50 protein-coding genes (2 of these 50 cut by a window edge) are annotated in these 57,671 nt (G+C 65.8%); 34 read left to right on the top strand and 16 right to left on the bottom strand.

Annotated elements, in window-relative coordinates; genetic code table 11:
- Positions 1–254, top strand: the end of a protein-coding gene (locus FG91_RS05745) for a TonB-dependent receptor (protein ID WP_037513120.1). The gene continues 2,047 nt to the left of window position 1, outside the view; the window shows 254 of its 2,301 coding nt (coding positions 2,048–2,301); its start codon lies beyond the left edge, outside the window; it ends in the stop codon at positions 252–254.
- Between the two features lie 105 nt (positions 255–359).
- Positions 360–1,313 (top strand): winged helix-turn-helix transcriptional regulator, encoded by a 954-nt coding sequence (locus tag FG91_RS05740; RefSeq protein WP_037513119.1) that lies wholly within the window; start codon positions 360–362, stop codon positions 1,311–1,313.
- 16 nt (positions 1,314–1,329) lie between these two features.
- Here the strand turns inward: FG91_RS05740 and FG91_RS22335 are convergent, their stop codons facing one another.
- The 3 genes from FG91_RS22335 to FG91_RS05730 form a co-directional block, all read right to left on the bottom strand.
- Positions 1,330–1,746, bottom strand: a complete 417-nt coding sequence (locus tag FG91_RS22335; RefSeq protein WP_037513116.1) for a carboxylesterase family protein — start codon at positions 1,744–1,746, stop codon at positions 1,330–1,332.
- Positions 1,713–1,928 carry a carboxylesterase family protein gene (locus FG91_RS22330; protein WP_235211955.1) on the bottom strand — a complete coding sequence of 72 codons (216 nt, stop codon included), beginning with the start codon at positions 1,926–1,928 and terminating at the stop codon, positions 1,713–1,715. The genes FG91_RS22335 and FG91_RS22330 overlap by 34 nt, the downstream gene beginning before the upstream one ends.
- Positions 1,929–2,031: 103 nt before the next feature.
- A complete protein-coding gene (locus FG91_RS05730; protein ID WP_037513115.1) occupies positions 2,032–3,039 on the bottom strand; it encodes a LacI family DNA-binding transcriptional regulator in 1,008 nt (335 codons plus the stop codon).
- Positions 3,040–3,186: 147 nt separating this feature from the next.
- On the opposite strand from FG91_RS05730, the gene FG91_RS05725 reads away from it, so the two are divergent.
- From FG91_RS05725 to FG91_RS05705, 5 genes are read left to right on the top strand one after another with little or no spacing between them, the layout of a single operon-like run.
- A complete protein-coding gene (locus FG91_RS05725; protein ID WP_052187340.1) occupies positions 3,187–5,397 on the top strand; it encodes a beta-glucosidase family protein in 2,211 nt (736 codons plus the stop codon).
- Between the two features lie 24 nt (positions 5,398–5,421).
- Positions 5,422–7,686: a TonB-dependent receptor gene (locus tag FG91_RS05720; protein ID WP_081940428.1), complete on the top strand. Its 2,265-nt coding sequence runs from the start codon at positions 5,422–5,424 to the stop codon at positions 7,684–7,686.
- Between the two features lie 58 nt (positions 7,687–7,744).
- The gene (locus FG91_RS05715; protein ID WP_037513111.1) at positions 7,745–9,454 is read left to right on the top strand and encodes an alkaline phosphatase family protein; all 1,710 of its coding nucleotides are present in this window, start codon (positions 7,745–7,747) and stop codon (positions 9,452–9,454) included.
- 16 nt (positions 9,455–9,470) lie between these two features.
- A complete protein-coding gene (locus FG91_RS05710; RefSeq protein ID WP_037513107.1) occupies positions 9,471–11,024 on the top strand; it encodes a carboxylesterase/lipase family protein in 1,554 nt (517 codons plus the stop codon).
- A gap of 18 nt (positions 11,025–11,042) precedes the next feature.
- A complete protein-coding gene (locus FG91_RS05705; protein WP_081940427.1) occupies positions 11,043–12,653 on the top strand; it encodes a carboxylesterase/lipase family protein in 1,611 nt (536 codons plus the stop codon).
- A 201-nt stretch (positions 12,654–12,854) separates the two neighbouring features.
- Here the strand turns inward: FG91_RS05705 and FG91_RS05700 are convergent, their stop codons facing one another.
- The gene (locus FG91_RS05700; protein ID WP_037513287.1) at positions 12,855–13,334 is read right to left on the bottom strand and encodes an Lrp/AsnC family transcriptional regulator; all 480 of its coding nucleotides are present in this window, start codon (positions 13,332–13,334) and stop codon (positions 12,855–12,857) included.
- Between the two features lie 94 nt (positions 13,335–13,428).
- Here FG91_RS05700 and FG91_RS05695 point away from each other — a divergent pair, with 94 nt between their 5' ends.
- Entirely contained in the window at positions 13,429–14,658 is a 1,230-nt protein-coding gene (locus tag FG91_RS05695; RefSeq protein ID WP_037513105.1) for an amino acid aminotransferase, read from the top strand.
- Positions 14,655–15,956, top strand: coding sequence for a fumarylacetoacetase (fahA, locus tag FG91_RS05690; protein ID WP_037513103.1), 1,302 nt, complete (start codon positions 14,655–14,657; stop codon positions 15,954–15,956). The genes FG91_RS05695 and fahA overlap by 4 nt, the downstream gene beginning before the upstream one ends.
- Before the next feature lie 14 nt (positions 15,957–15,970).
- Here the strand turns inward: fahA and FG91_RS05685 are convergent, their stop codons facing one another.
- Genes FG91_RS05685 through leuC form a run of 3 tightly spaced genes read right to left on the bottom strand, consistent with a single transcriptional unit; the run spans position 15,971 to position 18,914 of the window.
- Positions 15,971–16,867: an alpha/beta fold hydrolase gene (locus FG91_RS05685; protein WP_037513101.1), complete on the bottom strand. Its 897-nt coding sequence runs from the start codon at positions 16,865–16,867 to the stop codon at positions 15,971–15,973.
- A complete protein-coding gene (gene leuD / locus FG91_RS05680; protein ID WP_037513098.1) occupies positions 16,864–17,478 on the bottom strand; it encodes a 3-isopropylmalate dehydratase small subunit in 615 nt (204 codons plus the stop codon). Before leuD ends, FG91_RS05685 begins: the two co-directional genes overlap by 4 nt.
- Positions 17,478–18,914 carry a 3-isopropylmalate dehydratase large subunit gene (leuC, locus tag FG91_RS05675; protein ID WP_037513095.1) on the bottom strand — a complete coding sequence of 479 codons (1,437 nt, stop codon included), beginning with the start codon at positions 18,912–18,914 and terminating at the stop codon, positions 17,478–17,480. Before leuC ends, leuD begins: the two co-directional genes overlap by 1 nt.
- A gap of 101 nt (positions 18,915–19,015) precedes the next feature.
- Here leuC and FG91_RS05670 point away from each other — a divergent pair, with 101 nt between their 5' ends.
- From FG91_RS05670 to FG91_RS21315, 5 genes are all read left to right on the top strand, one after another.
- The gene (locus FG91_RS05670; protein WP_037513093.1) at positions 19,016–19,933 is read left to right on the top strand and encodes a LysR family transcriptional regulator; all 918 of its coding nucleotides are present in this window, start codon (positions 19,016–19,018) and stop codon (positions 19,931–19,933) included.
- 165 nt (positions 19,934–20,098) lie between these two features.
- Complete coding sequence (locus FG91_RS05665) at positions 20,099–23,113, top strand: TonB-dependent receptor domain-containing protein (protein ID WP_037513090.1); 3,015 nt, start codon at positions 20,099–20,101, stop codon at positions 23,111–23,113.
- Between the two features lie 94 nt (positions 23,114–23,207).
- The gene (locus FG91_RS05660) at positions 23,208–24,815 is read left to right on the top strand and encodes an AbgT family transporter (protein ID WP_037513088.1); all 1,608 of its coding nucleotides are present in this window, start codon (positions 23,208–23,210) and stop codon (positions 24,813–24,815) included.
- 114 nt (positions 24,816–24,929) lie between these two features.
- Entirely contained in the window at positions 24,930–26,126 is a 1,197-nt protein-coding gene (locus tag FG91_RS05655; protein WP_037513084.1) for a M20 aminoacylase family protein, read from the top strand.
- A 22-nt stretch (positions 26,127–26,148) separates the two neighbouring features.
- Complete coding sequence (locus tag FG91_RS21315) at positions 26,149–29,985, top strand: FAD-dependent oxidoreductase (protein WP_161785626.1); 3,837 nt, start codon at positions 26,149–26,151, stop codon at positions 29,983–29,985.
- Here FG91_RS21315 and FG91_RS05645 read toward each other — a convergent pair.
- Complete coding sequence (locus tag FG91_RS05645; RefSeq protein WP_052187338.1) at positions 29,982–32,051, bottom strand: S9 family peptidase; 2,070 nt, start codon at positions 32,049–32,051, stop codon at positions 29,982–29,984. The two genes, FG91_RS21315 and FG91_RS05645, sit on opposite strands and share 4 nt — an antisense overlap.
- A gap of 160 nt (positions 32,052–32,211) precedes the next feature.
- Here FG91_RS05645 and FG91_RS05640 point away from each other — a divergent pair, with 160 nt between their 5' ends.
- The 5 genes from FG91_RS05640 to FG91_RS22325 all read left to right on the top strand — a co-directional run bounded on the left by FG91_RS05640 (position 32,212) and on the right by FG91_RS22325 (position 36,204).
- Positions 32,212–33,111: a LysR family transcriptional regulator gene (locus FG91_RS05640; RefSeq protein ID WP_037513081.1), complete on the top strand. Its 900-nt coding sequence runs from the start codon at positions 32,212–32,214 to the stop codon at positions 33,109–33,111.
- Positions 33,112–33,289: 178 nt separating this feature from the next.
- On the top strand, positions 33,290–33,922 hold the full coding sequence (locus tag FG91_RS05635; protein WP_037513079.1) for an HAD family hydrolase: 633 nt from the start codon (positions 33,290–33,292) through the stop codon (positions 33,920–33,922).
- Positions 33,919–35,070, top strand: a complete 1,152-nt coding sequence (locus tag FG91_RS05630) for an alanine racemase (protein ID WP_037513078.1) — start codon at positions 33,919–33,921, stop codon at positions 35,068–35,070. The genes FG91_RS05635 and FG91_RS05630 overlap by 4 nt, the downstream gene beginning before the upstream one ends.
- Positions 35,071–35,103: 33 nt before the next feature.
- Entirely contained in the window at positions 35,104–35,484 is a 381-nt protein-coding gene (locus FG91_RS05625; protein ID WP_037513280.1) for a RidA family protein, read from the top strand.
- Positions 35,485–35,607: 123 nt separating this feature from the next.
- Positions 35,608–36,204: a YdeI/OmpD-associated family protein gene (locus FG91_RS22325; protein ID WP_037513076.1), complete on the top strand. Its 597-nt coding sequence runs from the start codon at positions 35,608–35,610 to the stop codon at positions 36,202–36,204.
- A gap of 18 nt (positions 36,205–36,222) precedes the next feature.
- Here the strand turns inward: FG91_RS22325 and FG91_RS05615 are convergent, their stop codons facing one another.
- Positions 36,223–36,576 (bottom strand): winged helix-turn-helix transcriptional regulator, encoded by a 354-nt coding sequence (locus FG91_RS05615; RefSeq protein WP_037513075.1) that lies wholly within the window; start codon positions 36,574–36,576, stop codon positions 36,223–36,225.
- A gap of 103 nt (positions 36,577–36,679) precedes the next feature.
- On the opposite strand from FG91_RS05615, the gene FG91_RS05610 reads away from it, so the two are divergent.
- Together FG91_RS05610 and FG91_RS05605 are read left to right on the top strand one after the other, a co-directional pair.
- A complete protein-coding gene (locus tag FG91_RS05610) occupies positions 36,680–37,384 on the top strand; it encodes a glutathione S-transferase family protein (RefSeq protein ID WP_037513074.1) in 705 nt (234 codons plus the stop codon).
- Between the two features lie 88 nt (positions 37,385–37,472).
- Positions 37,473–37,955, top strand: a complete 483-nt coding sequence (locus FG91_RS05605) for a GFA family protein (protein WP_037513071.1) — start codon at positions 37,473–37,475, stop codon at positions 37,953–37,955.
- A gap of 5 nt (positions 37,956–37,960) precedes the next feature.
- On the opposite strand, the gene FG91_RS05600 is transcribed toward FG91_RS05605, so the two are convergent.
- Both FG91_RS05600 and FG91_RS20880 read right to left on the bottom strand, forming a co-directional pair.
- Positions 37,961–38,641 carry a helix-turn-helix transcriptional regulator gene (locus FG91_RS05600; protein WP_152568007.1) on the bottom strand — a complete coding sequence of 227 codons (681 nt, stop codon included), beginning with the start codon at positions 38,639–38,641 and terminating at the stop codon, positions 37,961–37,963.
- A 45-nt stretch (positions 38,642–38,686) separates the two neighbouring features.
- Positions 38,687–39,118: a nuclear transport factor 2 family protein gene (locus FG91_RS20880; protein ID WP_052187337.1), complete on the bottom strand. Its 432-nt coding sequence runs from the start codon at positions 39,116–39,118 to the stop codon at positions 38,687–38,689.
- Between the two features lie 135 nt (positions 39,119–39,253).
- Here FG91_RS20880 and FG91_RS05590 point away from each other — a divergent pair, with 135 nt between their 5' ends.
- On the top strand, positions 39,254–40,489 hold the full coding sequence (locus tag FG91_RS05590) for an MFS transporter (protein ID WP_037513067.1): 1,236 nt from the start codon (positions 39,254–39,256) through the stop codon (positions 40,487–40,489).
- On the opposite strand, the gene FG91_RS05585 is transcribed toward FG91_RS05590, so the two are convergent.
- On the bottom strand, positions 40,486–40,968 hold the full coding sequence (locus tag FG91_RS05585; protein ID WP_037513064.1) for a methylated-DNA--[protein]-cysteine S-methyltransferase: 483 nt from the start codon (positions 40,966–40,968) through the stop codon (positions 40,486–40,488). The genes FG91_RS05590 and FG91_RS05585 overlap by 4 nt on opposite strands.
- A 116-nt stretch (positions 40,969–41,084) precedes the next feature.
- Between FG91_RS05585 and purT the strand changes: the two genes are divergently transcribed.
- From purT to FG91_RS05555, 6 genes are all read left to right on the top strand, one after another.
- Entirely contained in the window at positions 41,085–42,266 is a 1,182-nt protein-coding gene (purT, locus tag FG91_RS05580) for a formate-dependent phosphoribosylglycinamide formyltransferase (RefSeq protein WP_037513062.1), read from the top strand.
- A 16-nt stretch (positions 42,267–42,282) separates the two neighbouring features.
- Positions 42,283–42,939, top strand: coding sequence for a TVP38/TMEM64 family protein (locus FG91_RS20875; RefSeq protein ID WP_052187336.1), 657 nt, complete (start codon positions 42,283–42,285; stop codon positions 42,937–42,939).
- 115 nt (positions 42,940–43,054) lie between these two features.
- Complete coding sequence (locus FG91_RS05570; RefSeq protein ID WP_037513060.1) at positions 43,055–43,921, top strand: NmrA family NAD(P)-binding protein; 867 nt, start codon at positions 43,055–43,057, stop codon at positions 43,919–43,921.
- Between the two features lie 75 nt (positions 43,922–43,996).
- A complete protein-coding gene (gene polA, locus FG91_RS05565) occupies positions 43,997–46,807 on the top strand; it encodes a DNA polymerase I (RefSeq protein WP_037513058.1) in 2,811 nt (936 codons plus the stop codon).
- Positions 46,804–47,307 carry a hypothetical protein gene (locus tag FG91_RS05560; protein WP_037513056.1) on the top strand — a complete coding sequence of 168 codons (504 nt, stop codon included), beginning with the start codon at positions 46,804–46,806 and terminating at the stop codon, positions 47,305–47,307. The genes polA and FG91_RS05560 overlap by 4 nt, the downstream gene beginning before the upstream one ends.
- 119 nt (positions 47,308–47,426) lie before the next feature.
- A complete protein-coding gene (locus FG91_RS05555) occupies positions 47,427–48,101 on the top strand; it encodes a CDP-alcohol phosphatidyltransferase family protein (RefSeq protein ID WP_037513053.1) in 675 nt (224 codons plus the stop codon).
- A 9-nt stretch (positions 48,102–48,110) separates the two neighbouring features.
- On the opposite strand, the gene FG91_RS05550 is transcribed toward FG91_RS05555, so the two are convergent.
- Entirely contained in the window at positions 48,111–49,004 is an 894-nt protein-coding gene (locus tag FG91_RS05550) for a prephenate dehydratase (protein WP_037513273.1), read from the bottom strand.
- Between the two features lie 185 nt (positions 49,005–49,189).
- On the opposite strand from FG91_RS05550, the gene FG91_RS05545 reads away from it, so the two are divergent.
- The gene (locus FG91_RS05545) at positions 49,190–49,849 is read left to right on the top strand and encodes a c-type cytochrome (RefSeq protein WP_037513052.1); all 660 of its coding nucleotides are present in this window, start codon (positions 49,190–49,192) and stop codon (positions 49,847–49,849) included.
- Positions 49,849–50,283: a c-type cytochrome gene (locus FG91_RS05540; protein ID WP_037513050.1), complete on the top strand. Its 435-nt coding sequence runs from the start codon at positions 49,849–49,851 to the stop codon at positions 50,281–50,283. The genes FG91_RS05545 and FG91_RS05540 overlap by 1 nt, the downstream gene beginning before the upstream one ends.
- Before the next feature lie 184 nt (positions 50,284–50,467).
- On the opposite strand, the gene FG91_RS05535 is transcribed toward FG91_RS05540, so the two are convergent.
- On the bottom strand, positions 50,468–51,343 hold the full coding sequence (locus FG91_RS05535; protein WP_037513047.1) for an LOG family protein: 876 nt from the start codon (positions 51,341–51,343) through the stop codon (positions 50,468–50,470).
- Positions 51,344–51,381: 38 nt separating this feature from the next.
- On the bottom strand, positions 51,382–52,083 hold the full coding sequence (locus FG91_RS05530; protein WP_052187335.1) for an extensin family protein: 702 nt from the start codon (positions 52,081–52,083) through the stop codon (positions 51,382–51,384).
- Between the two features lie 172 nt (positions 52,084–52,255).
- Here FG91_RS05530 and FG91_RS05525 point away from each other — a divergent pair, with 172 nt between their 5' ends.
- The 3 genes from FG91_RS05525 to FG91_RS05515 all read left to right on the top strand — a co-directional run bounded on the left by FG91_RS05525 (position 52,256) and on the right by FG91_RS05515 (position 56,318).
- Entirely contained in the window at positions 52,256–53,383 is a 1,128-nt protein-coding gene (locus FG91_RS05525; RefSeq protein ID WP_037513042.1) for a phosphoserine transaminase, read from the top strand.
- An 87-nt stretch (positions 53,384–53,470) separates the two neighbouring features.
- The gene (gene serA / locus FG91_RS05520; RefSeq protein ID WP_037513269.1) at positions 53,471–55,057 is read left to right on the top strand and encodes a phosphoglycerate dehydrogenase; all 1,587 of its coding nucleotides are present in this window, start codon (positions 53,471–53,473) and stop codon (positions 55,055–55,057) included.
- Between the two features lie 148 nt (positions 55,058–55,205).
- Positions 55,206–56,318: an ATP phosphoribosyltransferase regulatory subunit gene (locus FG91_RS05515; protein WP_037513041.1), complete on the top strand. Its 1,113-nt coding sequence runs from the start codon at positions 55,206–55,208 to the stop codon at positions 56,316–56,318.
- Here FG91_RS05515 and FG91_RS05510 read toward each other — a convergent pair.
- Complete coding sequence (locus FG91_RS05510; RefSeq protein ID WP_037513267.1) at positions 56,315–56,692, bottom strand: DOPA 4,5-dioxygenase family protein; 378 nt, start codon at positions 56,690–56,692, stop codon at positions 56,315–56,317. The genes FG91_RS05515 and FG91_RS05510 overlap by 4 nt on opposite strands.
- 133 nt (positions 56,693–56,825) lie before the next feature.
- On the opposite strand from FG91_RS05510, the gene FG91_RS05505 reads away from it, so the two are divergent.
- Positions 56,826–57,671 carry the 5' portion of an adenylosuccinate synthase gene (locus FG91_RS05505; RefSeq protein ID WP_037513039.1) on the top strand. It continues 444 nt past the right edge of the window, so 846 of the gene's 1,290 nt are visible here — the first part of the coding sequence; its start codon is at positions 56,826–56,828; its stop codon lies off the right edge, out of view.

Genomic DNA, 57,671 nt, shown 5'->3' with positions numbered 1-57,671 from the left:
TCGCCGCGGCGAACCTCGACCCGCGCACCCATCAGGATGGATATGTGAAGCTCGGTGCGCGGCTCGCGCTGGCGCAGGTCGGCGATCGCTGGGAAGTGGCGCTGATCGGTCGCAACCTCACCAACCAGCGCATCCTGCAGACCGGAAGCGCGATGCCGCTCGCTACGACGATCACGCGCGGCGCGGGCAACGCCTATAATGGCATCGTCGACCGGCCGCGCACGATCGCGGTGCAGCTGACCGGGCGTTTCTGATGGCGGGCGGGAGGGCGGAGGCTCCGCCCTCCCCCTCCCGGCGCACGCCTTGTCGATGCACCCGTCCTGGTTTAGGGGCATGGCGACGCAAGGGATGGCTTTGGCTTGAAACACGACCGCACGATCAGGGCCTGTTCGATCTGGCGCGCGCTGGAGGTGGTCGGCGACGTTCCCGTCCTGCTTATCATGGAACAGGCGTTTCTGGGCGTGCATGGCTTTGACGAATTCGTCGCGCGCACGGGGCTTGCCCGCTCGGTGGTCAACGGCCGCCTCAAAAAACTGGCCGAGGAAGATTGCCTGACCAAGCGGCCCAAAAAGGGCGGACGCGGTTACCATTATATGCTCACGTCAAAGGGGCGCGACCAGTTTCCCAACGCGCTGATGATGCTGCGCTGGCAGCACAAATGGGAAGCGGCGAGCCGCGATTTCCAGGTCCGGCTCTATCACGCCACCTGTGGCAGCGCGACCGAACCGGTCCCGGTCTGCCATTGCTGCCGCGCCGAAATCGACCCACGCGACGTCGCATGGCGCGAGGGGCCGGGCCTGGTCCAGGTTACCCCCGCCTATGAACGTCGCCGCTTCTGCGGCGATGTCGGCGGCCGCCGGCCGGGCGGGCGCCCGCTGGTCGACACGATGATCGAATTGTTCGGCGACCGCTGGGCGACCTTGGTCGTCCGCGCGATGTTCACCCGCATCAACCGTTTCGACGAGATTCAGCGCGATACGCTGATGGCCACAAACATCCTGACCGGCCGCCTCGACCGCCTCGTCAAGCAGGGTATTTTGCACGCCGTGCCCTATTCGGCGCACGCGGATCGCTTTGACTACCGCCTCACCGAGAAGGGCCGCGACCTCTACCCCGTGATCCTCGCGCTCCTGCAATGGGGCGACCGCTGGTTTTCCGACGAGCGCGGGCCGCCGGTCCTATTGACCCACACCCCATGCGGCAATGATCTCAAGATGGTCGTTGCGTGCAGCCATTGCGGCGACGAGCTTGCCCTGGGCAACAGCTCATTCGAAATTCAGGCGACCGGGCATCGCGCAAGCGGAGAATGTTAAGCTAAGGATAGGGGTGTCAGCCGGGTCCATCGGGACCGACAAGATCGAGCCTGTCCGACCATGGATCGTTTCCAGACCGCGCCGCGCCATCGGGGGCGAAGTCCATCACCTCGCCGCCACGAAAGCGGGGCCAGGCGGTGAGGCCAGGCCCGTTCGGATCACCGGTTTTCACGAAGTTGACGACATAAGCGCTGATGGTTCGGGCGATCGCCCTGTCCCCGGCGGTCGTCGCCGGACCATATTTGGTCGCGACCGTATCCAGAAAATAGGGGATCTCGCTCGCGTGCGCCTCGCCCTTCGACCCCGCGCGCACCGACTCGGCCACATAGGAAAAGCGATAGTGATAGGCGGGCTGCGCGGCCTCGGCGGCGCGTCCGGCGACATAGCGCGCCGGCTCGATCATGAACCTGTCGCCGCCAACCTTGAGCGCCACGTCGAAAAAGCTGCCGTCGCCCAGACATTGACGGTCAGACAGTCTTCCGAGGGCGGCGTGCCGAAGGGCGCGGCATCGCTCGGGAACGGCAGCTGCATGCAGTCGTGCCCGAAGGCGGTCGCACCGCGAACGCCTGCCCAGGGAATGACTGGCTGCGGCGCACGCCAGCGGAGCTCGCCCACTGGGGGAGCGGCGAAAAGAAACCGGCTGGCGCGTAATAAGGAGCGCCTTGGGTGGGAAGAGCGCGCTCCCGACTGCCGAGCCGATACCTCCTTCTTCCTGACCCTAGGTGGTGCCTCGCACAACAAGACTCGTCGGCAACAGAATATTTCCTGTGCTGAAACCTTCGGGATCCGCGACGAGACGCACAGCCTGAAAGGCCAAGTCGGCTATCGGCTGATGAATGGTCGTGAGCGGCGGCCAGACGAGCTGGGCGATATAGCTGTCGTCGAACCCCGCGACCGCTATGTCTTCGGGGATCGAGCGGCCCAGCTCGCGAATGCCCGCCATCGCACCGATCGCGACCTCGTCGTTGAACGCAAAAATGGCATCGGGCAATTGCCCGACGTCCCGCAGAAGATCGAGCGTTGCAATCCGCCCGGCCTCTGCGATCGATTCGTTCAATTCGATGCGAGCGAGCGCGACACCCGCGGGGTCGCCGCCCAGCGCGCCCAGCGCGTCGCAGAAGGCCCGCTCGCGAACCATCGCGGCTGCATGATCGGCGGGGCCGGCAATGATCGCGAAACGGCGGCGTCCGGCGTCCCACAAATGCCTCACCAGCTGCTCCACCGCCCGACGCTCGTCGGCGCCGACCGCGACCGAGCGGCCAAGCTGCTTGCCGGGGGCGATGCGCACATAAGGCAAGCCGTCGCGATCGAGGGCGTCGAGCAGCTTCTCGTCGTCGCAGACCGGCGGGGTCAGGATCAATGCGTCGCAATGGGCACCGCGCAGCCCCTGCTCGTAGCGATCGACGACGCTGTCGGAGCCATGATCGAACTCTTCGAGGACGAGGTGATACCCGTACTGACGGCAAGCCTTCGCCGCCCCCCGGAATATCTCCGCGAAATAGAAGGAGGACAGGTGCGGCATGAATGCGCCGATCAGGAAGGAGCGTGACGCCGCCAGCGACCGTGCCGCCTGATTGACGCGATAGCCGGTTTCGCGGATCGCCGCCTCGATGCGTTCGCGCGTCGCGGCGCTGACATTGGCGTTGCGGTTGACGACGCGCGACACGGTCTTCGCCGATACGCCGGCGATCGCGGCGACATCGTCCAGGGTAGCAGGCTTTTTCACGGCGGGACCAATAGGATTCATCGCGCCTAGTTAGACGCGGAATACGTATCCAGTCCACCCTTCATGTCAGCGCTGATATTTTTCATTGTCAGCGCTGACATGATTAGATAGCTAGCGATTCGAAAACAGATCAAAAGGGAGAGTTTGATGGGATCGTGGCTTTGCCGCGCGGCGTTGCTCGCCGCCTGTTCGATGTCAGCTATTGCACCGGGAGTCCAGGCGCGGGATGCAGTGGACGACGCCGATCGCCGCGCCGCCGCCGCCGAAGCCGTGATGACCAATGCCGAGCGGGTGACCCTGCTGAACGGCATCCTGGCCATGCCCCTTGGCGACGTGAAAATCCCCGAAGGTGTCCCGTTTGGCGCGGGATATATTCCCGGCATCCCTCGCCTCGACGTTCCTGCGCTCACCGAAACCGATGCCAGCCTTGGTGTGTCCTACCTTGGCGGCCTACGCGGCGACGGGGCGACCGCGCTTCCGTCGGGAATGGCGATGGGCTCGACATGGAGCCCCGACCTCATGCGCAAGGGCGGCGCGCTGATCGGCGGCGAAGCCCATGCCAAGGGGTTCAATGTCCTGCTCGCGGGCGGCATCAACCTGGTCCGCGATCCACGTGGCGGCCGCGCCTTCGAATATCTGGGCGAAGACCCGCTGCATTCGGGGCTGCTCGGCGGCGCGGCGGTTGCGGGCATCCAGTCGCAGGGCGTGATTTCGACGATCAAGCATTTCATACTCAATCCGACCGAGATCGGGCGGCAGTTCCACAACGGCATCATCGACGAAGGCGCGCTGCGCATGAGCGACCTGCTCGCCTTCGAGATCGCGATCGAAACGGGACAGCCGGGGTCGGTCATGTGCGCGTACAACAAGGTCAATGGTGCGCAGGCGTGCGGCAACGACCGGATGCTGAACGGCATCCTCAAGGGCGACTGGCGCTACAAGGGCTGGGTTATGTCCGACTGGGGATCGGTCCGGGCGACCGATTTCGCGCTTGAGGGTCTCGACCAGCAATCGGGCTCGCAGCTCGATGCGGCGGTGTTCTTCGGCCAGCCGCTGCTCGACGCCGCCAATCGCGACAAGCGCTATCAGCGCCGCATCGCCGACATGAGCCGGCGCGTGCTGCGCTCCATCTATGCCGTCGGGGTCGATCGCAACCCGCCGCGCAAGGCGCCGATCGATGTCGCCGCCGGCGCCGCGGTCGCACAGGAAATTGCCGAAAAGGGCATGGTCCTGCTCCAGAACCGCGACAATATCCTGCCGCTGGCCGCCTCGGCAAAGCGCATCCTGGTGGTCGGCGGCTATGCCGACGCGGGCGTGCTTTCGGGCGCGGGATCGTCGCAGGTGCAGGGTCAGGGCGGCCCGGCGGTGTCGCTTCCGACCGTGAAGGACGGGCCGTTCACCGCGCTGATGGCGCAAAATTATCACCGGTCCTCGCCGCTCGACGCCATTCGCGCCCGCGCGCCGCAGGCGGACGTCGTGTTCCGCGACGGCCGTTACCCGGCCGAGGCGGCGATCGCAGCGAAAAACGCCGACCTTGTCATCGTCTTTGGAACGCAGTGGATGACCGAAGGGCTCGACGTCCCCGATCTCTCGCTGCCGCAAGGACAGGATGCGATGATCGCGGCGGTGGCGAAGGCCAATCCGAAGACGGTTGTCGTGCTGGAGAACGGCGGCCCCGTCGCGATGCCGTGGAAGGACGATGTCGGCGCGATCCTCGCCGCCTGGTATCCCGGCGCGCGCGGCGGCGAGGCGATCGCCGGGGTGCTGTTCGGTGACGTCAATCCGTCGGGCCGCCTGCCCGTGACCTTTCCGGCTTCGATCGCGCAGCTTCCGCGTCCTGCCCTGCCGGGCGCCGAGACCGTCGAGCCAAGCTTCGCCGGGCATGGCAAGCCCGGTCAGACGCTCGACATCGACTATAATGTCGAAGGCGCCGACGTCGGTTACCGCTGGTTCGCGCGCCAGCAGGCGAAGCCGCTCTATCCGTTCGGTTTCGGGCTCAGCTACACCCGCTTCGACCGCTCGGGCCTTGCAGTCGCGGGCGGGGCAAATCCCGCCGCCGCCTTCACGCTGCGGAACAGCGGCGCGCGCGGCGGCGCCGATGTCGGACAAGTCTATCTGATCGAAACGCCGCGCGGCAAGACGCGCCGGCTCGTCGCCTTCGCGCGCGTCGACCTGAAACCCGGCGAAACACGCCGGGTCGACGTGCCCATCGACCCGCGCCTGCTCGCCGACTGGGGACCCAAGGGCTGGACGATCGCGCCCGGCACCTATCGCTTCGCGCTCGGCGCGTCGGCCGAAGATTTGATCGAGGAAACGGGCGTCACGCTCGCCGGAAGGACTTGGACCTACCGCAAATAGACCATCACAGAACAGGGGGATGATATGAAGAGGATTTGGACTTCCGCCACCGCGCTTTGCGCCGTGCTCGCGGTCACGACACCGGCCTTCGCACAGGACGCCGCGCCGACCGACGAACAGACCGGCGGCTTCGGCGAGATCATCGTCACCGCACAGAAACGCGCCGAAAACCTGCAGGACGTGCCGATTTCGGCGACCGTCGTCAGCGCCGACGCGCTTGCCTCGCGCCAGATTTTCGACCCGTCGCAGCTCCAGCTCGTCGCGCCCAGCCTGCAGGTCAAAAGCTTCAATGCGGCGCTCGGCGCCTCCAATTTCTCGATCCGCGGCGTCGGCACATTGAGCTTCTCGAACTCGATCGAAGCGAGCGTGACCTCGGTGATCGACGGCGTCGTCATGGGCAACCCGTCGCTCGGCTTCATGAACTATCTCGACCTCGCGCAGATCGAGGTGCTCAACGGCCCGCAGGGCATGTTGTTCGGCAAGAACGCCTCCGCCGGCCTCGTGAACATCACGACGCGCCGCCCCGAGATAGGCCGCTTCGACGGACAGGTCATGGGCGAGATCGCGCAGATGAAGGTGCCCGGCGACGGATTGCTCTATCGCCTGCAAGGCATCGTCAACGTGCCGCTGGGCGACAAGGCCGCGCTGCGCGTCAGCGCGGCGCAGACGCATACCGACCCGGTGATCACAAATCTGGTTGATGTTCCCGGCAGCCAATATGGTCAGAACCAGACCAGCCTGCGCGCGAAGCTCTTGTGGGAGCCGACATCCGAACTCAGCATCTTCATCGCCGGCGACTATGCGCATTCCTCGGGCGTCGGATCGGGCGGCAGCGCCGATCGCATTGTCCGGCCCACCAGCCGCTTCGCCGCCGAAAACGCCGCGCTCGGCATCGTCGCCAATCCCGACAATTTCTTTTCGAGCTATGGCGCGCCGACGCGGGCCAATTTCGATGTCGGCGGGCTTCAGGCCAATATCGACTATGAGTTCGAGAGCGGGCACACGCTGACCAGCATCACCGCCTGGCGGAAGTTCGACGCCGACAATCTGTTCGATTCGGACAAGCACCGCGTCAATCTTCTCGATACGAACCACCAGCTTTCGACGATCAGCCAGTTCACCGAGGAACTGCGGCTGGCATCGCCTGTCGGACAGTTTTTCGAATATCAGCTCGGCCTCTATTACTATGATTCCAAGAGCGATTCCGACATTACCGCGGCGGGTGCCAACGGCGTGACAGCCCCGCCGCCCGCCGGGTTCAATGCCTGGCTCGGTATTCACTCGACCGGCTCGATGACGTCGAAAAGCTACGCAGGCTTCGGTCAGGGCACGCTCAATATCAGCGACCGCTTCCGTTTCACCTTCGGCGGCCGCTATACCTATGACAAGCTCAAGCTTCGCTCGGTCAGCGACGCGGCCGGGTTCGTCATCCCGTTCGGCGCAGTGGGGTCGCGCAACCAGCGGATCAGCGAAGAGAATTTCTCGTGGCGCGTCGGCGCGCAATATGACGTGACCGCCGATGTCATGGCCTATGCCTCGGTGGCGCGCGGTTATAAGGGACCGGGCTTCAACCTGACGATCGATCCGCGCGCGCCGCTCATCATGCCGGAAATCCCGACCTCCTATGAAGCCGGGATCAAGTCGACGCTGCTCGACCGCCACCTGATCTTCAACATCTCGGGCTACAGCTCGACTTTCAAGAATTTCCAGGCGCAGGCGTTCGACACGGCGAGCAACGGCTATGTCCTGCTGAACGCGGGCGAACTCAAGTCGCGCGGATTCGAGATCGAGGCGTCGGCCCTGCCCGCCGAAGGGCTCGTCTTCAATCTGGGGGTCAGCTATGTCGACGCCTTCTTCTCGGACTTTCAAGGCGACCGCTGCTATCCTTTCCAGCCGAACTGCCGCCCCAACGGGACGATCGATTCGTCGGGCAATCGGTTGCCGAACGTGCCCAAATGGACGGTCAGCCTGACCGGCCGCTATGAAACACCGGTCAGCGAAAGCCTCGCGGTATTTCTGCAGGGTGCGCTCTACGCCCGCACCAGTTCGAACTTCAGCTCGAACGAGGATCCGAACACGAAATTGCCCGGCTATTCGCTGTTCGACGCCAGCATCGGGCTCAAGCAGATCGACGACAGATACAAGCTGACGCTCTTCTGCCGCAACTGCTTCGACAAGCGCCAGCCGACCTTCATCAACTCCAACTCGCAGTCGCGCGGCGACTATTACCACATGTTCGGTCTCAACTCGTTCCGGACGCTCGGCGTGTCGCTGGAGGGTCGTTTCTAAAAGGGGAGGTGCCGGGCCGTCGGTTGGGACGGCCCGGCGTCACGCCCGGGAGGTTCGCATGACCAGGAAATCGATCGCGGCTGCGGTCAGCGCCGTCGCTCTGGCCGCATTATCGGCGACGCCCGTCGCCGCCGAGGAAAAGCCCGGCCCACCGAAGCTGGTCGTCCTGATTTCGATCGACCAGTTCTCGGCCGATCTTTTTAACGCGAGCCGGGGCGAGTTTCAGGACGGGCTCGCCAGGCTGGCGCAGGGCATCGTCTATTCGAACGGTTTTCATGCGCAGGGCGTGACCGAAACCTGCGCGGGCCATGCGGTGATCGCGAGCGGGCGGCATCCTGCCGCGACCGGGATCATCGCGAACCAATGGTACGACCAGCGCGCCGGGGTCGACCGCTATTGCACCGACGATGGCATCCATGTCGCCGCACGCGCCAGCCGCAAGCTCGGCACCGGACCGGCGATGCTCGAGGTGTCGACGCTCGGCGATTGGCTCAAGGCCGCCTCGCCCGCCAATCGCGTCTTTTCGGTCGCGGGCAAGGATCGGTCGGCAATCATGATGGGCGGCCGCCATCCCGACGGGGCTTTCTGGTTCGATGGCAAGCAGGGATTCGACACCTGGGGCGCCGATGCTGGGGACGCCCAGCGCCGCCTCGCGCCGCTTGCAAAGCTCAATGCCGGGTTTGCGCGGCGGCTGAAGGCCGCACCCGCCTGGACCTACCGGCGCGAAAGCTGCCGGGTGCGCGAGGCGGTGATTCCCCTTCCAGGCGGCAAGAGTTTCCACGCGCACCTGCCGCCCGATCCGCCGGCCGCGATCCCCGGCCAGCCACCCGCGAGCGGCCCAACACCGCCGCCGTGGTTTTATGACCAGATCACAATCGACGCGGCGATCGACCTGCTCGACGGCCAGAAGCTCGGCCGGTCGCCCGGAACCGACCTGCTCGCGGTCGGCCTGTCGGCGACCGATATGGTCGGCCATGCCTATGGCACGCAAGGGCCCGAGATGTGTGACCAGATGGCCCGGGTCGACCAAGAGGTTGGCCGCCTCCTCAAACGGATCGGCGAGCTCAAGATTCCCGTACTCGTCGCGCTCACCGCCGACCATGGCGGCGGCGATCTTCCCGAACGGCTGACGGCGCGCGGCTATCGCGATGCCGGGCGGATCGATGCCGCCGCGCTGCTCGCCGATCTCAACGCCGCGGCGCGCACCGCGACGGGCGTCGACTGGAACCCGCTGCGCCCGGCGTTCTTCGACCCGACGCAGCTTGTTGTCGTCGACGCCGGCGGGCAGTCGCTCGCCGATACCGCGCTCAAGAACCGCATCGCCGAAGCGACCGCGGCGCGCGCGCTCACCCGGCCGGGCATCGCCGGTGCCTGGACGGCGGCTCAATTGCATGGACGTAAGCCCGATCCGCGCCAGTCGCCTGACCTGCTGCCGGTCGCCGACCGTATGGCGCTGTCCTTCTATCCTGCGCGCAGCGGCGACATATTGCTCGCGACCGATCCGCTGAAGATCGCCGCGCCGTCGCTCCCCGGCCTGTTCATGATGGGCCATTCGGGGCCCAGCGACGTCAACCGGCGCGTCCCCATCCTCTTCTGGTGGCCCGGTGTGGCGCATCAGGAACGCGCCCTGCCGGTACAGGTGGTCGACGTGGCGCCAACGCTTGCCGCCGCCATGCGGGTCGCACCGGACGGTCCGGTCGATGGAGAATGCCTCGAACTCGGCGGAACGGGGACAGGCTGTCCCGTTCCGGCGGCATCGCGGCGATAATGTGAAAGGACAGACAATGCGGATATTCCCCACCGTCGCGCTCGCGCTGGCGCTCGTTTCTCCCGCGATGGCGGCGGACACCGCGCCGCAGCCCGTCGTCGACACGCGTAGCGGTGCCGTGCAAGGCGTCGCCGAAGGCCAGAGCATCGCCTATCGGGGGATTCCCTATGCCCTGCCCCCCGTCGGCGATCTGCGCTGGCGCGCGCCGCAGCCCGCCGATCGCTGGACCCAGGTTCGCGTCGCCGACCAGTACGGCCCCGATTGCATGCAGATTCCCTTCAAGGCCGATGCCGCGCCGCTGGGGGTGAAGCCGTCCGAGGACTGCCTCTATCTCAACGTCTGGACCCCGGCCGAACGGTCGCGCAAGAAACGGCCGGTGATGATCTGGATTTATGGCGGCGGCTTCGTCAACGGCGGCAGCTCGCCGCCGGTCTATACGGGCCGGTCTTTTGCCGAATCGGATGTGGTTTTCGTCAGCTTCAACTACCGGCTCGGCCGTTTCGGCTTTTTCGCCCACCCGGCCCTAAAACGCGAAGCCGCCGGCGCGCCGACGGGCAATTATGCGATCCTCGACCAGATCGCAGCGCTGAAATGGGTGCAGGAAAATATCGCGGCCTTCGGCGGCGATCCCGGCAACGTCACCATTTTCGGTGAATCGGCGGGCGGCATGTCGGTGCACGCGCTGACAACGACCCCGCTTGCGAAGGGACTGTTTCACAAGGCGATCTCCATGTCCGGCGGCGGGCGCGATCTAATGGGCCCGCTGCGCACCGCGACCGAGGCCGAAGCGATCGGCGCCGGTTTTGCGCGGGCGAAGGGAATAGAGGGCGATGAGGCCGGCCCGCTCGCCGCGCTTCGCGCCCTGCCAGCCGACAGCGTGATGAGCGGGCTCAACCTGATGACCCTGTTCGGCGCGAAGGATTTCACGCCGCTCTATGCCGACGGACAGATTGTGCGCCGGTCGATCGATGCGGCCTATGCCGCCGGCGACGGCGCAAAGATACCAATGGTCATCGGCGCAAACGATGCCGACGGCTTCTTCTTCGGCGGGGGTGTCGATCAGGCCTATGCCCCGCTGGCGGCAGTGCGCGCACAGGCCGAGCCGGTCTATGACCCCGAAGCGCGCAAGGACGCGATGCGCATCGGCATCGCGGTTTCGGCCGACACGATGTTCCTCGAACCCGCGCGGCACGTCGCCCGGATCATCGCGGGGCGCGGGCAGCCCGTCTTCACCTACCGCTTCGGCTATGTGCCCGAATATCTGCGCGCCAAGATGCCGGGCGCCTTTCATGCGAGCGAATTGCCCTTTTTCTTCGGCACCGTCGACGTCCGGCACGGCGCTGCGACATCGCCCGCCGATCGCGCGGCGGCGCGGCTGGTGCAGGATTATTGGGTCAATTTCGCAAAGACCGGCGTACCGTCGGCAACGGGTGGTGGGCGCTGGTCGCCGGGCGGCGTGGCGGCCGATACCATTATGACCTTCGACGCGGCCGGCGCGCACGAAGAACCCGATCCGATCCGCGCGCGGCTCGATTTCGTCGAACGCGTCGTGGCCGCCAAGGCGCCCTGACCGGTGAGAGTAACGTCGATGCGCCTCCTTTCTCCCGTTGCCGCCCTGATCGGCTCCTTTATGTTCGCACCGCCCGTGGCGGCGCAAGACGCGGTGGCGAAGATCGAAAGCGGCGAGCTTAGCGGAACCCTCGACGACGGCGTCGTCCGCTTCCTCGGCGTTCCCTATGCCGCGCCGCCCGTCGGCGAACGGCGCTGGGCCGCTCCCGAAGCGCCTCCGCCGTGGTCCGGGCGGCGCGATGCCAAGGCGCATGGCCCCGGCTGCGTCCAGACGATCACCCCCGGCGGCTTCGGTCCGTGGACCCGCGAATATGTCGCGCCGTCGCCGGTTTCGGAGGATTGCCTCACCCTCAACATCTGGGCACCGGCGGAGCGTGACGGCCGGCCGCTGCCGGTGATGATCTGGATTCACGGCGGCGCCTTCATGTCGGGGTCGAATGCGGTTCCGATCTATAACGGCGCGGCGCTGGCGCGGCAGGGCATCATTGTCGTGTCGATCAACTATCGTCTGGGCGTCTTCGGCTTTGCCGCCTTTCGCGACCTCGCGGACGATCCCGGCGGCGGCGCCAATTTCGGGTTGCAGGACATATTGGCGGCGCTGCGCTGGACGCAGCGCAATGTCGCCGGCTTTGGGGGCGATCCGGGACAGGTGACGATCGCCGGCCAGTCGGCGGGCGCCATGGCCGTCCATATGTTGTTGCTTTCGCCGAAGTCCGACGGACTGTTCGTCCGCGCGATCGCGCAAAGCGGTATCGTCGAAGTGCCGCTACCCGACCGCACCGAAGCCGACCGCCGCGGCGCCGACCTGCTCGCCCGCGCGAGGCTCCCCGGTATCGCAGCGCTGCGGAATCTGCCGGCGGATCGGGTGATGGCGCTGCTCGATACCGGCCCGCTCGCCGGCGCTGGAGATGTCGGCGGCATGCCGCTGCTCGGCCCTGTCGTCGACGGATCGATCCTGCCCGGACAGGTCGCCGCGATGGAAGCGGCGGGCCAGCGGCGGGCCGTGCCGGTGATGGTCGGACTGAACGCCGACGAAGGCGTGTTGAGCCCCGGTTATTTCCGCGCGGCGCCTGCGGACGTGCGTGCGCTCGCCGCCCGGATCGCGGGCGACGCCGGCGCCGATGCACTACTGGCGGACACCCCGCTCGATAGCGAGATGACGGCGCTCGCCGCGCGCCGGCAACTGACCCGCCTGTATGGCCTTGCATCGCTTATCGACTGGGCGCGCATGCACCACGCCCCCGCCTTTGCCTATTATTACACCCATCCCGAACCGGGCCCGGGACAGGAGATGTTCGGCGCGTTCCACTCGGCCGAAATGCCCTACACTTTCAATTCGCTGAGCACCTCACCCGACCGCCCCTTCACGGAATACGACCGCTCGGTTGCTGCGACCATGTCGCAACTATGGGGAAATTTCGTGAAACGCGGCGACCCCAACGGCCCGGGTTTGCCACAATGGCCGCAGTTCGCGAACAGGTCAGGCGGCGTGATGGAACTGGGCGCACATTTTGCGCCATACCGGACCGAAGAGCAGAAGCTGCACCTTATGCTTGGCGGATTCGCCAATGGCCCGGGACGCTCAATCTTCGGCATCGAAAGCTTCGTGGAAACGTCACGGGAACGATGATTCGACAAAGGTGCGCGTTCAAATTGACTTACGGCATTTGTCCGCGAAAGGCCTGAGGCTAAGGTGCCGATCGTGAAAGCGCCGAGGCTCGAATGTAGCCGAATGTCTTCGAATTTGAGATTTCGTCGAATCTGGAATTTTTTCTTTTAATTTCAAAAGTTTAGTTATTTGACGGATCGCCGCTCGGCCATTTCGGACCAGTTACTCGCCCGGAAGCGGAACGGCTGTCTGATATTTGACCGCCCTGAGTGCGAAGTGCGACGCCGCTGCGGCGACCGCTTCGTTCCTGAGCAGCTTTTGCATCAGAAACGCTTCGTAGTCGGCGACATCGGTTGCGACGACGCGCACCTGATAATCCCACTCGCCCGACATCGACAGGCATTCCATGATGCGATCCTGGTCCCGGACAAAATTTTCGAACATCGCGGTATGCTCGGCCGAATGGCTCTTGAGCCGGATATTGCAGAGGACGTTGACGCTCTGTCCGACCCGTGCCGCGTCGACGAGCCACACATTTTTCGTCAGCACGCCGGCCGCCTCGAGCGCTCTGACGCGGCGCCAGCACGACGGGCCCGTGCTGCCCACCCGCTCGGCAAGGTCGCCGTTGCTCTGCGCGCCATCGCGCTGCAATTCGCCGAGGATGCGACGGTCGAGCGCGTCGAGTTTGACAATTTCTTTCATCATATAGCCATAATATGAAATAGACTCGCTTTCAAACACGCTATTCCGTCCAGTTTGAGAAGATTTTTCGCCGATTTATTGCGATATCTCGCGCATGACACTCGATACCCTGCCCGCTCGCTCCGTCTCAAACAGCCTGCCGTTCGATACGCTGGCTGCGCAGCCCGCCGACGCGTTGCTGAGCCTCATCGCGCTGTACCGCGCGGATGATCGGCCGCAGAAAATCGACCTCGGGGTCGGCGTGTTTCGCGACGATGCGGGGGACACACCCGTGATGCACGCGGTGAAGGCGGCCGAGGCGGCGCTGCTCAAAACGCAGGTGACCAAATCCTATCTCGGGGCCGAAGGCGACGCTGCCTATACCGCGCTGCTCGAGGGGATCGTTTTTGGCGACCCGACGGCGGGCGAACGGTTGAACGGCGTGCAGACGCCCGGCGGCACGGGCGCGCTTCGCCTTGGCGCCGAGCTTCTCGCGCGAGCAAACCGCGAAGCACAGGTCTGGATCGGCACCCCGACATGGCCTAATCATGCGCCCATCTTTGCCGAAGCGGGACTGTCGACGCGGAGCCACCGTTTCCATGACGCCGCATCGGGCCACATCGATTTCGATGCAATGCTGTACGACCTTGCCGCGGCGCGGGCGGGCGACATCCTGTTGCTGCACGGCTGCTGCCACAACCCGACCGGAAGCGACTTCACGCCGGAGCAGTGGCAGGCCGTCGCCGATCTGTGCGCGGCGCGCGGGCTGATTCCCTTCGTCGACCTCGCCTATCAGGGGCTGGGCGATGGGCTGGCTGAGGATGCGGCGGCGACGCGGATGATCTTCGATGCGCTGCCCACCGCGCTCCTTGCCTATAGCTGCGACAAGAATTTCGGCCTCTATCGCGAACGCGTCGGCGCGCTGTGGGCCCTGTCGGCGAACAGCGCGATCGCCGAACGCGTCCGCTCTAACATGCTCTCGCTCGCGCGCAGCCTCTGGTCGATGCCGCCCGATCATGGCGCGGCGATCGTCCGGACGATCCTCGAGAATGACGCGCTCCGCGCCGACTGGCGGGACGAACTCGACGCGATGCGCGCGCGCCTCAACGGCCTACGCGCGGCACTCGCCGCAACGCATCCTCGGCTGTCGGCGATCGCCGACCAGCGCGGCATGTTCGCGATGCTGCCGCTGACGCCCGAAGCCGTCGCGGCGCTGCGCGAAGAGCATGGCATCTACATGGCCGGGAACGGACGCATCAATATCGCGGGCCTGCGCGCCGACACGGTGCCGGTTTTTGCGCAGGCGCTCCGGCCGCACCTCGAAGCCCTGAACGGCAACGCGTGACCCGCCCGCACATCGACGCGACGCACGATCCGGCGCGGACGAGCTGGGTCGAATCGGCGAACGGCCATCGCGACTTTCCGGTCCAGAATCTGCCCTACGGGATTTTTGCGCCCGAGCATGGCGACCCGCGCCCCGGCGTCGCGATCGGCGACGCTGTATTCGACCTGCGTGCAGCCGCAGCCGCCGGCCTGTTGCCCGCCGCTGCCGCCATCCCCTGCGCCGGCGACACGCTCAACGCGCTGATGGCGCTGGCACCCGCCAACCGGCTTGCGCTGCGCGAACGGCTAAGCGCGATGCTGTCGGATCCCGCGCGGGAGGCCGAGCTGGCGCCGATGCTGCATGAGGCCGCAAGCTGCACGATGCACCTCCCCGCACGGATCGGCGACTACACCGACTTCTACGTCGGCATCCATCATGCGAACAATGTCGGGCGGCAGTTCCGCCCCGACAATCCGCTGCTCCCCAATTATAAATATGTGCCGATCGGCTATCATGGGCGCGCTTCGTCGGTCCGCCCCTCGGGCGAGCCCGTCGTCCGCCCGCGCGGACAGCGCAAGCCGCCCGAGGCCGACGCCCCGATTTTCGAGCCGACGCAGCGGCTTGATTATGAACTCGAACTCGGCGTGTGGATCGGCGAGGGCAATGCGCTGGGCGCACCGATCCCGATCGGCGACGCGGCGCGCCATATCGCGGGGCTGTCGCTGTTCAACGACTGGTCGGCGCGCGACTTCCAGGCGTGGGAGTATCAGCCGCTCGGCCCCTTCCTCGCCAAGAACTTTCATTCGACCATTGCGCCCTGGGTGATCACGACCGAGGCGCTTGCACCCTTTCGTATCGCGCAGCCACCGCGTCCCGAGGGCGATCCCGCGCCGTTACCCTATCTGTGGGATACCGTCGATCAGGCGCATGGCGCGCTCGGCGTCACGCTCGAAGTTTTTCTCCTCACCGCCGGCATGCGTGCGGCGGGCGCCGAGCCCTTTCGCCTGAGCCACGGCCCCGCGACGAGCATGTACTGGACGATCGCGCAGATCGTCGCGCACCACGCCTCGAACGGCTGCAACCTGAACCCCGGCGACCTGCTCGGCACGGGGACGATCTCGGCCCCCGACCGCGAGGGGTTCGGCAGCCTGCTCGAACTGACCACAGGCGGGTCGGAGCCCATCCAGCTGCCCAATGGCGAACGGCGCGGTTTCCTCGAGGACGGCGACGAGATCATCATGCGCGCGAGCGCCGCAGCGGACGGTTTCGTACCGATCGGCTTTGGCGAATGCCGCGCGGTCATCCTTCCCGCGCGCTGAGCGCCGTCCCGCGCTCAGGTCAGAAATGCGCCGAGTTCGGCGAGCAATAGTTCGGGCGTTTCTTCCTGCGGACTGTGGCCGCACGGCAGCGCGCGCCCGCGCATATCGCGGGCCTTCGAAAGCCAGCTTGCCATGACGTCGAAGAGCGTGCCCACCGTGCCATATTCGCCCCAGAGCAGCAGCAAGGGCGCCTCGATCCGGCGGTCATCATCGGCGGCATCATGTTCGAGATCGATGCTCGCCGCGGCGCGATAATCCTCGCAGATCGCGTGGCGCGTCGCGGGGTCGCGGTAGCAGCGGCGATATTCGGCGACGACGCGCGGATCGAGCGAGCCTTCGACCTTGATCTGCCCGGCAAGATGGCGGTCGAGAAAATGGTCGGGATCGGCCGCGATCATCCGTTCGGGCAGGTCGAAAGGCTGGATCAGGAAGAACCACCAGAAATAGCGCGTCGCGAACTCGCGGTTCGTCTGCGCATACATCGTCGCGGTCGGCGCGATGTCGAGCAGCACGAGCCGCGCGACGCGGTCCGGGTGGTCGAGCGCCATGCGATGCGCGACGCGCGCGCCGCGATCGTGCGCGACCACATCGAAACGGTCGAAACCGAGCGCGGCCATCACCGCGACCTGATCGGCCGCCATCGCGCGCTTCGAATAATTCGCGTGCGTGGGATCGCCCGGCAGTTTTTCGCTGTCGCCATAACCGCGCAGGTCGGTCGCGACGACCGTGAAGCGTTTCGCAAGCTCGGGCACAACCTTGTGCCAGGTCAGATGCGTCTGCGGGTGGCCGTGAAGCAGCAGCAGCGGAGGCCCCGAACCGCCAACCGCGGCCCGGATGCGCACGCCGTCCGCATCGACGTCCTGCCAATGGAACCCCCGCATGAGTTCGGGATATTCGGGACTATTGCTCATCGCTCGGCACCCATAAGCCAGGGCTTGCGGCCGAGATAGGCTTTCTCGAACCCGCGGATGCGGTCGGCGTGGGTCAGCGTCTCACCGATCCGGTCGAGCCCTAACATCAGCGCGCGCCGCGTGGCGGGGTCGATGTCGAAGGCTGCGGCATAAGAGCCGATCGCGATGCGCTGCGCATCAAGGTCGACCGTCATGTCCCCTGCCCCGTCGCCCAGCTCCGCCATCAGCGCCGCGACCTGTTCGAGCGGCAGCGACAGGAGCAACAGGCCGTTGTTCGCGGCATTGTCCGCAAAGATCGCGCCATAGGAGGCGCCGATGATACCGCGGATGCCATATTGGAGCATCCCCCACACCGCATGTTCGCGCGACGAACCGCAACCGAAATTGGGTCCGACGAGCAAGAAGCGGGTCTCCGCCATATCCGCGCGATTGAGGATGAAATCGTCGCGCACCGCGCCGCTTTCATCGAAGCGCAGGTCGTGGAAGAGGCCCTGGGCGAGTCCCGAACGATCGATCCCTTTCAGGAATGCCTTGGGCATGATGACGTCGGTGTCGATATTGGCGGCGGGCATCGCGGCGGCCCGGCCCGACAGGCGGATGAAACGCTCCATCAGTCACGCTCCTCCGCCGCGAGGTCTCGCACATCGGCTAGCCTTCCAGTGACTGCGGCGGCTGCTACCATCGCCGGACTCATCAGGTGCGTGCGGCCGCCAATCCCCTGCCGGCCCTCGAAATTCCGGTTGGTGCTCGACGCGCAGCGTTCGCCCGGCGCGAGGCTGTCGTCGTTCATCGCGAGGCAGAGCGAGCAGCCCGAGCGGCGCCACTCGAACCCGGCTTCGATAAAGATGCGGTCGATCCCCTCTTCTTCGGCGGCGCGGCGGACGCCGCTGCTCCCCGGCGAGATCATCGCGCGCACACCCGGCGCGACCTTGCGCCCTTTCAATATCCGTGCGGCATCGCGCAGATCGGTGAGGCGCGCATTGGTGCACGAGCCGATGAAGGCGCGGTCGATCGCGATATCCTGCAACGGCGTGTGCGGCGCGAGGCCCATATAGGCCATCGCGCGGACCGCATCGGCGCGGCGCTCGGCGGGTAGGTCATCGGGATCGGGGACGATGCCGGTGATCGCGAGCGATTGGTCGGGACTGGTGCCCCAGCTCACCATCGGCGGAATGTCGCCGGCATCGAGTGCGATCTCCTTGTCGAACCGCGCGCCGGGGTCGCTGCGCAGCGCCTGCCATTCGGCGCGCGCCTGGGTGAGCAGCCCCGCCGACGGGGCGCGCGGGCATCCCGCGATATATTCGACGACCTTGTCATCGGGCGCCATCAGCGCGACGCGCGCGCCGCATTCGACCGCCATGTTGCAGATCGTCATGCGGGCCTCGACCCCGAGCGCACCGATCGCCGCGCCCGCAAATTCGACGGCGTGCCCGGCGGCGCCATCGGCCCCGATCCGGCGGATCACCTCCATGATCAGGTCCTTCGCGGTGATCCCGGGCGCCAGCGTCCCGCCGATCGTGATGCGCATCGTCCGGAGGCGGCGATAGACGAGCGTCTGCGTCGCCAGCAGATGCTCGATATCCGACGTGCCGATGCCGAAACCAACCACACCGAATGCGCCATAGGTCGTCGAATGGCTGTCCCCCGCGGCGATGACCATACCCGGCAGCACCAGACCGAGCTCGGGCATCACGACATGCTCGATCCCCTGCCGCGGATCGAAGAGATCGAAGATTTCGATCCCGAAATCGCGGCCATTCTCGCCCAGATATTCGATCTGCCGCCGCGCGCCGTCGTCCAATTCGCCCGCCTCGCGGTCGGGGTTGGTCGAATTGACATGATCGACGACCCCCAGCGATGCCGCGGGGCGCCAGGGCGCCCGTCCGGCGGCGCGAAGGCCGCTGAACGCCTGGGGGCTTGTATATTCATTGAGCACCGTTCTATCGATATAGAGCAATAATCGTTCGCCAGCAGCGCCGGATTCGTCGAAAGATAATATGCGGTGTTCGTCGACGATCTTGTCATAAAGCGTTTTTGGCGCCGACATTCTTCTACCCTTCCTGCGGTTTCGCGGGCCGGGATTACCGTCAGCGGTTCGGACGAAGCCAATGCCGGGACAGTATCAATTGATGCGACGAGTGGATTCAAATGGATATCATGTGGCTCGAGGACTTCATCAAGCTCGCTGATGAAGGCAATTTTTCCCGCGCAGCCGAAGCGCGCAACCTGACCCAGCCGGCGTTCAGCCGCCGCATCCGTGCGCTCGAGGACTGGGTCGGCGCGACGCTGGTCGATCGCGACACGCACCGCATCGCGCTGACCGAAGCCGGACAGGCGTTCCGCGTCCTCGCCGAAGAGATCATGCGGCGCCTGACGCTGGGCCGCGACCATGTCCGCGAAATCGGCGGCACGCTGAGCAATGAAATCCGTTTCGCCTCGACGCACGCGCTGTCGACAACCTTTTTTCCCGCATGGCTCCGCAGCCTCCACGGCGGACAGGAAGCGGGGACGATCACGCTGATCGCCGACAATATGGCCGCGTGCGAACGCTTCATGCTCGAGGGCAAAGCCGATTTCCTGCTCTGCCATCACCATACCGCCGCGCAGCACCGCCTCGACCCGGCGGGCTTTGCCTCGCTTGCGCTTGGCGAGGATGTGCTGATGCCGGTGACCGCGCCGCTCGGCGATGGGGCACCGACGCACGTCCTGCCGGGCAGCGGCGACCAGCCGCTCCCCTATCTGGAGTTCGAGGAGAAGTCGGGGATGGGCCGCATCCTGCAGGCGGCGCAGGTGATTTCGGCGGGCTCGGCATCGCTCCGCACCGTGTTCCGTTCGCATATGGCGACCGCGCTGCTGTCGATGGCACGCGACGGGCGCGGCGTGTGCTGGGCGCCGCTCAGCGTCGCCGCCGCCGACCTCGAGAGCGGCCGCCTCGTCGCCGCGGGCGATGCGCGCTGGCACGTCCCGATCGAGATCCGCATCTATAAACCGATCGCGCGGCGAAGCCCGAGCGTCGAGGCCTTCTGGACGATGCTGAAAAACCGTTTGAAGGCCGAGGCCAGCTAGGCCTCCGACGGCGCAATAAAGCTGCGCAGACGCCCCTCACACCGCACGAATGATTCTATGTCGAACCGGCATTGGGATCGATGGCCGCATGTCCATAGACAGAATGGGCCCATGCACTAACCGACGAACGGACGGCTTTGGCAGGGTTCAGGGCGGAGAAAAAAAATGATCCAGGGACCGGCAACGGCGGAGAGCAACAAGTTCAAGATTTCGACATCGCTTCTGGCGATTTCCCTTTTTGCGGGGCTGACCGGCGTAGCGGGCACCGCGCACGCACAGGACGCGCAGGCACCCGCGCCGGACGACGGTGCGGCGACAGATGGCGCCAGCGACATCGTCGTGACAGGGTCGCGCATCGGCCGCCCGGTCCTCGACTTGCCGACCCCGGTCGGCGTGGTGAGTTCCGAAACGCTGGGCGCGAACAACGCGCAGTTCGACATCGGCCGCGCGCTTGCCCAGCAACCCGCGATCGGCTTTTCGGGCAGCATGCAGCAGAGCCAGCAGAGCGGTGCCTCGGGCTCGCGCGGCGAAAATAGCGGCGGCCTCGCCGTCGTCGACCTGCGCAGCCTCGGGTCGAACCGCACGCTCGTCCTCGTCAACGGCAAGCGCCGCGTCGCCGGCGCCACCGACAGCGCGGCGCTCGACCTCAATTCGATCAACCCCAATCTGATCGAACGCGTCGAAATCATCACCGGCGGCGCATCGGCCATCTATGGCTCGGACGCGGTCTCGGGCGTCGTGAACATCATCACCAAGGACGATTTCGACGGCGTTCGCCTGTCGTTCAGCGGATCGCAGCCGGCGCGCGGTCCCGAGGGCTTCACCTACGGCGGAAGCATCGTCGCGGGCAAGAATTTCGCCCAGGGCCGCGGCAACATCACCGTCGCGGCCGACTATACGAAGGTGAAGGAAATCACCCCGCGCCAGGCCGACATGCGAAACAATGTCGCGATGATCAATCCGGCCGATACCGGGCCGAACGACGGCATTCCCGATCTGATCATCGTTCCCGGCGGCGAAGCCTTTCAATATTCGGGTTACGGCGCCGTGGGTCTGCGCGGCGACACCGGCGGCCTCGGTGCGTTCGTCTTCAACGATGACGGCACCCCGCGCCGTGCGCCGACGCCGCTTTTCACCGACGGCAGCCTGTTCGGGAAATTCGACAATTGCGGACCGGCCTGCTTCCGCTTCGACGATTCGATTTCGATCGTTCCCGACATCGAGCGCTACAACCTCAACCTCAGCACCCATTTCGACTTCAGCGACACTGTGCGGGCCTATTTCGGCGCCGATTATAACAACACGTCGAGCTATGGACGCGGGCAGCCCGTGCTCCGCGCGGCACAGCCGATTAACATCGCGCAGAACGCGTTCCTCAACGAGCCCTTCCGCCAACAATTGCTGGCGGCCGGCGCGACGACGCTGGCTCTCGATCGCCTCTATACCGATGTCGGGCTGCGCTTCAGCCAGGTCGATCGCAACAGCCTGTCGTTCGTCGGCGGTCTCAAGGGCGAGTTCGAGACCGGCTTCTCCGATCTCCGCTACGATATCTATGGCACCTACGGCCGCACCAAGGCGAAGTTCACCGGCTACAACCGCATGCTCCTGCCCAATCTGCGCGCGGCGCTCGACGCCGTCGTCGATCCCGGTTCGGGGCAGATCCGCTGCCGCATGGACGTCCCTTCGCTTCAACCCGTCGGCTATGTCCGGCCCGCTATCGTCGGCGGCGGCCCCTGCGTGCCCTTCAATCCGTTCGGTTCGACCGCCAGCTCGCAGGAAGCGCGCGACTTCGTCAGCACGACGACGGTGTCCAACGCCTTCGTCCGCCAGACCACGGCGGGCTTCTCGCTCTCCGGGGATTCGAGCAAGTTCCTGACCATGCCCGGCGGCGGGTCGATCGGCATCGCACTCGGCGCGGAGTATCGGAAGGAGCGCAACGGCCGGACCACCGATCCGCTGATCAAGGCCGGCGTGACCAACCAGGCGTCGTCGCAGGATTATGAGGGCGGCTATCACGTCACCGAACTGTTCGGCGAATTGAGCGTGCCCATTCTGACCGACATGCCCTTTGCCAAGCTGCTGTCGGTCGAAGGCGCGGTGCGCCACGCCGATTACAGCCACGCGGGACAGGCGACCTCGTGGAAAGCGGGTGCGATCTGGGAGCCGGTCGACGGGTTCCGCCTGCGCGCGACGTTGAGCCGCGCCATTCGCGCGCCGAACATCTTCGAAGCCTTCCGGCCGAGCGAGGGTCAGACGACCAACGTCAACGACCCCTGTTCGCAAAACAACCTCGGTCAAAATCCCAATCGCGCCGCCAACTGCGCCGCGCTGGGCCGTCCGGCGGGCTTCGTGCCCGTCAGCGGCGGGATCGGCGTGCCGTTCATCGTGTCGGGCAATCAGGATCTTCGTCCCGAAGTTTCGGACAGCTGGACGGCCGGCTTCGTCCTGACGCCGAATTTCCTGCCCGGCCTCCAGATTTCGGCCGACTGGTTCGACATCAAGATCGAGGACGCGATCAGCTTCCTCAGCCCGCAAGCGATCGCCGAAAATTGCGTCGACCGCGCCGGCGGCCCCGATCCGGACCTGTGTGCGCTGATCACCCGCGACACGACCCCCGGCGCGAACTTCTTCAGCATCACCGGCGGTAGAAGCACCTATGTCAACACGTCGAAGCTGCAGACCTCGGGTCTCGACACGCAGGTATTTTATGCCCGCCCGCTGGGCGGCGGCCGTATCTCGGCCAACCTCGCCTTCACCTATCTGCATCGCCTGCGGACCTTCACCTTCCAGGCGCGGCCGGACCTCTACACCGTGCTCGAAGGCTTTTACGGCTACCCCAAATATAAGGGCGTCGTCGGGCTCAACTATTCGGTCGGCGGCCTGACGGTCGGCTGGCAGGGCCGTTATCAGTCGAGCCAGGCGCTGACCGACATCTCGCCGGGGATCAGCCGCGAGCTGCTGTCGCCCGACCGGACGGGTTCGCGCTTCTACAACGATATTTCGGCATCCTATACGTTGCCGATGAACGGGAAGCAGGAAGCCAAATTCTCATTCGGCGTTACCAATCTTCTCAACGAAAAGCTGCCGGTGATGGAATCGGTTCAGGTCATCGATCCGTCGGGGGGCGGCTTCGATCAGTTCGGACCGGTTATCCGTCTCGGACTCGAAGTGAACTTCTGAATCCGGGCCGGCAAGGAGAGGCTCGCGCCGCGTGCGCGGGCCTCATATTGTCTTTGTACGGCAATACGAATCCAGCCTGGCAGGAGGCGCAATTATGAGTGCTGAAACCATCCGCCCTGCCCGTCAGAGGGGGTTTCTCGGTTTCGTCGAGCGCGTCGGCAATCTGCTGCCCGACCCGACGATCATCTTCCTCTATCTGATCATCATATTGATGCTCGTTTCGGCGATCGGCGCGGGGCTCGGGTGGAGCGCATCGCTACCCTATTCGGGCAAGGACGCGCCCGCCGGCGCCGAGCTCGCGGGCGGCGTCCTGACCTATCGCGCGTCGAGCCTGTTTTCGGCCGAGAATATTGCGCGGCTGTTTACCGAGATGCCGCGCACCTATGCCAGCTTCACCCCGCTCGGCATCATCCTGACGATCATGATGGGCGCCGCGGTTGCCGAGCGGTCGGGGCTGTTCTTCGCGCTGATCCGCGGTTCGCTGCGGAGCACGCCGCGCCGTTATATGACGCCGATCATCGCGGTGGTGGGCATGGTGTCGCACCACGCCGCCGATGCCGCCTATGTCGTGCTCATCCCGATGGCGGCGGTGCTCTTCGCATCGGTCGGGCGTCATCCGCTCGCCGGTATCGCCGCCGCGCTCGCCGCCGTGTCGGGGGGCTATGCGGGCAACATCATGCCCGGCCAGCTCGACGTCCTGCTCTTCGGCTTCACGCAGGAGGCCGCGCGTATCGTCGAGCCCGGCTGGACGATGAACCCGCTCGGCAACTGGTATTTCATCCTCGGCATTGTCGTTTTCTTCACCCCAATCATCTGGTTCATCACCGACAAGGTGGTCGAACCGCGGCTCGGAACCTGGAACGAAGAGGTCGACGCAGAGCTTCGCGCCGATCTCGAAAAGGGCGACCTCAGCGACGCCGAGCGGCGGGGGCTTCGCCACGCCGGCATTGCGGCGCTATTGGTCACCGCGCTGTTCGCCGCGCTTTGTCTGTGGCCCGGCTACACCCCTTTCATCGATCAGGACGCCGAGGGCCCGATCCGCCTGCAGCCGCTCTACGCCTCGATGATCGCGGCGCTGTTTTTGATGTTCCTGCTGACCGGCGTGGTCTTCGGGCGCGCGGCGGGGACGGTGAAGAACTCGAACGACGTGATCGCGATGATGCGCGAGGGTGTGAAGACGATCGCGCCCTATCTGGTCTTCGTCTTTTTCGCGGCGCATTTCGTCGCGATGTTCAACTGGTCGGGCATCGGCCCGATCATCGCGATCGGCGGCGCGGAGAAATTGCAGGGCATGAACCTGCCCCCGGCGCTCCTGCTCGTTTGCGTCCTGTTGCTCTCCTCGATGATGGACCTGTTCATCGGATCGTCGACCGCCAAATGGAGCGTGTTGTCTTCGGTCGTCGTGCCGATGTTCATGCTGCTCGGCATCAGCCCCGAAATGACGACCGCCGCCTATCGCATGGGCGACAGCTACACCAACATCATGACCCCGCTGATGAGCTATTTCCCGCTCGTCCTCGTCTTCTGCCAGCGGTGGGACAAATCGATGGGGGTCGGATCGCTGCTCGCGCTGATGCTGCCTTATGCGCTGTGCTTCATGGCGACGGGGATCACGATGGTGGTCGCATGGGTCGTCTTCGACCTCCCCCTCGGCCCGCACGCGCAGGTATTTTATCAGGTCGCGGCGCACGCCGTGCCGTGAGGGAGCCCATGATGAAATCCGCCGCCGAACATGCAACCATGTTCAATCAGCATTGGGGTCGGCCGTGCGCCGCCGCTAGCCTGACTTCGCCGCTGCGCCAGGAGGTCCGTTCCCATGTCCGTTGACCTCAAATCGCTCGAAACCGACATGACCGCCTGGCGCCGGCACATCCATCAGCATCCCGAACTCGGCTTTCACGAACAGGGCACGGTCCGCTTCATCCTCGACTTGCTCCAAAGCTTCGGGGTCGACGAGGTGCATACCGGCATCGGCGGCACGGGCATCGTCGCGACGATCCGCGCCGGAACGTCGGACCGCGCGATCGGCATCCGCGCCGACATCGACGCGCTGCCGATGACCGAACTGGCCGAGTCCGATCACAAGTCCTGCACGCCCGGCGTGATGCACGCCTGCGGCCACGACGGACATACGACGATGCTGCTCGGCGCCGCAAAGCATCTCGCCGCGACGCGCAATTTCGACGGCGCGGTGCATCTGATCTTCCAGCCCGCCGAGGAATCGCTGGGCTATCAGGGGCCCGGCGGCGACCCCGATGGCGGCGCCAGCGCGATGATCCGCGACGGATTGTTCGACCGTTTCCCGATGGACGCCATCTTCGGCATCCACAACCGCCCGGGCATCGCGGCGGGCAAGCTCGCGGGGCGCGCGGGCGCGCTCTATGCCGCCGCCGACAAGTTCGAGATCGTCATCACCGGCAAGGGCGGCCACGCCGCGCGCCCGCACCTGACGGTCGATCCCGTGCTCGTCGCAGCGCAAATCATCGTCGCGGTGCAGAGCATCGTCGCGCGCAGCACCGACCCGATGGACGCCGCGGTCGTCTCGATCTGCAAGGTCGAAGCGGGCACCGCGTTCAACATCATCGCCGACGAGGCGCGCATGGGCGGCACGGTGCGCACCCTGTCGCGCGCGAGCCAGGATGCGACCGAACGGCGGCTGCGCGAGATCGTGACGGGTGTCGCGGCCTCGTTCGGCGCGAAGGCGGAGCTGCATTACGAACGCGGCTATCCCGCGCTGCACAATCCGGCCGACCTCTATGCCAAGGTCCGCGAGATCGCGATCGGCATCGTCGGCCCCGACCGCTTCGTCGATCTCGATGCACCGGGCATGGGGGGCGAGGATTTCGCGCGCTACCTCGACGTCGTTCCCGGCTGCTTCCTGCTCCTCGGCAACGGCGACGAGGGGCCGGGGTCGGTGATGCTCCACAATTCGCACTATGCCTATGATGACAGCATTTCGCCGACCGGCGCCGCGCTGTGGGTCGCCTTGGCCGAGACATTCCTGCCGAAATAGACAATCCGGGGAGATTTTTTTGATGCGCCGTTCGACTGCCGCCTTGCTCCATGGTTCCGCCGCGCTGTTGCTCGCGGCGCAGGCGAACGCCGCCGAAAAGGTCAGCATCACCCGCGACGATTTCGGCGTGCCTCATGTGGAGGCGGAGACGTCCGACGCGGTGATGTTCGGCGCGGGCTATGCGATTGCACACGACCGCCTCGCGGCGATGGAGCTTGCGCGGCACAACACGCAGGGCCGCCGTGCCGAGCTTGTCGGGAAATCGGCGATCAAAAGCGACAAGATGATGCGCGGCCGGAGGCTTTCCGACGCGGTGCTGATGCAGCGCTACGAGGCGCTGGCGCCCGAGCATCAGAAGATGATCCAGGCGATGGTCGACGGCATCAACAAGCGTATCGACGAAGTGAACGCCGATCCTGCGCGGCTGACCCCGCTCGAATTCATCCGCTGGGGGATCAAGCCGACCCGCTGGAGCCTCACCGAATATCTCGCGCTCATCACCGCCGCGCCGCTGGGACGCGACACATATGAAATCCGTAACCTCGAATTTCTGAAGGCAATGACGGCGCGCTACGGTCAGGACAAGGCGTGGACGATTTTCAACGACGTCGTGCCGATTTCCGACCCCGACTCCCCGACCACCATCCCCGCGGGCGACGATCTCGCCCCGGCCCGGCCGATACCCGCCCCCGTCCTCGCTTCGGCGCAACTGGCCCCCTATCGCAATGTGTCGTCGGCCGCGGCGCAGACAAAGCCCACCGAACCGGTGAAAGGCGCAAGCCGCTGCATGGTCATCGGCCCCGAAAAATCGGCGAGCGGAAAGGTGTTGATGCTGGAGGCCACAGCCGACGGCCCCGAAATCCACCTGAAGGGCGGCGGTTTCGACAACACGGGCTTCGGCTCGACCGGCTGGGGTGTCCCGACGATGGGCCGCGGCGCGCAGCACGGCTGGCTGCTGGTGTCAGGCAGCAGCGAGGCCGGCACCACCTTCGCCGAAAAGCTCAACCCCAGGAACCGGTACGAATATTGGTACAAGGGTGCGTGGAAGAAAATGGAGCACCGGACCGAAGCCTTCAAGGTCAAGGACGGCGCGCCCTTCACGCACGAGGTCGCGTGGACGATCCACGGCCCGGTGATCGCATGGGATGTCGAAAACGACACCGCTTATTCGCAGCAGATGGGCGTCCACGGCCGCGAACTCGATACATGGGTCGCCTTTGCCGAAATGGGCCGCGCGAAGAGCCTCGCCGAATTCCGCGAAAAGGGCGTCGACCGCCTCGGCTGGAATCTCGGCGCGTGCTACGGCGGCGAGGACGGCACAATCGCCTATTTCGAGGCCGGGGCGCTCCCCAAGAAGGCCGCCGGCGTCGATCCGCGGCTGCCGACACCCGGCACCGGCGAATATGAGTGGACCGGTTTCCTGACCCCTGCGGAAAAGCCGCACATGATCAACCCGAAGCAGGGTTACTTCATGTCGTGGAACAGCAAGGCGACGGGCTGGTCGCAGGAGGGCGACAATGCCCGCATTGGCGCGACCTTCCGTACCTGGCTCGGCGACCGGCTCGCGAAGGCGGGCCAGTCACTGACGTTGCTCGACATGCGCGAGTTCAACGGCAAAATCTTCAACGCGCTCGGCGCGGTCGATCGCAATCAGGCGGCGCCCGACTTTTTCGCACCCTATATCCGCGCCGCGATCGCGGCGAGCGGCGACCCCGAGGTGAAGCGCGCCGGCGAATTGATGCTGAGCTTCAACGGCCTGTATCAGGACCGCAACGGTGATCAGCGCTACGACAATCCGGGACTGACCCTCTACCGGACCTGGCTCCAAACCGCGCCGAAAACGCTGTTCGGCGACGATATGGGCGATTGGTGGAAAACGATCGATACCGACCGTTACCTGACCTATCAATCCAGCCTGCTGCTGCGCGCCTTTCAGGGCGATAAAGCGGGCGCGCCGCTGGGCGTCGATTATTTCAACGGGCAGGGTCGCACCGCGATGATGATCGACACGATCAAGGCGACGATCGCCGAAGTCAAACCGCGTTTCCCCGGCAAGGACATGTCGGAATGGAAGCAGCCGATTTACTGGAAATATTTCGACGCATCGCTCGAGACGCCCGATCGTCCGCAAATGGCCGAGGATTATCCCGAGCATCGCCTGTCGGCGGTCCTGCGCCTCGGCCCGACGATGGCGCCGCACAATGGCGGCGAAAGCTGGGTCGGGTTGATGGAAATCGGCGCCGACCGGCGAGCGCTCTATTCGGTGATCGACGCGGGCGGCCAGAATCTGTTCATCGGTCCCGACGGCAAGGGGAACCCGCACCTCGCCGACCAGACGATGATGCACGAGACCAACGAGCTCAAGAAGATCGAGCTTTCGCCTGACAGGATACGCGAAACCGCCGCGTCGACGATGACGCTCGAATATCGACCGCCGGCCCGTTGGCGCGCGGCGGAGCCCCGATTGACCGCCGTCGTCTCACCCGCCGACATCGGCAGCTACTGGCTCGCAAGCTGCGACGACGATCTGACGCCGCGCCCCGCGCTGCCGGGCGACGCGACCGTCGATATCGCGATCATGGGGGGCGGCTTCACGGGTCTGTGGACCGCCTGGTATCTGCTGCAAAACGACCCCGATCTGTCGATAGCGATCGTCGAGCGGCAATTTTGCGGCTTTGGCGCGTCGGGGCGCAATGGCGGCTGGTGCTCGCCGCGCTTCCCCATCAACCCCGCCGCCCTCACCCGGCGTTTCGGTGCAGCGACGGCCCGGGCGATGCTGCTCGCGCAGCAGGCGATGGTGGGGGAAGTCGGCCGCATCTGCGAAGAGGAAGGCATCGACGCGCATTTCAACCCCGTGGGCGTCCTCACCCTCGCACGCAGCGCCGAGCAATTGCCGTCGCTGCGCCAATCCTTCGAAGCCTATGCCCGGCTCGGCATGGAGGATGGCTGCGAATTGCTCGACGCCGATGCGGCGCAAGCGGCCGTCCATGCGACCGAGGTCAAGGGTGCCCTGCGGCTGCGCGCGGGCGGCACAATCCACCCCGGCCGCCTTGTGCGCGGGCTCGCGCGTGCGCTCGAACGGCGCGGCGTGCGGATCCATGAGGGGACCGAGGTGTTGCAAACCACCGCAGGCATGCAACCGGCGCTCGTTACCTCAGGCGGCACGCTGCGCGCTCGCCGCGCGGTTCTGCTCGCAGGCGAAGCCTATATGACCGCGCAGCCCGCCTATCGCCGCCGGCTCATCCCGATGGCCTCGACGATCATGCTCACCGCGCCGCTCAGCGCGGAACAGTGGGAGACGGTCGGCTGGGCCGGCGGCGAATGCCTCAGCTCTTACGTGCATACGACCAATTATCTCACTCGCACCGCCGACGGGCGCATCCTGTTCGGCAGCCGCGGCGCGCCGTACCGCTATGGTTCCGACATGAGCGAGACCGCGCTCAGCGAAAACGCCAATTTCGGCTGGATCCGCGATCGGCTGACCGAATGGTGGCCATCGCTGGATGGCGTCGAATTCACGCATCAATGGGCGGGCTATCTCGGCATTCCGCGCGACTGGCTGCCCACGGTGCATTTCGATGCCGTGCGCCGGATCGGGTACAGCTACGGCTATACGGGACATGGTGTGATCACCAGCGCAATTTGCGCCCGCGCACTCGCGGGGCTGGTCACCGGCGCTGTTCCCGATGCCCACGCGCCCTACGTCCGCGAGCAAGCCCCGAATTGGGAGATCGAACCGCTACGCTGGGCGGGCATCCGCTATGTCCAAAACGCCTTCCTGCGGATCGACGTAGCAGAGGCGGCCGGACGGTCGCCGCCGCCCGACGCGGGCTTGGCGAAATATCTCGGCGAGCCCTAGCGACCGCTACTTCGCCCGACCTCGAGTGCTTGCTCGAGACCGGGCACAAACCCGGCGCCGGTCTTCAGTTCGACCTGCGACCCGGCAAGATCGTCGCCATAAGCTTCGGCCGGCCCGCCGAGGCATTTCGACAGGAAATGCTCGGCGATCGCCGCGAAGGAGATGTTCGTCGCATCCTTCGCATAGACATGGCCCTCGTCGGGGTAAAAGGCATAAGTCACCGGCTTGCCCCGCGCCTTCAGCGCATCGACGATCTCTTCCGACTGGCTGGGAAAGATGCGCGGGTCGTTGGCGCCGTTCGTCACAAGCAAAGGCTTAGAAATCGCATCGACACGCGCGATCGGCGAGCGCCGCATCAGGTCGGCCGCGCCCTCCTTTGTCGCCGGATCGCCCACGCGGTTGACGAACTGCGGGCGCTGCCAGGTCCACCAGTCGGGCATCCCCGCGACTTGCTTTACCAGATTGCTCGGCCCCGCAAGGTCGACGCCGCACTGGAAGGTGTCGGGCGTGAAGCTCAGCGACACGAGCGTCGAATAGCCGCCATAGGACAGCCCCATCACCGCGACGCGGTCCTTTGCGGTCACGCCTTTGTCGATCGCCCACTGCACCCCGTCGAGCAGGTCGTCGTGCATCGTTTCCGACCATTTTCGGTCGCCCTTCGCCATGAAGTCGCTGCCGAAGCCCCCCGACGCGCGGAAGTTCACCGACAGCACCGCATAGCCACGGTCAGCGAGCCAGGCGTGCTGCGGATCGAAAGCCAGATCGTCGCGAAGCCAGGGGCCGCCGTGAACGAGCAGCACCAGTGGAACGGGCGTCACCGGCATCCCGTCGGCGCCGAGTTTCGCGCCTGCTGGCAACGTCAGGTAACTTGGCAGGCCGAGCCCGTCGCGCGACGCGATCGTTACGGGAAGCCGCCGCGCGAGCGCCTGTTTCTCAAGCCCGGGCCGCGTCGAGAGGAGCGGCACGAGCACCCGGTCCTTGCGGTTCCACCAGCTATAACGGTCGGGGCGGTTCGGGACCGTTTCGAGGAGCAGCCAGCGCGCATTGTCGGGGGTCTGGTCGACAATCTTGAACGGCCCCGCGGCCGCCGCTTGCAGCGCGGCGAACTCGGCGCGCACCTCGTCCGATCGCACCGTCCATTCGCTGACGAGCGGGTCCTCACGCGTCGCAAGCAGCGTACCGCTGGCTTCGTCGAACAGCGTATCGACGATGTCGGCCCGCCCGGACGCCGCGAGCGGGGTCTGCTTGCCCGTGGCGAGATCGACCGAGACGAGGTTCGCCTTGTCGCTGGTCCGGCTGTCGAACATCAACAGCTTGCCCGCGCCGTCGAGCCCGAGGATCTTCGAATTGCGCAGCGAGGCCAGCGGGATCGTCATGAACTCGCTCGGCCCCGCGGGGTCGAGGCGGAAATAGGTCGACGAGCCGTCGACATTGCCGCGAACGCCCAGCCGGATGTTGAAATCGGGATCGGCAACGACATCGATGTAATTGCGCTCGTTGCGGAGCACTTCGGTACGCCGCCCCGTCGCGAGGTCGATCCGGTAGATATCGCGATAGCGGCGGTCGCGAATGTTCATGCCGACGAGGATTTCGCCGGGACGGCGCTTCGAAAGCTTCACGATCTTCGTCTGCACGGCGGGATCGGCGGTCATATTGACGACCGTGCTTTTTTCGAGGTTCGCGACCCAGAGCTGGCTATGCTCCTCGCCGCCGACATCCTTCAGCACCAATATGTACCGCCCGTCGGGGCTCCACTGAAAACTGTCGGGCGGCCGCGTATCGAAACGGGTGACGGGGGTGGCGGCCTTCGGATCGTCGAGCGGCGCGACCCAGACGTTGAGGACGCCGTTCAGCGGGTGGAGAAAGGCCAGTTGCTTGCCGTCGGGACTGATCTGAAGTTCGGAATAGCCGGGCGAAACAAAAAGCGCGTCGCGTGGCACCAGCGATACCCGTTGCTCCAGCTCCGCGCCGCCCGCCGGCACTACCATGATCGCCGCGCCAAGCAGCGCAGCGGTCCACACCGATGCGCGACCACGCAGTTCGCGCCGCAAAATGTCGAAACCCATCCCCGAAGCCCCCTGAATCAAGCTTGTCTGCACACACAATCTGCCGACCGGCGGGCGCGAGCTCCAATGCGCAAAATTGATCAATCCATGCCAATCAGGAGGGGTAGGCACAGGCCGTCGCCGCACTACAACTTCCCTATCGGCCGAAGGGGCATAAGTGATGGAACTGGCATGGCTTGAGGATTTCGGTGCCTTGATACACGCGGGCAATTTCTCGCGCGCGGCATCGACGCGCTGCGTGACTCAGCCGGCGTTCAGCCGCCGCATCCGCGCGCTCGAAGAATGGCTCGGCGTGGAGTTGGTCGACCGCAGCACGCACCAGATGGTGCTGACCCCCGCCGGCAAGCGCTTCGCCGTCATCGCCGAGACCGTGCTGCGCGATATCGAACATGGCCGGCGCGAGGTGCAGGAAATTGCCGGCACATCGGCGTCGATGGTCAAGATTCTGGTCACGCACGCCCTGGCGCTGAACTTCTTCCCGCAATGGCTCGCGACGCTTCAGGCGATGACCGATACCGCGATCCCGATCCAGCTCACCGCCGACAATATGGGCACATCCGAACAGATGATGCTGAGCGGAAAGGCGCATTTTTGCCTGTGCTATTTTCATCCCGGCGCACCGTCGGTTCTCGATGGGGCGGGTTTCCAGTCGATATCGCTCGAATCCGATGCGCTGGTGCCGGTCAGCGCGCCGCGCGAAGCCGGTGGGGCGCCGCTGCACGCGCTCGCCGATGACGCCGGTCATCCGGTCAATCTTCTGGCCTATGGCGCGGAATCGGGGATGGATCGTATCGTGTCGGCGACGCTCGATGCCACTGCGACGCGCGCGAATTTCACGACCGTGTTCACGTCGCACACGCTGATCCTCGCGCGCATGGCAAGGGATGGAAAGGGATTGGCCTGGCTGCCGCTGAGCATCGTCGCGGACGATCTGAAGCGTGGCGCGCTGGTGCGGGCGGGCGATGCGCGCTGGGATATTCCGGTCGACGTCAGACTGTATCGGCCGCGCGGCCGGCAATCGCCGTCGGCCGAAACATTCTGGAAGCTGGCGACGGCATAGACGGGAATGGCGCATGCGAACGACGTCCATACGCGGCGGCATGAAACCATTAGCAACGGGCATTTGCCGGCCGGGCCGCGGCGTTGCTAATCGCTCGGGGCCATCCGGCGGCATCCCCGACCCGAAGCCTGCGGAGCCGCAGGCCTTGGGCGCCATTATTATATTTGGATCCCGATCTATGAAACAGCTCGCCCCCGTCGAAGCCGTGGTCTTCGACCTCCTCACCGCGCTTCTCGATTCCTGGTCGGTGTGGAACCGGGCCGCCGGGTCGGCGAGCGACGGGCTGCGCTGGCGCCGCGCCTATCTTGAGCTGACCTATGGCTGCGGGGCTTACCGCCCCTATGAGGATCTCGTCCGCGAGGCGGCCGCCAAGGCGGGCGTGGCGGCATCGGCTCCCGATGCGCTGACGGCGGACTGGAACTCGCTCCAGCCCTGGCCGGAGGCGCCACAGCTACTGGCCGATCTCACCGCGCGCAAAATAGCGCTCGGCGTCATAACGAACTGTTCGACAGTTTTGGGGCGGCAGGCAGCGGAACGGGTCGGCGTGCCCTTCTCGGTTGTCCTGACCTCCGAAGAAACGGGCTATTACAAACCGCAACCGCAATCCTACCGCGCCGTGCTGGACCGGCTCGGCACCGATCCGACGCGGACGCTTTTCGTGGCGGGCTCGCCTGCGGACATTCCGGGGGCGGCCGGCGTCGGCATGCCGGTTTTCTGGCACAACCGCGCCGGCATGCCCTTTGTCGCCGACGCGGCGCGGCCGTTCCTGATTGCCGATACGCTCGATCCGCTGCGCGAGCTGGCACAATGAGCGCGGCCACCATGTTCGCGGGATTGAACACCCCGCGCCTGATTCTCGACGCCGACCGGCTGGAGCGCAACGCCGCGCGCATGCGCGCCCGCTGCGACGCGCTGGGCGTCACGTTGCGCCCGCATCTGAAGACAGCCAAGTCGACCGACGTCGCGCGTATCGCGGCGAACGGCGAACAAGGGCCGATCACCGTCTCGACGCTGGCCGAAGCCGAATATTTCGCCGCAGCGGGCTGGCGCGATATCCTCTACTCGACCGCGATTGCGCCCGCGAAACTGGCGCGTGTCCATCACATCCAGCGCGAGCATGGCGCGCGGCTGCTGCTTGTCGTCGACGACCGGGAGGCGGCGGCCGCCATGGGCGAAGCCGCGGCGGCGCTCGGCGCGCGCTTCGGCGTCCTCATCGAGGCCGATTGCGGCGAACACCGCAGCGGCACCGAACCGACGTCGGAAGAGCTTGTCGCGATCGCGGGGGTAATTGCGGCCTGTTCACCGCGACTCGAACTGATGGGCGTGATGACCCACGCCGGCCACAGCTACGCGTTCGACGATCCCGCACCAATCCGGGCGCTTGCCGAAGTCGAACGGCATGCGGCGGTCGCATCGGCCGAATTGCTCCGCGCGCGCGGTTACGCCTGCCCCATCGTCAGCGTCGGCTCGACCCCCACGGTGGTTTTCGCCGAACAATTGCGGGGCGTGACCGAAGTGCGGGCGGGCATCTACCTGTTTTGCGACCTTGCCCAATTGTCGCGGGGCGTCTGCGCCGGGGAGGATATTGCCGTTTCGGTGCTGGCGACGGTCATCGGCCACCAGCGCCGCGGCGCCGGCCCCAGCCTGATCCTCGACGCCGGCGCCCTCGCGCTGTCGAAGGATGTCGGGGCCAACCGCTTCATGCCCAACGCCGGATATGGCCTGGTGTGCGATGCAGCCACGCTCGAACCGCTGGAAACGCTGACGGTCGTGACCGTGCATCAGGAACATGGCGGCGTGCCCGTGCCCGACGAAAGCTGGTTCGAACGCCTGCCGATCGGCAGCGTCGTCCGCATCCTGCCCAATCACGCCTGCCTGACCTGTGCGGCCTACACCTCCTACGACGTGCTGCGCGAAGGGGTGCTGGCCGAAGAATGGCCGCGGACCGGCGGATGGTGACGGGTTTCGGAGATCGAGATGAAGGTTCAGAAAATGACAGAGATACGCTGCGCAGCGGCGCCGCCCCCCGGCGGGCATTATGCCCAAGCCATGTTGCACCGCGACACCCTTTATGTTTCGGGCCAGCTCGGCGTGACCGGCGAAACACCCGACCCCGAAAGCCGTTCGGTCGGCGAGCAGGTCAACTTTGCGCTCGGGAACATTGCGGCGATTGTCGGCGTGGTTGGCGCTTCGCCGGGCGACATCGTCCGGTGCACCGTCTATGTGACCGACGTCGCGCATTGGGGCGAAGTCAACCGGGCCTATGCGGCGTTCTTTGGCGCGCACCGCCCCGCACGATCGATCGTTCCCTCAGGTCCGCTGCACTTCAATGCTCTCGTGGAGATCGAAGCCGTCGTCGCGGTGAGTGTCTGAGACCAGGCGCGAAGCGGACGTAGCAAGGTTGAATGGTGGGCGCGCGCTCTAATCGAACACCTTCGGCTATTTTTTTATTTTCAATACTTTATGGCGGAGTGAATTTATGAATGGAATGAGGTCATGGCCGCCGTCGAGGTAGATCCCAACAAGGTTCACGAATTCGTCGACATGGACGGTTTCCGTGACTGGCTGGCCGCGCATCACGCCACCGAGCGCGAGGTGTGGATCAAGATCCACAAGGTCAAATCGGGCCTCGCGTCGATCACCCCCGAACAGGCGATCCACGCGGCGCTGTGCTGGGGATGGATCGACGCCATCCGCAAATCCTTCGACGAAAAAAGCTTCCTGCAACGCTACACCCCGCGCAGCGCGAAAAGCGTCTGGAGCCAGATCAACATCGACAATGTCGCGCGGCTGACGGCCGAAGGCCGAATGACCGAACATGGGCTAAAACAGGTCGACGCCGCCAAGGCCGATGGCCGCTGGGACCGCGCCTATCGCGTCAAGGGATCGGAAATTCCGGGCGATTTGCAGGCGGCGATCGACGCCGAACCCGCGGCCAAGGCCATGCTGGAAAAGCTGACCGCGCAGAACCGCTTCGCGCTGATCTTCCGCCTCGGCACGATCAAGACCGAGGCCGGGCGGAAAAAGAAGATCGCCGACCTTGTCGCCATGCTGAAGCGCGGCGAGACTTTTCACCAGCAAAAAGCGAAGTGACCCCGTCGCCGGGCGATCTCAACTATCGCCCACGGTGACGACAGCTGCGTCGGCATCAGCGCCGCCCGCCGACGCATCCCACCAGTCGCCGAGCGCGTCGATCAATGGGACGAGCCGTTCGCCGTCGGGGGTCAGGTCATATTCGACCCGACGAGGATAGCCCTCGAACTCGGTACGCTGGACGATCCCCGCATCCTCGAGCTTGCGCAGTTCGAGCGTCAACATCTTGTGCGAAATCGTCGGATTGTCGCGGCGCAGGTCGCCGAAGCGCTTCGTCCCGTCGCTGAGATAATAGATGAGCAAGGTCGGCCAGCGGCCGCTCAGCACCTGCATCACTTCCTCGATCGGACAGCGCGAAACCAGATCTTTCATCGGAGCCTCATGGTTACAAAAAGGTGCGTAATTTACGTGGCGATAGCGCGCCCTATATCTGGTTTCGCTGCGCAGCTCCCCCTCAAGAAGATGGAGCAATACATTGGAACCGATCCTTATCTATGGCTTCCCACTGGGAAGTTCCATGGGCCTTGTCACGGCTCTCGAATGGCTGGGCAAACCCTATCGCCTGTGCCGCGTCGACATGCTCGGCGAAATGCGCGAGCCCGCTTATGCCCGCATCAACGCCCGGCACGAAACGCCGGCGCTGATTACCGATCAGGGCAATGTCCTGACCGAGACGATGGCGATCGCCCACTGGCTCGCGGCGCGCGACGACGAACGGCGGATCAGCCTTGATCCGCTATCGCCCGAAGGCGACCGGATGCGGCAGATCATGGCGTTCATCAACACCGGCTTCACGGGGTCTTTCACCCCGCTCTGGGTCGCGCTCGAAATGGACCCGCCGCGCCCCGCGCTGCAGGCCTCGCTCCGCGAATGGGGCAAGGAAGCGGTGATCGAACGCCACGACCGGCTGGAGGAAATGGTCGGCGACGGCCCCTATCTGATCGGCGACCGGCCGACGCTGGCCGACGCGCTGTTCATCGGGGTCGCGCGCTGGCTGGAGTTTCACGAGGTCGCCGAGCCCGTTCGCTGGCCGAAGCTCGCGGCGCTGCGCGCAAGGCTGGAGGCGGATCCGGCCGTCGCCTATGCCACCGCGCTCGAAAGCGGCGAGACGGTGCCGGGGAGCGGCCTCTGCCTCGGCCATGTCCCGCTCGCCGAGGTGATCGAGCGTTACGGTGCCTGATGGGGCGGGTGCGCGGCGCGTCGTCGCCGCGCACCGCTTCCCCGCGTGCGCGATTGTGAGTGCCCGCCAGCTTTGATAGCAAGGCGTCATGGACAGGATCGAAACCGAAGCGTCGGGCGGCTGCCAGTGCGGCGCGGTGCGCTATCATGTCACCGCGGTGCTCGACACGTCGCACATCTGCCATTGCCGCATGTGCCAGAAGGCGGCGGGCAATTTCTTCATCGCGCTGATCGGCGTGCCGCGTGACGCGATCACATGGACGCGCGGCAGCCCAGCGACCTTCAACAGTTCGGATAAGGCCGCGCGCGGTTTCTGCCGCGATTGCGGGACCCCGCTGACTTATGACTATGCCGAAAGCAAGCATATCAACCTGACGACGGGGTCGTTCGACGATCCCTCCGCATTCCCGCCGCAAGTCCAGTTCGGGCTCGAAGGCCAGCTATTGCTGTTCGAGGATTTGCCGATTAAGGCCGAGGGCACCACCGAGGAGGTGATGAGCAACCTTGTCGGCGCGATCAAGGCGAGCAACCACCAGCATCCCGACCACGACACCGACCGCTGGCCCGCCTGACCTTCCTATGACGGGAGCGCGCTTATCGCCGCGCTCGGCGTCAGGCCGAAGGTTTCGCGAAAGGCGCGCGACAGATGCGCGGTGTCGGCAAAGCCGGCGTCCATCGCCGCGGTACGGACGAGTGCGCCCTGCTTCATCTGCTGCGCGGCAAATTGCATCGCCGACCAGCGCTTGAATTCGCGAAAGCCCTGCCCGGTCGCCGCCCGGAAAAGGCGCAACGCCCGCGTGCGTTCCATGCCGAGCCGCTGTGCCAGCTCGTCCTGCGGCATCCGCCGCATGGGGTCGGCGTAGATCGCGCGCACGGCATCGGCGACGCGTGGCAATGGCGGCGCCGATGCGGCGCTCAACCGCGCGCGCAACTCGTCGGCGGCATCGCCCGCGCCGTCGAGCACTGTGCCCGCCAGTTCGGCGAGCTTGCCGCCCAGCGCGCGCGCCAGCGGAACGTCGAACGGGAAGACGAGGCCATCGAGATAGAGGATGTCGGCGCCGCGCGCGGGCAAGGCAATATCATGCACGACGCCGGGGCGGATCAGCAGCATGTCGCCCTCGACCGCCGCACCATCGAGCGTCAGCCGCAGTGGTCCGCCGCGCCCCATCAATATCCCGGTGACCGGATTGGCATGCGGCGCCAGCGGAGCGTCGACCGGCAGCAGCGCATTCCGGAAAGGGGAGAGCGGATCGGACATCGCGGTAACTATCTGCCGGTCGGGCGCCGGGCGCAAGCGGCGCCGCTAACGGTCGATCCCGGCGCGCACAAAGGCGCCGTGCATCTCGCGCCCGTTCGGATAGACATCCTTGCGCACCACCTCGCCCGCATCGTTCAGCGTGACGACGTCGAGCATCCCGACGCGCGCGACAAAAGGCGCGCCGCCCGGTTCGGTGAGCGCGAGCAGCATCGTCCATTCAAACACCCAATGGTCGTCGCCATAGAGCCGTCGCCCCATTTCCTGCGTGAAATCGAAGGTCGCAAACAATTGCCGGCAATGCTCGCGGAGCCGCTCGCGCCCCGTCACGGGTTCGGTGCCGTCGTGGAGCGCGAAGACCGTATCGTCCGAATGGAGCGAGGCGATCAGGTCGGGATCCTTCGTTTCCCAGCCGACATGATAGCGGTCGAACAGGGTGGCAACGGACAGGGGGCGTTCGATTTGCGCGGTGACGGCCATCTGCTTTCTCCCATGATGTTGCGGGAAGAATAGCGCGCCGATCAGCGAACGCGTTGAACAAACGTGCGGCGAATTTTCGCTGGCGCGCGGCCATCCATCTGGTAGCCCTCCCCCCGGGCAGGGGAGCGTTTGAATATGGCGACACAATCGATCGAGGGCCGGGCCGGCGGAAAACGGGTGACGTGGGTCGTCGTCCTGATCGCGCTGTCGGTCCTGCTCAACTATGTCGATCGCGGCGCAATCGGAGTCGCGGCGCCGCTGATGAAGGAGGAGCTGGGGCTGTCAGCGACGGGGTTCGGCCTCGCGGTTTCGGCCTTTTTCTGGGTCTATGCCCCCGCCTGCCTGTTCGTCGGCTGGCTCTGCGACCGCTTCTGCGTCTACCGCGTCTTTGCGCTCGGCGTCGCGATCTGGGCGATCAGCACCGCGCTCACCGGTTTCGCGGGCGGGCTGATATCGCTGATCATCCTGCGGCTGTTCCTCGGGCTGGGCGAAAGCATCGCCTTTCCCGGCAGCACCAAGATTTTCGCCGCCGAAGTCCCCGCTGAGCGGCGCGGGATCGCCAATGCCGCGGTGGCCGCCGCGATCGCTTTTGGCCCCGCGGTTGGCGTGCTCGCGGGCGGCGCGATTCTCGGCGAATGGGGCTGGCGGCCGGTCTTCTGGATTTTCGGCGCGGTGACTTTGCTCTGGCTTATTCCCTGGCAATTTGCCGCAGCGTCGATGCGGGCATGCGCAGGAGCGGCGCCGGCGAGCGAACGGGTTTCGATCCGCCGCCTGCTTCGCGTGCCGGCGCTGTGGAAGATGAGCGCCGTCCATTTCCTGTCGAACTACGGCTTTTATTTCCTGCTCGCCTGGCTGCCGCTCTACCTCGTCAATACGCGCGGTTATTCGATCGGCGAAATGACCGCGCTGACGACACTGAGCTTTACGACGCAAGGTGTCGTCGCGCTCGCGGGCGGCTGGCTGTCCGATCGCATGGTCGCGAAGGGCGCCAATGAGGGCGAGGTTCGCCGCTGGCTGATGATCGCCGGACAGCTCGCCATCGGCACGGCGACCGCGGGCATCGCGGTCGCGAATGGCTATGCGATGCTCGCACTGTGGCTGGCGGTCGCGGGCTTCGGCGCCGGGCTGATCGCCACGAATATCTTCGCCGTCGGCCAGATTTTCGCGGGACCGCGCGCGGCGGGCAGCTGGATGGGGGTGCAGAATGCGCTCGGCAATATTTCGGGGATCGTCGGCCCGATCGTCACCGGGCTGATCGTCGATTATCTCGGCGGTTATGGCTATGCCTTTGGGGCGGCGGCCGCGCTGTCGGTGCTCGGGGCATTGCTTTGGTGGAAGCTCATCCCCGAAATCCGCACGCTCGATCTTTAATCCACCCGTTCGAGTTCGAGCAGGAACGCCTTCGCCTCAAGCCCGCCGGCGAAGCCGGTCAGCTTACCGGTCGATCCGACGACGCGGTGGCATGGCGCGATGATCGAAATCGGATTGCGGCCGTTGGCGGCGCCGACCGCGCGCGAGGCCCCGGGGGCGCCGAGCTGGTCCGCGATCTCACCATAGCTGCGGGTCTCGCCGAACGGGATGGCGAGCAGCGCGGCCCAGACGCGCTTCTGGAAATCGGTGCCCGCAAAGGATAGCGGCACGTCGAAGGTGCGGCGTGTCCCGGCGAAATATTCGCCCAGTTGCCGTTCGGTTTCGATCAGCACGGGATGGTCCGCCTTTTCGCTCAGCGTGCCGAGCCGGACGCGATCGGGCTTGTCATTCTCCCACAGGATGGCAGCGAGGCCCCGGTCGTCGGCGACGAGGGTCAATTCGCCGACCGGCGACCAGATGGTTTTGCAATGGTAGGTCACGGGATCTTCCTTTGGATGTCATTCGCTGTCGCACTTTGATGCTGAAATTCCTATGGCGGAGGCCGCGCAGCGATGCGTCCCGAATCTTGCGCCCAACGTCGATGGAAAGTTTTTGCATGACCCCCACCGCCACCATCCTCCTGCTCGGTTCGGGCGAACTCGGCCGCGAGTTCGTGATTTCGGCGAAGCGATTGGGGTGCCGCGTGATCGCCTGCGACAGTTATGAAGGCGCGCCCGCGATGCAGGTCGCCGACGGCTATGAAGTATTTTCGATGCTCGACGGCGACGCGCTGCGCGCGACGATCGAAAAGCATCGCCCCGACCATATCGTGCCCGAGGTCGAGGCGATCCGCACCGAAATCCTCGCCGAAGTCGAAGCCGAGGGTTTCCATGTCGTTCCCTCGGCGCGCGCGGCGCAGCTGACGATGAACCGCGACGCGATCCGCGACCTCGCCGCGAGCGAACTCGGGCTGAAGACCTCGACCTTCGAATATGCGACGAGCCGCGAGGAACTGGTCGCGGCCGCCGAACGCATCGGCTTTCCGCTCGTCGTGAAGCCCGTGATGTCGTCGTCGGGCAAGGGCCAGAGCACGGTCAGGGATGCGAACGGCATCGACGCCGCGTGGGATTATGCCGCCGCCGGCATGCGCGGCGACCGGCTGCGCGTCATCGCCGAGGCGTTCATCGATTTCGATTACGAGATCACCCTGCTCACCATCCGCCACAAGGATGGCGTCGGCTTCTGCCCGCCGATCGGCCACCGGCAGGAGCGCGGCGACTATCGCGAAAGCTGGCAGCCCGCCGCGATGTCGGACGCCGCGCTCGCCGCGGCGCAGGACATGGCGACGAAGGTCGTCGACGCGCTCGGCGGACACGGTATTTTCGGCGTCGAATATTTCGTGAAGGGCGACGAGGTGATCTTCTCCGAACTCTCGCCGCGCCCGCACGACACCGGCATGGTGACGCTGATCTCGCAGTCGCTGTCCGAATTCGACCTGCACGCGCGCGCGATCCTCGGCCTGCCGATCCCCGCCGTCGCGGTGCCCGATGCGAGCGCGAGCGCGGTGTTGCTTGCCAACCGCGACGCGAGCGATTTTGCAATCACCGGACTTGCCGAGGCGCTGACCGCGCCGAACGGCGAAACCGCCGTCGATGCGCGCATCTTCGGCAAGCCGGTGACGCGGCCGTATCGCCGCATGGGCGTCGCGCTCGCCAAGGTCGCAGGCGGCAGCACCGACGACGCACGCGCGGCGGCGGTTGCGGCGGCGGCAAAGCTGCATATCGACTATCGGGGCTGACGCGCTAAGCAGGGGCATGGCCGAGCGCCCTTCCCCGCTGATCCGCTGGCTGATCATCGCCACATTGCTGTTGCTCATCGTCGGCGTGCCGCTGATCTTCCGCGAGGAATTTATGGCGGTGAGCGACCGCGTCCTCGCTGCGGCCGACGAACGGCCCTTCGCCGCGGCGGCGCTGATCGTTGGCGCGTTGACGCTCGACGTCTTCCTGCCGGTGCCCAACGGCGTGACCAATACGCTGGCGGGGGCGGCTTTCGGATTCGCGGTCGGCACATTCGTCATCTGGCTCGGGCTGATGGGCGGAAGCCTTGCGGGTTATGCGATCGGACGTTGGGCCGCACGGCCGCTCGCCAAGCGATTCCTCGGCGCCGACGATCTGGACCGCGCGCACCAACTCGCCGAACGCATCGGTCCGATCGCGCTGATCCTCTCGCGCCCCGTCCCGTTCCTTTGCGAAGTGACGGCGATGGCCGGCGGCATCGCGGCAATGGCGTTCGGACGGTTCGCGCTCGTCATGGCACTCGCCAACCTCGGCGTCGCGACGCTGTTCGCCGCGATCGGCGCGGCCGCGGTCGAGCAGGCTTCGTCCGAGCTGCTGATGCTCGGCGCGGTCGGGCTGCCGCTTGCGGCATGGCTCGGCTGGCAGGGCGTCGAGCGGTGGCGCACGCGCGCCTGACTTTATGATCAAAAAACAGGCGGGCCGCCCGATTCAGGCGGCGAGACCCGACATGGTCCGCAACTCATGCGGCGCAGATTCATTGTCATTCCGACAGACCGGCAGGAGACGAGCCATGTATGTGATTATGGGCGGAACGGGCCATGTCGGCTCGGCGACTGCAAAAGCGCTGCTTGCGCGCGGTGAACAGGTCACCATAGTCACGCGCAATGCCGACCATGCCCCCGAATGGGAAGCCAGCGGCGCGAACATCGCCGAAGCCGATGTCGAAGATGTCGCATCGTTGCGGGCGGCGCTTCGCCGCGGGCGGCGCGCCTTCCTGCTCAACCCGCCAGCCGATACCACGACGAATACCGACAGGGTCGAACGGCATACCGTCGCCAATATCCTTGCTGCGCTCGACGGATCGGGGCTCGAAAAGATCGTTGCGGAATCGACTGGCGGCGCTCAACCCGGCCGGTACATCGGCGATCTCAACGTCCTCTGGGAACTGGAGGAGGGTCTGCACCGACAGCCGATCCCCGCAGCGATCAACCGCGCGGGCTATTATATGAGCAATTGGGACGGCTTTCTGGCATCGGCACGCGACACAGGAAAATTGCCGACGATGTTCCCGGCCGATCTCGCAATCCCGATGGTGGCGCCCCAGGACCTTGGCGAACTGGCGGCCGCACGCCTCGTGTCTCCGCTCGACGACGTCGGCATCCGATATGCCGAAGGCCCGCGCCGCTATACGTCTTCCGAGGTTGCAACGGCCTTCGCGGCGGCCTTGGGACGGCCGGTAGAGCTCGACGTCGTTCCGCGCGAACGTTGGGAGGAGGCATTTCGGGAATTCGGTTTTTCGGACGCTGCCGCCGTCTCCTATGCGCGGATGACCGCCGCGAGCCTCGACGAGGGCTTCGACATGCCCGAAGATGCGTGGCGCGGGAGCGTCGCGCTCGCCGATTATATCAACTGCAGGGTCGAAGTTCCCGCCGAATAGGCCCGCTTCCCGGCGTATCGCCGCAATCGACGAGCGGCCCTAGGCCGCCCGCACCTCCCCTGCTACATCCGCGCCATGTCCGAGAAGAATCATCTCTATCTGGTCGATGGCTCCAGCTACATCTTCCGCGCCTATCACCGCCTGCCGCCGCTGACGAACCCCAAGGGGGTGCCCGTGGGTGCGGTCTATGGCTACACGACGATGCTGTGGAAGCTCGCGAAGGATCTGCACGACGCCGACGGGCCGACGCACCTTGCGGTGATCCTCGATCATTCGAGCCAGTCGTTCCGCAACGAGATTTACGACCAGTATAAGGCGAACCGGCCCGAGCCGCCCGAGGATCTGCGCCCGCAATTTCCGCTGATCCGCGATGCGACGCGCGCCTTTTCGCTGCCGTGCATCGAGATGCAGGGCTTCGAGGCCGACGACCTGATCGCAAGCTACGCCGAAGCGGCGGTGCGCGAAGGCTGGGATGTCACGATCGTCTCGTCCGACAAGGATCTGATGCAACTGATCCGCGAGCCCGTCGAAGGCCCGCAGGTCGACATGCTCGACACGATGAAGAATGTCCGGCTCGGGCTGGAAGCGGTGAACGAGAAGTTCGGCGTCACGCCCGATCTCGTCGGCGACGTGCTCGCGCTGATGGGCGACAGCGTCGACAATGTTCCCGGCGTGCGCGGGGTCGGGCCGAAGACCGCGACCAAGCTGATCCAGGAATATGGCAATCTGACCGCCGCGCTCGACGGCGCCGAGGGCATGAAGGCGTCGAAGCTGCGCGACAATCTGATCGAGCATCGCGGCATGGCCGAACTGTCGCGCATCCTCGTCGACCTGAAGCGCGACGTCGCGCTGCCCGACGCGCTCGACACGCTCAAGCTCGGCGCGATCCCGCCGCTGCCGCTCAAGACCTTTCTCGACGAGCATGGCTTCCGCTCGCTGTCGGCGAAACTCGACCTCGGCGCGACGCCGGGCGGCCCGCCGACCTTCCCGCGCGCGAACGCCGCGCCGGTTGCCGCGCCCGCCGGGCCGTCGACGCCGACGTTGCCCGCGATGCCGCCTATCGACCGGTCGGCCTATGAATGCGTGACGACGGTCGAGGCGCTCGATCGCTGGATCGCCGAAGCGCGCGCCGCGCATGTCGTCGGGATCGACACTGAAACCGCGAGCCTCGACAGCGTCACCGGCCGCCTTGTCGGCGTCAGCATGGCGACCGCGCCGGGCCGCGCCTGTTACATCCCGCTTGGTCATGGCGGCACCGACATGTTCGCCGAAAAACCCGAGCAAATCGCGATGGACGTCGCGATCGGGCGCCTGCACGCGCTGTTCGCCGACGATGCGGTGCTGAAGGTCGGGCACAATCTCAAATATGATATCGGCGTGCTCGCGCAGCATGGCGTCACCGTCGCGCCGTACGACGACACGCTGGTGATGAGCTTCGCGCTCGACGCGGGCAAGCATCAGCACGGGCTCGACGAACTGGCGAAGCTCCACCTCGATCACATTTGCCTGACCTTCAAGGAAATGTGCGGGACGGGCAAATCGCAGATCAGCTTTGCCGAAGTGCCGCTCGACCGCGCGACGCAATATGCCGCCGAAGACGCCGATGTCGCGCTGCGGCTCTGGAAGATGCTCAAGCTCCGTCTTCCCATCGAGGGCGGGACGCGCGTTTACGAAATGGTCGACCGCCCGCTCGCCGCGGTCGTCGAGGGCATGGAACGCGCCGGGATCATGGTCGACCGCGAATATCTCGCGCGCCTGTCGGGCGAGTTCGCCAACGAGATGCTACGCATCGAGGGCGAGATCCATGGGCTTGCCGGCCAACCCTTCGCGATCGGCAGCCCGAAGCAGCTTGGCGAAATATTGTTCGACAAGCTCGGCCTCAAGGGCGGGCGCAAGGGCAAGTCGGGCGACTGGTCGACCGACCAGAGCGAGCTGGAACGGCTCGAACGCGACGGCGTACCGATCGCGCGCAAGATATTGGAATGGCGGCAGCTCGCGAAGCTGAAGTCGACCTATACCGACGCGCTGCAGCAGCAGATCAACGCGACGACCGGGCGCGTCCACACCAGCTATAGCCTCGTCGGGGCGCAGACCGGGCGGCTGTCGTCGACCGATCCGAACCTGCAGAATATCCCGATCCGCACCGAGACCGGCCGTCAGATTCGCGACGCCTTTATCGCCGCACCCGGCCATGTGCTGATCGCGGCCGACTATAGCCAGATCGAGCTCAGGCTTGCCGCGCATATGGCCGACGTCCCCGAACTCAAGGAAGCCTTCGCGCGCGGCGACGACATCCACAGCGCGACCGCGATCGAATTGTTCGGCGAGGTCAACCGCGACACGCGCGGCAAGGCCAAGACGGTCAATTTCTCGATCCTTTACGGCATTTCGCGCTGGGGCCTCGCCGGCCGCCTCGAAGTCACGCCCGACGAGGCGCAGGCGCTGATTGCGCGCTATTTCGAACGCTTCCCCGGCATTTCGGACTATATCACCGATACGCTCGAGAACGCCCGCGCCAAGGGCTATACCGAGACGCTGTTCGGGCGGAAAACCTGGTTCCCGCGCATCAAGGCGGCGAACCAGAATGAGCGCGCTGGCAGCGAACGCGCCGCGATCAACGCCCCGATCCAGGGCACCAGCGCCGACCTGATCAAGCGCGCGATGGCGCGGATGCCGAAAGCGCTTGAGGATGCGGGGCTGTCCGACGTCCGTATGCTGCTCCAGGTCCACGACGAACTCGTGTTCGAGGCGCCCGAGGACAAGGCCGAAGCCGCGGGCGCGGTCATCCGCGCAGTGATGTCGGGCGCCGCCGAACCGGCGCTCCAACTCTCGGTCCCGCTCGAAGTCGAGGTCGGCATCGGCAAGAGTTGGGGCGAAGCGCATTGATCGCCGCGCTGCTGTTCGTCGCGGCGCTCGCCGCCGATCCCGCCCCCGTGCCTCCCGAAGCCGCCACCGCTTCGACGCCCAAGCGCCCATCGCCCGTCGCCGACACCGACCTGCGCGAATTTGCCGCGATTGCGGGGCGCAAGGTCGTCGGCCGTGCGGTCGGCGGACCCTATGCGAACGCCGACAAGGTGCTCTTGATCGCGCGCGACGACAAAGGCTATCCCGCCGTCACCGCGAGCATGGGCTTTCCCGTGCGCCAGTCGCTTCCGGCGCCGCCCGCGACGACGCTGGCGGTCATCCGCATTCACCAGCGGTACGAAACGACCATCCCCGGCCCGACCCCCGATGACCTTGCCTTCGTCGCCGCAAACAAGCTGCCGCTGTTCGTGATCGGCGAATGGGCACGCCCAGCGCCGATGTGGGAGGTTGCGTGGATCGACGACGCGGTACGCTATCGCGCCGTCGGCGATGTCGGTGAAATCGGCCCCTGGCAGGACTGATCGTCGCACGCACGCGGCGCACTGACCGCCCCGCCCTTTCGCAAACCCGACTTTGCCTCTATGACGCCGCGATGACATCCGGCCGGCACTTTTGTGACAGCCGGCAACAAAGGGTTCCCATGAGCAAGTTCGAACCCGTCGCCAAGGCGCCGGTCCGCATCCAGCAGAATATCCTCGCGCGCAGCGAACGCCGTCTTCTCAACTGGTTATGCGCGCGCCTTCCGGGCTGGGTCACCCCCGACCAGCTCACCACGCTCGGCTTTGCCGGCGCGGTGCTGGTCGCGGCGGGTTATGTGCTCAGCTGGTTCGACAGCGAATGGCTCGGGCTGTCGCTCGCCGGCTATATCGTCAACTGGTTCGGCGACTCGCTCGACGGCAGCCTCGCGCGCTGGCGCGGTATTGAGCGGCCGAACTATGGCTATTTCGTCGACCATAGTGTCGATGCGCTCGCGACCTTGCTGATGATCAGCGCGATCGGGATGAGCCCCTATATGCGGCTCGACGTCGCGCTGATGGCGGTGATCGGCTATTTCCTGCTGTCGATCCACACCTTCATCGCCGCCAAGATCCTCGGCGAATTCCGCTTGTCCTATATGGCGGGCGGCCCGACCGAATTGCGGCTGATGCTGATGGCGATGACGATTTCGATGCCGATCATCGGCGGCGGCGACATCCACGGCACCAATTTCTCGGCCTTCGACCTGTTCGCACTAGTCGTCTCGAGCATCCTCGTGACGCTGTTCATCGTCCAGACGTCGGCCACGGCACGGATGCTGCGCCGCCGCGGCGGCTAGCGGCAAGGTTTAGCGGCGCGCCCGCGCCTGCGGATAGGTGCCGAGCAACCGCAACGACTTGGTCTGGAAATCGAGTTCCTCGAGCGCGCGATCGATCCGCTCATCACCCGGCGCGCCGACGATATCGCAATAAAATTGCGTCGCCGCGAAGCTGTCGCCGGTCTGATAGCTTTCGAGCTTGGTCATGTTGACGCCATTGGTCGCAAAGCCGCCGAGCGCCTTGTAGAGCGCGGCGGGGATATTCTTCACCTCGAACATGAAGGTCGTCATCACCGGGCCGGTGATCGCCGCCACGTCGGCCAGCGGTTCGCGCGCAAGGATGACGAAGCGTGTCGTGTTGTGATCGGCGTCCTCCATCCCCGTACCGTGGAGCGTCAGCCCGTAAAGTTCGGCGGCGTGCGGCGGCGCGAGCGCGGCAAGCCCGACCTCGTCGCTGTCGGCGACCCATGCCGCGGCGCCTGCGGTGTCGCTATGCGCGACCGGCGCGATATTGTTCGCGCGCAGCCAGTGGCGGCACTGGCCAAGCGCCTGCTCATGGCTCATCGCGCGCGTCACCGGACCCAGGTCGCGGCTCATCAGGCCATAACGGATCGGCAGAAAATGCTCGCCGACGATCGACAGGCCGGATTCGGGGAGCAGGAAATGGATGTCGGCGACGCGGCCGTGCAGGCTGTTTTCGATCGGGATGATCGCGCGGTCGACGCGGCCGTCGCGCACCGCGTCGATCGCGTCCTGAAACGCGTAGCAGGGCATCGGCAGCGAGTTCGGGTCATATTCGCGCGCCGCAAGATCGCTATTCGCGCCCGGCGCGCCCTGAAACGCCAGCCCACGCGCGGGCTCGGCGAGCGCCGCTGCACGCATTTCGTCGACCAAATGCTGTGCCGAAGCCGAATAACTGCCCATGATTGCCTTCCCAAGCTGGAGCCGCGGCGCATAGCCGCCCGGCCGCACCCGTGCAACCGGCGCTCGCATCCTTCGCGTCGTCGGCCGATTTCATCCCCTTGCGCCGCCGTCGCCGCACCAGTAAGGGAGCGTCCAAATCAAATATGCGCCCGGCAAGCGGGCGTCAGCTAACGGGGCTGCTACGCATGGACAATCGCAACAATACTATTGCCGGCTGGGTGCTGTTTGCCGGCATTTGCGCGCTGGGCCTGACGATCGGGTCGAGCATGTTGTTCGCCAGCCACAATCCCGAAAAGCCCGGTTATCCGATCGAAGACGCCGAAGCCGGCGCCGGTGGCGGCGAATCGGCCGTGCCGCTCGCCACCCTGCTCGCCGCCGCCGATCCGGCGAAGGGCGAAGCGGTGTTCGCGAAATGCGCCGCATGCCACACGATCAACTCGGGCGGCGCCAACGGCATCGGCCCGAATCTCTTCGGTGCGCTCGGCAAGGCGCACGGCCATGTCCCGGGCTTCGCCTATTCGGCGGCACTGAAGGGCGTTGCGGGCAATTGGGATTTCGAGGGCATGAACGCATGGCTGACCAGCCCGCGTAAATATGCCCCCGGCACGAAGATGTCGTTCGCCGGCCTCGGCAGCGCCGAAGATCGCGCGAACCTGATCGTCTATATGAACAGCCAGGGTTCGAACCTGCCGCTGCCCGCTGCCGAAGCAGCACCCGCAGCCGCGGAAGGCGCCGCGCCGGCCGAGACCGCTGCCGCTGCCGCTGCCCCGGCAGCCGAAGGCGCCGCCGCCGCTCCGGCCGCTGACGCCGCGGCCGCGCCCGCGCCGGCCGAAGCCAAGAAATAATGCGGCTCGCGCCCGTCCTGCTGGCGGGCGCGCTGGCGCTCGCCGGTTGCGGCAAGAGCGAGACGCCGGCCGAAGCGCCGGCGACGGGCGAGCCCGGTGTCGAAGCGCCGGCACCCGCGGTCGCCCCGACCGCCGCGATGGGCGAGCAGGTCTTCCGGCGCTGCGTCGCCTGCCATACGGTCGACAAGGGCGGCAACAACGGCATCGGCCCCAACCTGCACGGCGTCGTCGGCGCCGCGGTCGCGTCGAAGCCCGATTTTTCCTATTCGGGCGCGATGAAGGCGAAGGGCGGCGTCTGGGACGAAGCCGCGCTCGACGCCTATCTCACGGCCCCGATGAAGGATGTTCCGGGCACGCGCATGGCGTTCGCCGGCGTGATCGACGCCGCGGACCGCAAGGCGCTGATCCTGTACCTCGAAGAACAGTCGAAATAAGCCCCCTTCTCCCTTGATGGGAGAAGGATACGCAGCCTTGCCGCAAAGCGGCTAGGCGAAGTTGGATGAGGGTGATGGCGCGTCTTTGCGCCGTCGTTTCAGGCCGAGGGCGCACCCCCACCGCTACGACCAACAAACAAGTTCGTAAGTCTCGCTGCCTCCCCCATAAAGGGGGAGGAACAGCCTAATTCGGATCCTGCACGTTGCCGTAGAAATCCTGGATGATCTTCCACGCCTCTTCGGCGGTTTCGACGAAGTGGAACAGCGACAGGTCGCGCTGGCTGATCACGCCCTCCTCGACCAGCGCGTCGAAATTGACGACGCGCGTCCAGAATTCCTCGCTGAACAGCACGATCGGGATCGGCTTGATCTTGCCGGTCTGGATCAGCGTGAGCAGCTCGAACGTCTCGTCGAACGTCCCGAACCCGCCCGGGAACACACATACGGCGCGCGCGCGGAGCAGGAAGTGCATCTTGCGCAGCGCGAAATAGTGGAACTGGAAGCTGAGGTCGGGGGTGACATAGCGGTTCGGCGCCTGCTCGTGCGGCAGCACGATGTTGAGCCCGACCGATTCCTTGCCCACGTCGTCGGCGCCGCGATTCGCGGCCTCCATGATCGACGGCCCGCCGCCCGAACAGACGACGAAGTTGCGGCAGCCATTCTCGTCGGGCGGCACCTGGCTCGCGATCCGGGCGAGCCCCCGCGCCTCCTCATAATATTTGGCCTTGGCCGCGAGCCGCTCGGCGATCCGCTGCTCCTCGGGCGTACGCGCCGCGTCGAGCACCGCCTGCGCACTTTCGGGCGACGGGATGCGCGCCGAGCCATAGACGACGAGCATCGACTCGATCTTCGCCTCGTCGAGCATCAGTTCGGGTTTGAGCAATTCGAGCTGGAAGCGCACGGGGCGCAGGTCTTCGCGCAGCAGGAACTCGGTGTCCTGGAAGGCCAGCCGATAGGCCGGGCTTTGCGTCTGCGGGGTCGATACCGCCTGTTTGGCGAATTGCGCGTCGTCCTTGGCTTTGTGGAAACGCGAGCGATGGGGTTGTTTATCTTCTGCCATTAGCGAGCGGCTACCCGTTTCGCATGACTTTGCCAAGCTTAGCGGCAGTAGCCGTTGCCGCTCATGTCGAAGTGGAAATGATTATAGTGCGCCGCGTTGTAATCGGGGCCGAGCACGGTCCCGAAGCGGCGGCAGCCCGATTTGTGCAGCGCGCGGAGGAACTCCTGCGACGATTTGTCGCCGGTCCATCCGCCGTCGAGCATGACGCGGCGGCCGTCGGCGAGCAGGAAGCCCGATACGTCGATCGCATTCGAAAAGGCGTGCTGCGACATCCGGCCCGACCGGCCGCCATAGATGTTGCGGCAGCTGTAGGTTCCGAAGGTCTCGATCTTCACGACCTCCTGCCCCAGATATTTCCGCGCCGCGGGTTTCACCGCATATTGCACCCATGCGGCGAAATTTTTCGCGAGCGGACAGGTCATCGCACCGAGCCCCGACACCGGCGTGCCGATATCGAGCAGCTTCACCGAATCGATCGAGGTGCAGCCGCCGCCATGATCCTGGTTCGGGAGCGGGGTGAATCGCACACCCGCCTGCTTCAGGTCGAACGCGCATTGCTGTGCTTCGGCGCTGCTGAAGGAAGGGGTGCCGACCACCTGTGGGCGGCTCGGCTTGGTCGTCGTCGATTGTTTGCCGCCGCCATTCTTCATCACGTCGGGCGCGCCGAAACAGGCGGACAGTGCCAACGCCGCACTGGCGGCGATCAGGATCCGGGGCTTCAAGAAGTTCGGGATCGGCATAGCCGTCAAATTACCGACGAAATGGTTAACAAGCTGTATACCTTTTCCTCCACTCGTCGAAAATTTCGCGCGGTCCGTGCAATTTGTTTGACAGCCCGCGCGCTCGCCCTAAAGGCGGCGCCGGGCCACGCGGTCCCAACGCCGCGCGAGCTCTCTGCAAGGAGAGACTAAAATGAATGAAGTGACGACGCCTGAATTGCGCCCTGCGCGCCCCTATTTCTCTTCCGGACCCTGCGCCAAGCCGCCGGTCTGGGCCCCTGAAAAACTCAGCACCGAATCGCTCGGCCGCTCGCATCGTGCGAAGATCGGCAAGACGCGTCTGCAGTACTGCATCGACCTGATGCGCGAGATGCTGCAGCTGCCCGACACGCACCGCATCGGCATCGTTCCGGGCAGCGACACCGGCGCCTTCGAGATGGCGATGTGGACGATGCTCGGCGCCCGCCCCGTGACGACGCTCGCTTGGGAGAGCTTCGGCGAGGGCTGGGTCACCGACGCCGCGAAGCAGCTCAAGCTCGATCCGACCGTCATCCGCGCCGACTACGGCCAGCTTCCCGACCTCGGCCAAGTCGACTGGTCGAACGACGTCCTTTTCACCTGGAACGGCACCACCAGCGGCGTCCGCGTTCCGAACGGCGACTGGATCGCCGACGACCGCGAGGGCCTGAGCTTCGCCGACGCGACCAGCGCGGTGTTCGCTTACGATCTGCCGTGGGACAAGATCGACGTCGCGACCTTCAGCTGGCAGAAAGTGCTCGGCGGCGAAGGCGGTCACGGCGTGCTGATCCTCGGCCCGCGCGCGGTCGAACGGCTCGAGAATTACACCCCTGCCTGGCCGCTGCCGAAGGTGTTCCGCCTCGTCTCGAAGGGCGCGCTGACCGAAGGCGTGTTCAAGGGCGAGACGATCAACACCCCTTCGATGCTTGCCGTCGAGGATGCGATCTTCGCGCTCGAATGGGCAAAGTCGCTCGGCGGCCTCGACGGGCTGAAGGCGCGCAGCGATGCGAATGCCGCGGCGCTCGACAAGATCGTCGAGGACCGCGACTGGCTGAGCCACCTCGCCGCCGATCCCGCCAGCCGCTCGAAGACCTCGGTTTGCCTGTCGGTCGCGGGCGCCGACGAGGGCTTCATCAAGAAGTTCGCCGGACTGCTCGATGCCGAAGGCGCGGCCTATGACATCGCGGGCTATCGCGATGCGCCTCCGGGTCTTCGCATCTGGTGCGGCGCGACCGTCGACACCGCCGATGTCGAAGCGCTCGGCCCGTGGCTCGACTGGGCCTACGCCTCGCTCAACGCTTGACGTCGTCCCAGCGAAAGCTGGGACCGCTATCGACCATATTCATTCCCAACGATCCCAGCTTTCGCTGGGATGACGGAGAAAAATGACATGACCGCTCCCAAAGTTCTCATTTCCGACAAAATGGACCCCAAAGCCGCCGCGATCTTCAAGGAACGCGGCATCGATGTCGACGTGATCACCGGCAAGACCAAGGACGAGCTGATCGCGATGATCGGCGACTATGACGGCCTCGCGATCCGTTCGGCCACCAAGGTCACCGCCGACGTCCTCGCCGCCGCGACGAACCTGAAGGTCGTCGGCCGCGCCGGGATCGGCGTCGACAATGTCGATATTCCCGAGGCGTCGAAGAAGGGCGTCATCGTGATGAACACCCCCTTCGGCAACAGCATCACCACCGCCGAACATGCGATCGCGATGATGTTCGCGCTCGCGCGCCAGATTCCCGAAGCCAACGCCGGAACGCAGGCGGGCAAATGGCCGAAGAATGATTTCATGGGCGTCGAGCTGACCTCGAAGACGCTCGGCCTGATCGGCTGCGGCAATATTGGCAGCATCGTCGCCGAGCGCGCGCTGGGCCTGCGCATGAAGGTCGTCGCGTTCGACCCCTTCCTGACCCCCGAGCGCGCGATCGAACTCGGCGTCGAAAAAGCCGATCTCGACACTTTGCTCGCCAAGGCCGATTTCATCACGCTGCACACGCCGCTGACCGACCAGACGCGCAACATCCTGTCGGCCGAGAATATCGCCAAGGCGAAGAAGGGCGTGCGCATCATCAACTGCGCGCGCGGCGGGCTGATCGATGAAGCGGCGCTCAAGGATGCGCTCGACAGCGGCCATGTCGCGGGCGCGGCGCTCGACGTGTTCCAGACCGAGCCGCCGGCGGCCGATCACCCGCTGTTCAGCGCCCCGAACTTCATCTGCACCCCGCACCTCGGCGCGTCGACCGACGAGGCGCAGGTCAATGTCGCGATCCAGGTCGCCGAGCAACTTTCGGACTACCTGCTCACCGGCGGCATCACCAACGCGCTCAACGTCCCGAGCCTCTCGGCCGAGGAAGCGCCGAAGCTGCGCCCCTATATGAGCCTCGCCGAAAAGCTCGGCAGCCTCGTCGGCCAGCTCGCGCACGACAATCTCACGACGATCTCGGTCGAGGTCGAGGGTGCCGCCGCCGAACTCAACCTCAAGCCGATCACCGCCGCGGTGCTCACCGGGCTGATGCGCCGCTATTCGGACGCAGTGAACATGGTCAACGCGCCGCATCTCGCACGCGAGCGCGGCCTCGACGTGCGCGAAGTGCGCCACGACCGCGACGGCGACTACCACACGCTCGTCCGCGTCACCGTGGCAACCAGCGACGGCGACCGCTCGGTCGCGGGTACGCTGTTCAGCAACGGCGATCCGCGCCTCGTCGAGATGTTCGGGATCAAGGTCGAGGCCGATCTCGATGGCCATATGCTCTATATCGTCAACGAGGACGCGCCGGGCTTCATCGGCCGCATCGGCACCGCGCTCGGCGAAGCCGGGCTCAACATCGGCACCTTCCACCTCGGCCGCCGCGCCGCGGGCGGCGAAGCGGTGCTGCTGCTGTCGCTCGACTCGCCGATGCCCGAGCCGCTGCTGTGGCAGCTTTGCCAGCTGCCCGGCGTGAAGACGGTGAAGGGTTTGAAGTTCTGACCTTAAATCCCCCTCCCGCTTGCGGGAGGGGTTAGGGGAGGGCATGTCAGCGCAGTCCTGACCGAAACAGGCCCTCCCCCGGCCCCTCCCACAAGTGGGAGGGGAGATTTGATTGATCGCTCGCCTCTAGGCTTCTAAGGCCGCACGCATGACCAAGGCTCCTGCCCTGCTGCCCGAAGGGCTGCGCGATCGCCTCCCCCGACAGGCGGAGGCCGCGTCGCGCGTCACCCGCGCGCTCGTCGATGCGATGCGCGCGCATGGCTATGGCCGCGTATCGCCGCCGCTCGCCGAATTTCGCGAGACGCTCGGCGGTGACGACGAGCGTTCGACGCGTGACCTGCTCCGCTTCACCGATCCGGTATCGCAGCGCACGCTCGCGCTGCGCCCTGACATCACGCGGCAGGTTGGCCGCATCGCCACCTCGCTGCTCGCCAAGGCGCCGCGCCCGCTGCGCCTCTGCTACGCCGGGCAAGTGGTTAAACTGCGCGCCAGCCAACTTCGTCCCGCGCGCGAAATGCTCCAGGTCGGCGCCGAGCTGATCGGCAGTGACAGCGTCGCCGCGGCGCGCGAGATCGTCAGCGTCGCGATCGACGCGCTCGAGGCCGCGGGGATCGGCCCCGTCACGATCGATTTCACCCTGCCCGACGTCGTCGACCTGCTCGCGAACGGGCCGCTTCCGGTCGATGCCGATATCCAGCAACTGCGCGACGAACTCGACGCCAAGGACGCGGGCGCGCTGACCCGTCTCGGTGCCGAAGCCTATCTGCCGCTGCTGCGCGCGACCGGCCCCTTCGATCAGGCGATTGCCGATTTGCGCGCCTTCGATACCACGGGCGTCCTCACCGCGCGCATCGACGCGCTCGAGGCGATCGCCGCGCCGGTGCGCGACCGCGTCACGCTGACGCTCGATCCGACCGAGCGCCATGGCTTCGCCTATCAAAGCTGGTTCGGCTTCCAGATCTTCGTACCCGGACAGGGCGACGCGGTGGGCCGCGGCGGCGGCTATTCGATCCCGGTCGGCGAACAGGAAGAATCGGCCGTCGGCTTCTCGCTCTATCCCGATCCGTTGATCGACGCGGGGCTTGGCGCCGAGGACGATGCCGACCGCCGCATCTTCCTGCCGCTCGGCCACGATCCTGTGCTCGCGGCGAGCCTGCGCGCCGACGATTGGCAGACGGTCGCAGCGCTGTCCGACAGCGACAGTGCGCGCGCGCTCGGCTGCGGGTTTATTCTCGGTCCCGACGGGCCGGTCGAAGCCTAAAAATCCGACACCCCAAAGCGCGGGATGCCCTGATTGACGCCGGGCGGATCGAGCACGGTCACGTCGAGTTCGACGGGTTCGCCAATCCAGTGCGCCAGTGTCGTATGGTCGGCAAGGTCGTCGTCGGTCAGCGGATGCACCAGCGCGCGCAGCCCCGTCGCCTCGATCGTCGCGACCACCGCAGGGACCGCCGCGCCGAGGAAATGCACCTCATATTGCGCGATCGGATGCGGCCCCGCGGCGCCATCGGTCATGTCGCCAACGAACAGAATCGCTGCGTCCTGGCCGAACCCGTCGCGCAGCTCGGTGGCGGCGGCACGCTCTGCATCGTCGAAATAGATATGGGCATGGTAGGGGGCGTCGGGGTCAATCATCGCGGGCATCCTTCTTTCCGCCTCGCTACCCCGCCAAAAAGAAGGACGCAACCGCGCCACCGCCCTTGCCTCTCCGGCCAAATCCGCTAAGGCCGCGCCGGGTCAGGATGGCCCCGCACAGCAGGACATTGTCATGGCAAATGTTACCGTCATCGGGTCGCAATGGGGCGACGAGGGCAAGGGCAAGATCGTCGACTGGCTCGCCAGCCGCGCCGACGCCGTGGTCCGCTTCCAGGGCGGTCATAATGCCGGCCATACGCTCGTCGTCGGCGAACAGGTCTACAAGCTGTCGCTGCTCCCCTCGGGGATCGTCACCGGCACGCTGTCGATCATCGGCAACGGCGTCGTGCTCGACCCCTGGGCGCTGCGCGACGAGATCACCAAGCTGCGCGGCCAGGGCGTCGCCATCAACCCCGAGAATTTCGCGATCGCCGACAATTGCGCGCTGATCCTGCCGTTCCACCGCGACCTCGATGCGCTGCGAGAAACCGCCGCGGGCGCGGGCAAGATCGGCACCACCGGGCGCGGCATCGGCCCCGCCTATGAGGACAAGGTCGGCCGCCGCGCCATTCGCGTCTGCGACCTCGCGCATCTCGACAAGCTCGAACCGCAGCTCGACCGTCTGACCGCGCACCACGACGCGCTGCGCGCCGGTTTCGGCGAGCCGCCGATCGACCGCGAGCGCCTGATCGCCGACCTCACCGAAATCGCCGACTATGTCCTCGAATATGCGCAGCCCGTGTGGAAGCGCCTGAAGAAGGTCCGCAAGGCCGGCGCGCGCATCCTGTTCGAGGGCGCGCAGGGCGTGCTGCTCGACGTCGATCACGGCACTTATCCCTTCGTCACCAGCTCGAACACCGTCAGCGGCACCGCCGCGAGCGGTTCGGGCCTCGGTCCGTCGGCCGTCGGCTTCGTGCTCGGCATCGCCAAAGCCTATACGACGCGCGTCGGCAGCGGCCCCTTCCCGACCGAGCTCGAG

Origin of the sequence: Sphingopyxis sp. LC81 (assembly GCF_000756375.1) — a bacterium.
GTDB lineage: Bacteria > Pseudomonadota > Alphaproteobacteria > Sphingomonadales > Sphingomonadaceae > Sphingopyxis.
This window is presented reverse-complemented; position numbering and strand designations above follow the sequence as displayed.

Excerpts from the sequence above, each read along its gene's own strand:
- FG91_RS05725 (WP_052187340.1), top strand. The coding sequence starts at position 3,187 with ATGGGATCGTGGCTTTGCCGCGCGGCGTTGCTCGCCGCCTGTTCGATG.
- FG91_RS05720 (WP_081940428.1), top strand. The coding sequence starts at position 5,422 with ATGAAGAGGATTTGGACTTCCGCCACCGCGCTTTGCGCCGTGCTCGCG.
- FG91_RS05715 (WP_037513111.1), top strand. The coding sequence starts at position 7,745 with ATGACCAGGAAATCGATCGCGGCTGCGGTCAGCGCCGTCGCTCTGGCC.
- FG91_RS05710 (WP_037513107.1), top strand. The coding sequence starts at position 9,471 with ATGCGGATATTCCCCACCGTCGCGCTCGCGCTGGCGCTCGTTTCTCCC.
- FG91_RS05705 (WP_081940427.1), top strand. The coding sequence starts at position 11,043 with ATGCGCCTCCTTTCTCCCGTTGCCGCCCTGATCGGCTCCTTTATGTTC.
- FG91_RS05700 (WP_037513287.1), bottom strand. The coding sequence starts at position 13,334 with ATGAAAGAAATTGTCAAACTCGACGCGCTCGACCGTCGCATCCTCGGC.
- FG91_RS05695 (WP_037513105.1), top strand. The coding sequence starts at position 13,429 with ATGACACTCGATACCCTGCCCGCTCGCTCCGTCTCAAACAGCCTGCCG.
- FG91_RS05685 (WP_037513101.1), bottom strand. The coding sequence starts at position 16,867 with ATGAGCAATAGTCCCGAATATCCCGAACTCATGCGGGGGTTCCATTGG.
- leuD (WP_037513098.1), bottom strand. The coding sequence starts at position 17,478 with ATGGAGCGTTTCATCCGCCTGTCGGGCCGGGCCGCCGCGATGCCCGCC.
- leuC (WP_037513095.1), bottom strand. The coding sequence starts at position 18,914 with ATGTCGGCGCCAAAAACGCTTTATGACAAGATCGTCGACGAACACCGC.
- FG91_RS05670 (WP_037513093.1), top strand. The coding sequence starts at position 19,016 with ATGGATATCATGTGGCTCGAGGACTTCATCAAGCTCGCTGATGAAGGC.
- FG91_RS05665 (WP_037513090.1), top strand. The coding sequence starts at position 20,099 with ATGATCCAGGGACCGGCAACGGCGGAGAGCAACAAGTTCAAGATTTCG.
- FG91_RS05660 (WP_037513088.1), top strand. The coding sequence starts at position 23,208 with ATGAGTGCTGAAACCATCCGCCCTGCCCGTCAGAGGGGGTTTCTCGGT.
- FG91_RS05655 (WP_037513084.1), top strand. The coding sequence starts at position 24,930 with ATGTCCGTTGACCTCAAATCGCTCGAAACCGACATGACCGCCTGGCGC.
- FG91_RS21315 (WP_161785626.1), top strand. The coding sequence starts at position 26,149 with ATGCGCCGTTCGACTGCCGCCTTGCTCCATGGTTCCGCCGCGCTGTTG.
- FG91_RS05645 (WP_052187338.1), bottom strand. The coding sequence starts at position 32,051 with ATGGGTTTCGACATTTTGCGGCGCGAACTGCGTGGTCGCGCATCGGTG.
- FG91_RS05640 (WP_037513081.1), top strand. The coding sequence starts at position 32,212 with ATGGAACTGGCATGGCTTGAGGATTTCGGTGCCTTGATACACGCGGGC.
- FG91_RS05635 (WP_037513079.1), top strand. The coding sequence starts at position 33,290 with ATGAAACAGCTCGCCCCCGTCGAAGCCGTGGTCTTCGACCTCCTCACC.
- FG91_RS05630 (WP_037513078.1), top strand. The coding sequence starts at position 33,919 with ATGAGCGCGGCCACCATGTTCGCGGGATTGAACACCCCGCGCCTGATT.
- FG91_RS05625 (WP_037513280.1), top strand. The coding sequence starts at position 35,104 with ATGACAGAGATACGCTGCGCAGCGGCGCCGCCCCCCGGCGGGCATTAT.
- FG91_RS22325 (WP_037513076.1), top strand. The coding sequence starts at position 35,608 with ATGGCCGCCGTCGAGGTAGATCCCAACAAGGTTCACGAATTCGTCGAC.
- FG91_RS05615 (WP_037513075.1), bottom strand. The coding sequence starts at position 36,576 with ATGAAAGATCTGGTTTCGCGCTGTCCGATCGAGGAAGTGATGCAGGTG.
- FG91_RS05605 (WP_037513071.1), top strand. The coding sequence starts at position 37,473 with ATGGACAGGATCGAAACCGAAGCGTCGGGCGGCTGCCAGTGCGGCGCG.
- FG91_RS05600 (WP_152568007.1), bottom strand. The coding sequence starts at position 38,641 with ATGTCCGATCCGCTCTCCCCTTTCCGGAATGCGCTGCTGCCGGTCGAC.
- FG91_RS20880 (WP_052187337.1), bottom strand. The coding sequence starts at position 39,118 with ATGGCCGTCACCGCGCAAATCGAACGCCCCCTGTCCGTTGCCACCCTG.
- FG91_RS05590 (WP_037513067.1), top strand. The coding sequence starts at position 39,254 with ATGGCGACACAATCGATCGAGGGCCGGGCCGGCGGAAAACGGGTGACG.
- purT (WP_037513062.1), top strand. The coding sequence starts at position 41,085 with ATGACCCCCACCGCCACCATCCTCCTGCTCGGTTCGGGCGAACTCGGC.
- FG91_RS20875 (WP_052187336.1), top strand. The coding sequence starts at position 42,283 with ATGGCCGAGCGCCCTTCCCCGCTGATCCGCTGGCTGATCATCGCCACA.
- FG91_RS05570 (WP_037513060.1), top strand. The coding sequence starts at position 43,055 with ATGTATGTGATTATGGGCGGAACGGGCCATGTCGGCTCGGCGACTGCA.
- polA (WP_037513058.1), top strand. The coding sequence starts at position 43,997 with ATGTCCGAGAAGAATCATCTCTATCTGGTCGATGGCTCCAGCTACATC.
- FG91_RS05555 (WP_037513053.1), top strand. The coding sequence starts at position 47,427 with ATGAGCAAGTTCGAACCCGTCGCCAAGGCGCCGGTCCGCATCCAGCAG.
- FG91_RS05550 (WP_037513273.1), bottom strand. The coding sequence starts at position 49,004 with ATGGGCAGTTATTCGGCTTCGGCACAGCATTTGGTCGACGAAATGCGT.
- FG91_RS05545 (WP_037513052.1), top strand. The coding sequence starts at position 49,190 with ATGGACAATCGCAACAATACTATTGCCGGCTGGGTGCTGTTTGCCGGC.
- FG91_RS05540 (WP_037513050.1), top strand. The coding sequence starts at position 49,849 with ATGCGGCTCGCGCCCGTCCTGCTGGCGGGCGCGCTGGCGCTCGCCGGT.
- FG91_RS05535 (WP_037513047.1), bottom strand. The coding sequence starts at position 51,343 with ATGGCAGAAGATAAACAACCCCATCGCTCGCGTTTCCACAAAGCCAAG.
- FG91_RS05530 (WP_052187335.1), bottom strand. The coding sequence starts at position 52,083 with ATGCCGATCCCGAACTTCTTGAAGCCCCGGATCCTGATCGCCGCCAGT.
- FG91_RS05525 (WP_037513042.1), top strand. The coding sequence starts at position 52,256 with ATGAATGAAGTGACGACGCCTGAATTGCGCCCTGCGCGCCCCTATTTC.
- serA (WP_037513269.1), top strand. The coding sequence starts at position 53,471 with ATGACCGCTCCCAAAGTTCTCATTTCCGACAAAATGGACCCCAAAGCC.
- FG91_RS05515 (WP_037513041.1), top strand. The coding sequence starts at position 55,206 with ATGACCAAGGCTCCTGCCCTGCTGCCCGAAGGGCTGCGCGATCGCCTC.
- FG91_RS05510 (WP_037513267.1), bottom strand. The coding sequence starts at position 56,692 with ATGATTGACCCCGACGCCCCCTACCATGCCCATATCTATTTCGACGAT.